The sequence below is a fragment of the Psychrobacter sp. CX14 genome, from assembly GCF_057396205.2.
In genome coordinates this window covers 1,441,786-1,499,456 of record NZ_CM183187.1, presented here as the reverse complement: position 1 = coordinate 1,499,456, position 57,671 = coordinate 1,441,786, and the positions used below count along the sequence as shown (strand labels likewise).

Below are 57,671 nucleotides of genomic sequence, written 5' to 3'. Positions count from 1 at the left end.
GTCTGCGTCATATCACCCTCTTTATTGTATTTGGTTATATTTATAGGTAGTGTTTTAAATATTAATCGTATTTATTAAACTATCATTTATATATAGTAAGCGTAGCAAATCCATCAATCACAAACCGCACGCCCCTGTTATAGACGTGTTAAATCACTGACAAGAGACTTGTCAATGATTGGTATAATCTTAATTTAAGCAGCTTAACCAACCTAATTTGAGGTAAGCAATCCTTAAGCAATAGGCTCAACCGGTGGTTTAACATCTGCATTTTGACCACGATGACGCAAATAGTGATCAAGCAGCACGATGGCAAGCATGGCCTCTGCAATCGGTGTCGCGCGCACACCAACGCAAGGATCATGACGGCCTTTAGTCAACATGTCGATCTGATTACCATTGGTATCAATACTCTTACCCGGCGTGGTGATACTAGAAGTTGGCTTTAGAGCAATACTGACTTTGATATCTTGACCCGATGAGATACCGCCCAAAATGCCACCCGAATGATTGGCAGTAAAGCCTTCTGGAGTCAGCTCATCACGGGCACTATGACCAAATTGACCGGCCACTGCCATGCCATCGCCAATCTCCACCCCTTTAACCGCATTGATACTCATCATCGCATGGGCAATATCGGCATCTAGACGATCAAACACCGGCTCGCCCAAGCCTACCGGTACTTTGAAGGCAATAATATCTAGCTTTGCACCGCAGCTGGTACCTTCTTTGCGTAACCGATTAATCAAGGTTTCAAAGCGTGGAATGGCGTCAGGGTCTGCACAGAAAAAAGGATTACTGTTCACAAAATCCCAATCAATGCTGTTTGGATATTGCGGCGTGATGGTTTCATCACCGATTTGCACCACATGCCCGTGAATCTCAACCCCCAAACGCTCTTTTAGATATTTCTTTGCAATAGCGCCTGCAGCAACCCGCATCGCCGTCTCACGTGCTGAAGAACGTCCGCCACCGCGATAATCACGGAAGCCGTATTTCATGCTATAGGTATAATCGGCATGACCAGGGCGGAAGGTATCTTTAATCTCGCTATAGTCTTTAGACTTTTGATTAGTATTACGAATCAATAGCCCGATAGAGGTACCCGTGGTTTTACCCTCAAACACCCCAGAGATAATCTCCACCTCGTCTGGCTCGCGGCGCTGCGTAGCAAATTTAGAGGTGCCCGGTTTACGGCGGTCTAAATCTAGCTGTAAATCTTCGCTGCTTAAGTCCATGCCCGGCGGTACGCCGTCCACAATTGCAAGCAGTCCTGCGCCATGCGACTCGCCTGCAGTCATTACTTTAAATACTTGCCCGATGCTATTTCCTGCCATAATATTTGCTCAATCTTATTTTCTTTATGTTGATGTTAATCGATGACTTATATGAATAGAGGCTCAGTTCATTAAGGTCAGTCCTGTAACAGACTAGGCTTCTAGCTGCGCTACTTGTTGGGCAAATAGATGACGATATTCCATTAATTTCTCACGATCGATAGCAAAGATGCCATGACCACCGCGAGCAAATGTTAGCCAGTCAAACTGAATCTCAGGATACGCCTGACGCAACGCCCAATCGCTATCACCCACTTCACATACCAACAAGCCCTCTGGCGTTAAATAGTCAGGCGCTTCATGTAATATCTTATGCACTAGGTCTAAACCATCTTGACCGGCCGCTAGCGCATGCTCAGGCTCATGGATAAACTCTGGCGGCAATTCTGCCATCGCTGCGGCATCGACATAAGGCGGGTTAGTCACGATTAAATCGTATTGGTTCTCTGGTGGAATTTTATCGAATAAATCAGACTCAATCAGATTTAACTGATGCTCCATACCATGATGCTCAACATTTACCGCAGCCACTTCTAACGCAGAAGTATCAATATCTGCGGCATCCACAAGTGCATCTTTAAACCAATTGGCGGTCGCAATAGCAATACAACCAGAACCGGTACACAAATCCAAAATACGCTCTGGTTGCTGTAGCTGCTTAGACTCTAGACCATGTAAATAAAAGGTGGGTAGCTCTGCACCGGCATCTGATAACAGGGGCTGTGCGTATTCGTTGGTTTCGAAATATGGATAGAACTGCTGACGAATCAGCTCTGCAATTGGCGAGCGAGGAATAAGTACGCGCTCGTCCACATAAAATGGCATACCACAGAAATAAGCCAAATTAATCAAATAGCTAAGCGGCTGACGGTAGATAATTCGAGCCTGCAATAATGACAATACCTCACCCTTCTCTGAAGGCGTTAAACGGCAATCTAAAATCTGCTCATCGGCTGACCATTCAAGAGATAAAGTGTGTAATACAATTGCAGCAGCTTCGGCGAATACATCAGTGGTACCTTGAGCCACGACCACCTCATATGTACGCAGCTGTGTCACACAAAAGCGAATAAAGTCGCGAATGGTATAGAGCGTAGTCGCCGCTTCATCACAATCTGTGATTAATGAATCAAATTGACCATCGAACTGCAAATCGCCATGTCCTGCGCTTTGAATTTGCTCAAGTAAAGCCGCAGCATCTAATGGTTGAGCCTGAGTGTTTGTATTGACGTTATCAATTGCCATAGGTATTTTCTTATCCAAATAAGTGAGTGAACAATAAAAAAGGGATTGGCTTATAGTAAGGCCATTTTATCTAAAATGCTTCAAAAATTTAGAGCAGCTTGTAATGAGAGCATCTGATAGATAACTATGATGGCACAATCATCAAATATCAAACCGCTACCCTAGCCTGCCTCAACAAAGAAGATTCTAAGGCGAGGTTATGAAGCATTGGAATTATTAAGCATTATAAAGCCTAAAGAAAATGATAGCTATGCCAACACTCGTACTGACAACAGCCATTAGAGCATGATAAAACCAGTGTGTTAGAAGGCGTCTATCAATAGATATCTAGACACAACCTCTCTGTTAACTCGCTCAATTGTTACTAATACATTAGGTTTTGTGGTAAACATTTGCCAGTAGATGATTTTCGTCGCATAATAGCAGCACTATTTTGCTTATGAATATTTGTATGACTATGACCACAAAAAACTCTCCGTTTTTACCAAAACTTCTTGCGAGCACTATTGCCGCTACTCTATTTGCGTTTAGTAGCTCTGCACTAGCCGCCAAGCCTGTTGATAGATTACAACAGCTTATCGATGAATCAACCGTGACTGAACAAACACGCACGATTGCCACTATAGATGCAGACAATAATCAAAATGATATTGACGAAGATGTGAGCCTAGACGACGCATCTATAGAAGATAACGCACAGCGTTCTGAGACAGCTACCGTTAACGCTAAGGTCAGTGAAGAGATTAAAGAGCAGGACGACAGCGATTTGGCCGCTGGTCAGGCGGTTGCCTCTATAACACCAAACAGTAATGATGAAGACTCTATTAAGAGTATTGAGAGTAAAGACGGAAAAATCTATAAGACCACTAACCTGTCTAACTATGCACGTGCGGTAAACAGTGCTACTTGGTCGCCTAATATGCGCAAAAACACAGCAATGACCGTAAAAATGCAAGCGCTGTTAGACTGGAACCATGCGTCACCTGGCCCAATTGATGGTGGTTGGGGCATGAACAGTCAAAAAGCATTAGCCAACTTCCAAACCATGAAAGGGTTGCCAAGCACCGGTAAAATGGACTCGGCAACGTGGCGTGCATTAACTAAGAATATTGATTTAAGCCAGCCAGTATTGGTTGAGTACACGCTGACTCAAGCAGATTTAGATACAAATTTTGCACCGACCCCATCAGGTTCAGAAGCCAAATCTAAGATGAAAGGTCTTTATTATCAAGATATCAAAGAAATGTTAGGTGAGCGTTTTCATATGGATGTACGCTATCTTGAGAAGCTTAATAAAGGTAAAAAGTATACTGTTGGCGAAACCATTACCGTTGTTAATACGGGCGACCCATTAAAGGCGACTATTAATCGTGTTGTTGCTAACAAAGCTGATAAGACACTGTATGCTTATAACAATGATAAATTAGTCGCCACTTATCCAACGACTGTGGGTAGCAGCAGCACCCCATCGCCTAGTGGTACTTTTAAAATTGTAAATAAGGTTAAAATGCCTTGGTATCGTGCCACAGTAAACAAAAATACTGATAATAAACAAGTATTTATGTTACCACCAGGTCCAAATAACCCAGTTGGTGTGGTGTGGATGGGTCTATCAAAACCTTCTTATGGTATTCATGGCTCACCAGTTCCTGAAGGTATTAGCCGTCAAGCATCGGCCGGTTGTGTTCGCCTGACTAACTGGGACGTGCTAGAAGTTTATGCAAATATTGAGAAAGGCGCGACGGTAGAGCTTAAATAGTCAGATCATCTATTATAGATTTATCTACTAACGACTAAAACCCCTTACCAAAAGCTTGCCCACTTGATTAGCAAAAACGCTAGGAGACTCCTGGCGTTTTTGTTAGTGCTAACACAGTAGCAACACGCTACACATAAATAAAAATAGACATCCTATAGGCGTACTGCTTATACTTTAGTTAGTTTTGTTTGACATCACTTTTTGGGGATTGTATGGCTAAGAATCTAAGTATAATCGACCGTGCCATTATCGGCTTTGATAGTAGCCTGCGCGCTATTATTCCACATTCTAATCAAACCGCACGCCCATTACCCGTGAGCTCTGACACCATCCCTGAACTGTCTATCAATGAGTCACGTCATGTGGCTGGCTTGATGCGTATCAATCACACTGGAGAGGTTTGCGCACAGGGCTTATACCATGGTCAAGCTTTTGCTGCAAAAGACAGCGCGGTGAAACAAGCCATGCAGCACTCCGCTGATGAAGAGATTGATCACTTAGTTTGGTGCGAGAGCCGTCTTGACGAATTAGGCAGTCACCCTAGCGTCTTTACACCGGTTTGGTATGGCTTGTCATTTGGTCTAGGCGCCATTGCCGGCATTATCTCTGATGAATTTAGTTTAGGCTTTGTTGCCGAAACAGAAGCGCAAGTCAGTGAGCATTTAGAAGACCATATCAAACAGTTGCCTGAACAAGATACCCGCAGTAAAGAGATTTTGGCTCAAATGAATATTGAAGAGTTAGAGCATCGACAAGCGGCGCTTAACCACGGCGGTAAAGCATTATCAGCCCCTGTTCGCGTCTCTATGCGCTGGATGGCAAATCGCATGAAAAACTTGGCTTATCATATCTAAATGAATCATAACAGCCACTGATAAGCCACTGGTTTTGACCCGTTAACAACAGCTGATACTCGCAGCTGACCCTTTTAATTTAACCCATAATAAGGATTTTATAATGACCAAACAGATAACCAAAAATGCGTTAACAAGCGCCCTACTACTTGCCGGCATTGCTTCTGGTGGCCATGCTATCGCAGCAAACACCATGAATAATACTGGTACGGCTAATACTGGTTATAGCAATACCAATTATGCTAACGCCAATATTGAGTCTGCACCGCGTATTAATCCAAAATCAACCAATCAACAGCCAGAAACCACGGGTAATGTCTACAAGGTCAAATATGACTCACAAGAGTTATTAAATGACCCATTACGTACTGCAACAGACTTGACCTCTACTCGCTTAGCAGGTATTCCAACGCCTAACGTTAGCGTATCAGACGTCAGCTACGTGACAACGGTTATTATCCCCAAAACAACCAATAATGGTACTGATTTATTAGATGTAAGCTTATTGGATGATTTTATTGATGAAATCAGCCCAAATGCACGTCACTACCCCCCTAACTTTAGCTCAAAGAGTGAGCGTTATTACGCTAAAGAGAAGCTTAAAGAGTTAGAGCAATGGTTACGTCCTTTCGCTGAAGCACCAAATGCATCATATGAAGTACTACTACGTGCGGCAAAATTAAACGGCATGGCACGTAACCTAGATTTAGGCTCAGACTATGCTGTACGTGGCAGTACCTTTATCGCTAAAGCTATCGATAGACAGCCAGACAGTGCAGAAGCCAACTTTATCTATGGCATGATGTTATCAGAGGGCGGCGGCTTTAAAGAAGGTAAAAAATACCTAATGAAGGCGGCGTCTCAAAGCTATAAAGAAGCAGAGCAAAGCTTGGCTCAAACAGATTTATTAAATGACAACCGTTCAGGTGCGTTAAGCCGTTTAAAAAGCTTACAACAGAAGCATCCAAATGATACTCAGTTAACCAAACAAATCGAAATGGTTGAGTCTGGTCAATACTATATCTGGGATCTGCCTTCTCGATAAGCGTCTAGATAGAGCGTTTAGTCCTTGTCATGCCTACTTAAGAAAGTATGATACTTACGCTTATTTTACGCTAAAATAATATTACAATTTATTTATGATATCCTAAATAAAGCCACTGATTAGTGGCTTTGTTTTTATAAGCTAGCTGACTTTCGTTAACTAATAAGTTTATTAACTATCTCTATAAAAATTATAAAAATATTCTACTAACATTTTAATAAGTTATTGCTTAGGTTGACTCTCATGCACAAACATATATCTCCTACTCGACTAATGGCTAGCATAAGCTTAGCTTTTGGCATCTTGTTGTCTACTTCTTGTAGTGTGGTCTCTGTCGAAAAAAAGAGTGCCAGTCAAACTATTGAGAGGCAACGTGGCAATATTGTCACTACCAATCGATTAAGTAATAAAACCTCCTCGGTTTTGGTATCCATGGGCGTGCCTACCGGTGAATGTCTTGATAACTTTGATGTCTGTATCAATAAAATTGAGAAAGGAATATTAAATAAAAACAGCCGCCAATCTTTAGCACTGTATGCAGAAGTGTATTTGGCAAAAGCTAAGTCCATCGCCGAATCTAACAGCTGCGTTGAAAAAATATTACGCCCGCCTATTGATCCTTATTATGCCAATGCGCCTAGAACGCCAGAGCAAAAAGATGAATTAATAGACTATTTAACTCGCTGTAATACCGAATACCGCGACAGTCTATTAAATGCGATTAAGTATAGTTATGGCTATCTGTTTTATGCGCAGTTGCATCCTAATTCTGATGATGCTAGAGAAATGCGACGCCTGCCCAATAACTTACCGACTGACTTAGATATTCAAACCAAGGATGTTTATGAGGCAGCGACTGATGCCTTGATTAAACAACTTTACTCTAATAAAGACCATACTCAGCAATCAGCAAAAGTTAATTCATATATTAGCTCAGAGCTAGTCAAAGATGCCAAACGCTCGATGCAAGATGGCCTTAATGAAGCCAATGGTATGCCTTATGGCGAGCAAATTAAGGTTTTAAACTTCATCTTTCCGCCGTTATCAGAAGACAACTATTTTAATAACATTCAAGGCACCGAAAAGACAGAAAGCCAAGAGGATACCGCAGGCGGTTCTAGCATACGCACCGAAACGATTTCCATTGATTTATATTTACCCAATGAGCCTGAATACTTGCAGAACACTCAGCGCCATAACAAAAGCATCGATAAACTGTACGCCAGTCACGACCTAAGCTTCTCTGGCCTTAACACCATCAGTGAAAGAGAAGGCTTCGGGGTTAGCTATGTCTCTTTGCTTGATGAGCGACTCGAGACCTCCGTCACCGGTATGCTTAAGGCGGATAATGCAACCTTAAACTCTGAAAATCCGATGGATCGTATTTACCTCACTGGCAACTTACTGATGACTGGTGTCGTGCTGCCTAAGGGAGACACGCTTGAGGATATTTTAGACAGCCACGATTTTGATATCCATCTATATAACCCCTATCACACCGAAAGTATTGATATTTTGGGTCAATCGTATTATCTAGGCGCTAACTTCTCTGCAAGTTATGGTATGTGGCTTGCTGAAAATAGACTGGATAATGTCGGTTACTTTAACTTATTGGCCAAGCAGCAGACACTGACATTGCCGCAACTGTTCATGTTAGAGCCTTATGATCCGAACAAGCGCATTATTATTATGCTGCACGGTTTGGCCTCTAGCCCAGCTACTTGGGTCAGTGTGACTAACGATATCTCAAATGACCCGAAACTGCGTGATAACTATCAAGTGTGGCAGATATTTTATCCCACCAATATTCCGATTTTAGAAAACCGTTATCGCATCCAAGAGCTGATTGAAACTGCTTATCAGATGAATGATCCAGCTGGGAAACATCCGGCCAGTCAGCACAGTGTGCTTATCGGCCATAGCATGGGTGCGGTCATTGGGCGTATGATGGTGTCTAATCAAAACCTAGAATCTCGCTTTAACACATTGACTGCAGAGGAATCTGATCGCCGTTTAAGCAAATTGCTATCTTCAGAGATTGATAAGCTTAATGTCAGTAACAGATTGCACTTACATAAGCTTGATAGCGTCGATACTGCGGTGTTTATTTCTGCACCGTTTAGAGGAACAGACTTTGCAGATCGTTGGTTTACTCAGTTATTACGCCGCATTGTGCAGCTACCCATTGGCTTTGCACAAACCATCAAGGGCAACCTAACCAGTATCGCCTCTGAGGGTGAGCTCGTTGCTAACCCATTAGGCGCGTTGTATTTTGAGAATGGTGCCAGTCAGCTTAGTGATAAATCATCGTTTATGAAGCTAACTGCCGATCTTAAGATTGCAGATGATGTGACCTATCACTCTATTATCGCCAATAGAGATTCCGATATTTTCCAAGGTTTATTAAGGCTGAATATAGCGACTACACCAAAGACCTCTCTATCAGATGCGTCTCCTGAAACGGCAAATGTTGGTAAGCAAAGTATGCCAGATATTGGCGTTGAAGGTAAAGAGATTGAACAGCCAACGACCATTGGCGATTTAAAAGATGATTTAACTCAGACTGTTGCTCCAAGTATGTCAGATGGTATCGTTCCTTATAGCAGCGCGCATTTGGAGGGTGCAAAAAGTGAAACCATTATCTCTGGAGGTCACGGTATTCATGAGACACCTGAAGCGGTATTAACCTTACGTAAAATACTGCATCAGCATCTTAATGAGTACCCTATTCAAAACAAAAAATAACGTTAACGCTCTAAACAAAAAGAGACCTCATAAGGTCTCTTGTTTACGCTACCTATTAAGAGTCTATACTAAAGCCGGTTATCAAGTTTTCTAAACGACTCATTTATGACTGGAGTGATAAGGCATCCTGCACTGGTCTAAAACTACGGCGATGCTGCGGCAGTACGCCTAGTTTTTGAATCGCTTCTATATGCGCTTTGGTGGGATAACCTTTGTGTTTCTCAAGCCCATAACCTGGATTGGCAAGCCCATCTTCTATCACTTGCTTATCTCGCGTTACCTTAGCCAGCACACTCGCAGCTGCAATAGCCGTATGACGCCCATCACCCTTTATCCAAGCTTCGGATTCTACGTTAAAGCTATCTTTACCACCTATTTGCTGACTCTCTAACTGCTGCCAGTCTAAATCAGGTATCTTATTACCATCAATAAGTAATTTAAATTCAATCGATGAGAGCGGCTCGGAAACAGCCATCTGCTGCTGATTAGACAAAATACTTTGACTAACCTGAATCATCAATTGCTCACAGGCAAGGCGCATACCTAGCATGGTTGCCTGCAGAATATTAATATCATCAATGGCAGCAGCCGGTACCTCAACAATAAGGTAGGCCAACGCCTGCTCTTTAATTGGTAAGTATAGACGCTCCCGCTTTAGTTCAGTGAGTTTCTTAGAGTCGGTCAATATTGCCAGCGCCGTGTCTGTTAATAATGCACTTTCTATTTCGCCAGACCATGTGCTCGGCAAGATAGCAGCCGCAATCATCACACTACCATATAGTGGACCACGACCAACCTCATCAACCCCTATCTCAATGCAATACGACTGATCGTTGTTATCATTTTCTAAAAAGTACTTCGTAATGTCTTGAATGAACGCTGTCTCATGTACTTCGCCTTGCAACTTGATTGGTTGGCTTAATTCAAAAGACAGGCTCGGCTGTGCAGACGGTAAACGGGGTAGTTCATAGATATCTTGATCAATCACGGTCATAAAAGAGTATTGCCTGTCTCATAGAAGCGATGAGTTATTTAAAATCAATCAATGACAGTAAATAGAGAACTACTGATTAAAATAGGCTACTGCCGGGCCTGATAATCATGCCAAGTATTGATAACAGCGGCCACTGCGCTTTGATTGCTCTGCTCTCTTAACCACTCGGACGTTTGTTGCAGGTTATGCAGCTGCTCATCATAGTCTCGGGTCTGTCTTAATCGTGTCACCGCTCGGCAGATATTATCACCTGTGGCCTCCTCTTGAATCAGCTCAGGTACAATTTGCTCGCCTGCCAGAATATTTGGTAAGGCAACATAAGGTACTTTTACCAAGCGACTGGCAATAGCATATGTCAGCTTATTCATCTGATACACCACCACCATGGGGCGATGTAATAACATGGCCTCTAAGGTCGCTGTTCCGGATGCCAAAACAATCAAATCACACATTGCCATAATCGATTGACTAAAGTCTGTCTTGCTTTGACTTTCGTCATACGCAACCGCGACCGCTGAACGCAGCGATTCATTTTGTCTATCAATTAAGTCTTGCACAATATATTGATGGTTTTTATCGATGGTTGGAATCACAAAGCACAGATGCTCATCGACCAATAATAAGCGAGCGACCGCATCGAGCATCAAAGGCAAAATGGCATTAATCTCAGAGCGTCTTGAACCTGGCATTAAACAAATTATCTGACTGATATCTTCTTTACGATTAGCAAAGAATTCATGTAATTCAGGATTATTCCACACCAGTTCACGGCGCTGCTCAAGCGTGGATATCTCCACAAACTCACGTGGCAAATTATGCAGCAGCGGATGCCCAACACAGATAGCAGGATGATTATGACGCTCATACACCTCTAACTCAAATGGAAACAGACACAGCACCAAATGCGTCGCCTTTTTAATCGACTCAATACGCGACTCTCGCCATGCCCAAATGGAGGGGCTAACGTACTGCACACAAAAGATACCTTTTGGCTTCAGTTTTTTGGCAACGCGTAAATTAAAATCAGGGGCATCAATACCAATAAACCAGTCTATATTGGCAGCAGTAAAGGCCTCAACCAACTCTCTACGTGCTTTGAGCAAATCGGGCAATTGCGATAATACTTCGACCAGTCCCATAACCGCTAGACGCTCTAATGGGAATAAGGACTGTAAACCCTGCGCTTTCATTTTGGGGCCGCCAACACCGACCCAAACCACCTGCTCATACAAATTATTCATTTGCGCCATAAAATCAGCACCAAGGCTATCACCTGATGCCTCCCCTGCCACAATACCAATAATGAGCGGCTTAGTTTGAGACTGTAATGATTGTGCAGCGCTTGCCAGCATAGCGAACTCTACTTTAATATTAGAAGATTATAAACATCTCCAGTATAACAAAAATTTGGCCCACCTATTTCTTATATAAAGAAATAACCCCGCCTTTACTCTTGTCAATCCACACATTACACCCCATAATAAAGTTAATAGTACGAATAAGATGCGTTCTATCAATTGTCCTAAAAAGACATGATATAGGTTGATACTAAGGACATTGCTGAACCATCAGTGATGAATAGATAGCATAATTAGCGCCTTTTATTCGGCACATAAAATTCACAGACTAAAATTAGGGCGTGTGGAACATTCGCAAATTAGCATTGCTGATAGCTAAAATTGTTTCAGACTAGGCGTAAACCGTAGTTAATGTCTAGACCTTGACTAGGTTTGCAACAACGTCTGGGGCGATTTTAGCATCAGCCCTGCGGGGCGGGACTCTTTTTTACCAATATATTGCGAAATTGTCTAACTTAGAATGACTAAGCGTCAAAAATTTCACTGCATATTGACTAAAAAATAGTCGCCGCCAGTGCCATGGTCGAATGTTCCACACGCCCTAACTTCCAAACTTTTTTTATAATTATTTAAACCAGGCAGATCGCTTATGACAACAACATCGACTACCCATACCACGGACATTGACGACGTGAATATCGAAGAATTCATCCCGCTTATCACACCGGCTAGCCTTAAATCCGAATACCCTTTATCAGAAAAGGCGTATCAAACGGTACTTAAAGGTCGTACGACCATTCAAGACATTCTTGATGGTAAAGACAAGCGCTTATTGGTTGTGGTTGGCCCTTGCTCTATCCATGACGTTAAAGCGGCACATGAATATGCAGATAAGCTGGTTAAATTGGCCGAAGAATTAAAAGACAGCATCTATATTGTAATGCGTGTCTACTTCGAAAAACCACGTACTACCGTTGGCTGGAAAGGTCTGATTAATGACCCAGATATGAACGATAGCTTCGATATTGAAAAAGGTCTACGTATGGCACGTAAACTATTACTAGACCTAAATGAGAAAGGTCTACCTTGCGCCACAGAAGCACTTGATCCAAATACACCGCAATATATACAAGACTTAATCAGTTGGTCAGCCATTGGTGCACGTACTACAGAGAGTCAGACGCACCGTGAAATGAGCTCTGGCCTATCATGCCCTGTTGGTTTCAAAAATGGTACAGATGGCGGTATGACCGTTGCTGTTAATGCGATGAATGCTGTGAAATCTGGTCATAACTTCCTAGGACTATCAAGCGATGGTCAGGTTTGTATTATCAAGTCAAAAGGCAACCCTTACGCACACGTGGTATTACGTGGTGGTAATGGCAAGCCAAACTATGACCAGTCATCGGTTGAACAGGCTGAGAATGAGCTTGAAAAAGGCAATGCTATGGTCAAAATAATGATTGACTCAAGCCATGCGAACTCTGGTAAAGACCCTTACTTACAGCCTATGGTCATCCAAAACGTTGCTGAACAAATCAGCAATGGTAACCAGTCTATTATGGGCTTGATGATTGAAAGTCATCTAAAAGGTGGCAATCAGAAGTTAACTGACGACCCAAGTCAGCTTGAATACGGCAAATCAATCACCGATGGCTGCCTAGATTGGGACAGCACGGTTGCCTCACTACGCAACTTACGTAATACGATTAAAGACGTGTTGCCTAACCGCGCATAGCACCAGTTATAATGTAGGTTTTAGAACTTAAAATAAAAAAACGCCTAACTTATGTTAGGCGTTTTTTAGATAGAGCATGATTTATAGACCATGATTTATAGACTATAGTCATAGGCAACTAAATGAGATACAAGGCAACCGAGTGCAAGTACTACTCTAGTAGGCTTAGTGAGGTTAACGCTGTAGCTCTTTAGTTTGGCTAAGACTATAAGTTAACTAGCCGGCCTGCAACATAGTCTGCAAGCTTTCGGTGACGTTTTTCGACTTCACTTTATTGCTTAGCTGCTGCAATTGCTGCTTCGCTTCAGCACGCATTGGCTCTGCAAGGGTGTACCAACGTGACAACGCTTGTAGTAGACGTGACGCTAACACAGGGTTGGTCTCATCGAGTTTTTGTACCACACTAATATAAACCTCTAATCCTTCTTTGGTCCATAGCTTGGTAGGCTGCGAGGCAAAGCTGCTCACCACAGCACGGATACGGTTCGGCGTACCCCAATCGAAGTCATCACGCTCAATTAGCGCTTTGATGTCAGCAGCAGTCGCGTTATCATCCCCTGCTTGCACACTGAACCACAAGTCAATAACCAGCGCCTCTTTTTGGAAACGCTGATAGAAGTCGGCTAATACTTTAGACTTATCAGGGTGCTGATGATTTACCATGGCACTTAATGCACCCAAGCGTTCGGTCATGCAGCTGGCATTTTCATATTGCGACTTGGCCCAATCATGTGCCTCGTTGATACCGGCCGTTAATGCCATATCAAGCACCACATTACGTAGCGCTCGCTGACCACGAGCTTCTGGCGTATCTTGATAATCCATAATCGGCAACTGTTTATAAATCTCAACCCAATCATCCGCCATTATCTCAGCAAGCTTCTGCTTTAATGCTTGCCACTTTTGTTTCATCTCATCAGGTTTATAATCCGAATTGACGGCAGTGGCCAGTTCTCGTTCAGCAGGAATATCAAGCAGACGAGCAGCTAACATCGTATCGCTCTTGGTCAAATTCAAAAATGCTTTTTTGACCGCTTCTAAATAAGTATTTGCATCCTTGTTCTGCACCAATACTTGATTTACAAGGGCTTGAGCACTTTGCCACTGGTTAAAGCCGCTGGTCTCATGGGCTAATAAGAAGGCCAAATCAGCATCACTGTGATTATATTTTAATTGTACTGGCGCACTAAAGTTACGTAGTAAAGACACCACAGGTTCAACGCCATCGGCCGTCTTAATCTCATCAAATACAAAGTCTCGACTTGATTCATCTAACATTAATAAACGCTCGGTTAACAACTCACCCGTCGTTCTATCAAACACAGCTGTGGCAATGGGAATTGGCAGCGGTTTCGGCGCATCAAACCCGTCAACATGGCGCGTTTTTTGTGATAAATGAACCGTCAGCTTGCCTGTTTCGCTATCAAAATCTTGCGAGCCTGAGACCTCTGGCGTGCCTGGCTGCGTATACCAGTCAATAAAGTGCTCCACAGATTTACCTTGTGCACTTAACGCTGATAGCCAGTCCTCTACCGTAACCGCTTGTCCATCATAACGCTCAAAATAAGTATCTGTACCCTGACGATATTCATCGCCCAAGGTGTTGGCAAGCATACGCACTACTTCTGCCCCTTTTTCATAAACGGTCGCGGTATAGAAGTTGTTAATCTCAACAAAGCTGTTAGGGCGCGGCGGATGCGCTAATGGACCGGCATCTTCACTAAATTGATAAGCTCGTAGCATAGACACATCATCAATACGCTGCACAGCTGGCGACTGATGATCGGCTGAGAATGACTGATCACGAAATACAGTCAGACCTTCTTTCAGACATAGCTGAAACCAGTCACGGCAGGTGACGCGGTTACCTGTCCAGTTATGGAAATATTCATGCGCAATGATTGATTTAACACTAAAGCTGCGTGCATCGGTTGTGGTCTCTGGGCTTGATAACACGCATGAGGTATTAAAAATATTAAGCCCTTTATTCTCCATCGCACCCATATTGAACTGACTCACCGCCACAATCATATAACGGTCTAAATCATAAGCACGGCCATAGTTCACTTCATCCCAGTGCATCGCATCTTTAAGCGCCTGCATCGCCACATGACATTTATCGATATCATAGGCCTTGGCATAAATCTCAAGCTTAACGTCTCGACCTTCAATCGTGGTATAGCTGTCTTCTAATACTGATAAATTAGCGAACACACAAGCGAACAGGTAGCTTGGCTTTTTACTTGAATCATGCCAAATGGCGTAGTGACGGCTCTTATCCTCAGCCACATCACCCGATTCAATTAAGTCACCATTGGCCAGTAATGTTGGGAGGTTTTTATTCGCCTCCAAACGCGTAGTAAATACTGACAATACATCTGGGCGATCAGGATAATACGTAATTTTGCGGAAACCTTCAGGCTCACACTGAGTGACGAACATCACCTCATCACCCTCACCTGCAATATATAAGCCTTCAAGCTCAGTGTTCTTTTGCGGCTGATGACTAACACTGATATCTAATACCACCTCATCAGGGGCATCCTTGATAATGAGCTGCTCTTTATTAAGCTGATATTCCGACTCATCAAGCACCTTGTCATTCATACGAATACTAGTCAATGTCATATTTTGACCGAGTAATACCAAATCACCCGGATGCTGACGCGTCATATTTAATACGCTATCGACAGTAGCATGGTCATCAAACAGTTTAATATCTAGATCCACACTCTCGACACTAAAGTTTGGCGGCGTATAGTCTTTTAAATAAATCTTCTCAACTGTAGTGCCTTTCTCCTCTGATAATGAACCAAGCTCATTAGGATTGTGCAGAGGGGCATCAGGGGTGACACCATCAATAATCATGGCATTATCATTGGCATCGGTTTGATTTAAATCTGTCATAATAGCTCTCTTTTTATTTAGAATTTTATTTACGATAGAATCACTTATAATTTGATCATTTACGATATGATAAAGGCTTAATACCTATATTGTGGCATTGCCGCTGTTTTAAACCCATGTTTTCAAAGTTGGCTAGCAAGCGCCTCTATTTTCCATTTGCCTTAATCGGCCTGACGACACAAGCACTGATTATGCCTATAAAAAGAACCACAAACTCCCCCGCGCTCTCTGCTATTTTGCAACACTTAGCTGAGGTGATTGACTTTCTGCAGCAAACTGATTCAAAGACAAATGAAACTGAATTCCAGCCCTTTAGCTTACTACTGATTGGCGAGTCGACAACGACAGATACCTTATCAGAGCACCTTCAACACGCTTATACTGATATGCAGATTACAACTCTGAAATCTGATGAGTTTATCAACGCTGCTTTTGATACACGCTATACGCTAGGCTGCTACATTGAGCCACAGCTACTTGATAATCAGACCTTTGGTAATCAGAAAGGCACGCTAGAACAGGAAGACACGTTAGACGCAAATGTCTCTCAATCGCTAAAAAGCATTGCCATACGTTTAAGAGATTTGTTCGCTGAGCAAAGCGTGATGTTCTTATCTCCACTGAATTCCAGACAGACGTTAAGTGGTTTAGGTTATATATTGGCTTCTGCGCCTGTTAAAGAGTCTGCCGATGCCAGCTCTGATAATGAGACACAAATCTTATGCTGGCAGTTTAACCTTTATGATTATAAGCAGCGTCCTGATTGGCTAAATGCAAAATACTGGGCAAATCCTGAAAATTTTGATAAATACCGCTGGTAGGTGTCATGCCCTGCTTTGGGCTTGAATATCAAGTCAAAAAAATAGCTAGACTGACGATATAAAGTACTTGTCTTATTGTGGAAACCTTGCCATTATTCTAAAATAAATTTACAGTAAGACTACTTACATAAAGTAACATCTGCATATAAATATGCTATATTTACCACACACCGTATTTATCAAACACACTGTTGATTAAGAGGGTTAAATAATAAAAACCTCTCAATATCTCTATAAACTCTGAGGAAATAACATGCACTCTATTCTTAAGGCTTCGGCTCTTACTCTTGTTTCAGCTGCGCTAATAGCTACTACAGGCTGTGCTAGCAAACGTGCCAACACATCTGAAGTCGTGGTCGCACCAATGGGTGTACCAGGTAATGCCGCTTACGGTAATGGTGGCTCTTTAGTTAATAACAGCGCACAAGTACAAGCTGCTGCTCAAAACATTCAGGGTATCGTGTACTTTGATTTCGACAGCAGTGAAATCACTGACCAAGCCGCAGCCGTATTGGAAGATCAGATTGAATTCTTAGCGCAGAACCCAGATGCACGCGTATTGATTGCCGGTCATACTGATGAACGTGGTAGCCGTGAATATAACCATGCTCTAGGCGAGCGCCGTGCTCAAGCTGTTCGTAGCTATCTTGCTGCAAAGGGTGTTAATGACGCACAAATCGAAACCATCAGCTATGGCGAAGAGCGTCCTGCTGTTGCCGGTAGCGATGAAGCTGCTTATTCACAAAACCGCCGTGCAGAATTATCTTACTAAGCCATTCAGTATTGAATACATTTAGTAAATAATTACCTAGTTCTATCGCATCAAATAAACAAGCCCAGCTAATTTAGCTGGGCTTGTTTTTGGAACAAACATACACAATCCTTGTTATCAATATTGTAATACTTTTGGGATACTCATGTGCACGGAACCTAACTCAGCCTCACTTAATCAACCTGATTTTATGTTTATTCATTGTCACCTTGCCAGATTTGACAGTGAACTAAATAGCGAGTTACATGTACAAAGTCATAAAAATAAAGATGGTTTTGAACCTTCAGTCTGGGTCGCTTACACTCAATTTAGTCAGAACGGGGTATTAGCTAATCAGACAGCACTGCTTGTGCAACAGCAAAAACAAGCCGTGCGTAACCTGCTAGATCTTTTAATTGAGCGCTATGCTAATGACTTTAATAATAATCTTCAGTTAAACCACAGCATTCAGGAAAATAACAACAGTCATGTAAACCCATTAATTGATATCAGCAACTCAGAACCAATCGCACTAAATACAACAAAACTTTGGCTTGATGAATCGAGCTTCCCTTACCGCTTAAAGCCGTCAAATTACTACGTTAGCTTTTCTCATTCTAATAATGCAGTTACTTGCGCTATTAGCAAATCCCCTGTGGGTATTGATATAGAACTGTCGCATGTATCCATGAAAGTTGCCAAACGCTTTTACCATGCTGATGAAATAGACTGGTTGCAAACACTACCTGAGTCAGATCAACAACAAGCTTTAGACTTGCTATGGATGCTAAAGGAATCGACTATAAAACGATTAAACGTATCGAATGAGAAGGCAAATTTAATGAGTGGCTTGAAGCAGAATCTTATTGCACCCGTTAAATTACTATTACAGCAAGCTAGTCATCACAAATCACTGTCTATTTTTGATAATAATGTCGCTCATCGAGCATCAATTAAAGCGTCAACTGCTTCAAATATAAACGGCGATGTGCAGACTGATTATCCAATAAATTACCTATTTCTGCCCTCTTTGAAATTAATAGTCGCGGTTTAGTTATTTTATATTTAAAGTGATTAGTTAGTATTTTTAGGCATAAAAAAATGACCCCCGAAGGAGTCATTTTTTAGTTTACTAGATGATATCAATCATTAGAAGCGATAAGTTGCACCAGCTTTAACAATTGGATACCAGAAATCGTCTTCTTCAATCTCATTTTCAGCTGCTTTATTAAAACCCTGTGCCGTGGCAGTAGCATCAGAAGTTACTTTAGCTTCTAATTTACCCATGTAAGCAGCGCCAACTTCGAAGAAACCACCCCAGTTTTGAGTAATATTAGGGCGATAACCGATAGTTACATATGGAGCAAGTTTGTTTTTGGTTTCCGCTTTAACAGTAGCATTAGTGACATCATATTCTACATCATCGATAGTTACTACTGAAGAACCGTTACGACCAGCAATCTTAGCTTTAAGCTTGTTGTCAGGAACCAATACACCACCAGCAACCGTGAAGTTGTTAGCCCATGGACGCATCTGAACACCAATGTACGGGTTGCTAAAATCAAAATCGTAGTCTAGCTCGCCTTGGTAGCTACCGTAGCCATCACCTAGAACTTTGTCATAGTTGATCCAAGAATCATTAGCATCAAGATCTTCATCACCATCAAAGTTCATACCCGACCAACCCGCTTGAAGCTCAGTTGTTTCGTTTAGGCCCCAAGCGATGTTAGCACCGTAACCTAAAGTACCGATCTCAGCACTGATAGCACCAGGATGAGTAGCAGTGTTGAATAAAGTTTTAGCAGTACCAGTAACCGCACCTGCAGTGTTAGCGATAACACCTGCATTTTGGTTGTATTGATAAGCTTGCTGCTGAGCAGGGGTAGCAGCCATTGCTACAGATGAGCAAAGTACTGCAGCAGTGATTGCTGATAATTTAAAAAGTTTCATAACATCTCCAAGAGTATATAGCTTCATTTAGCTGAGACCGGATTGTCGTCTGTCGTCAAAAAAGCAATCCAAGTAGTTGACTACCTGAACTGTCAATTGATCAGACATCCAATACCAATTACAGTTACCCGTATTAATATGTGCCTATTAAACACTTTTTTACAAAATATGTCACGCTTTAAAAGTTGCCTTTTGATGGCAATTCTGTAACTTTTACTTACAAATTTGTAAGTTGCGTTGCTTATATACCCAAACCTAAGTTTTTTTTAATGCAAATAAATAGACAAACAATCCCCTTACTCTATTTTAAACTTAAAGCAAGCGGATGACATTACCCCTGACATCTATTACAATAGTGCGCAGCCGAGAGGTGTTGCGTCAGCATATAAAATAGGGAGCGGATTATAGCACGGCTATTGTTCATTCAACTTATTATTATGTTGTCAGGCTCGGCTCGCCAGTCCTACTTTAACGCTTAGTACCTTATTGCTTAGTACCTTATTATAGATGGTTAATCTTACTGGGTTTTATTATTTTGTAAGTGGCTATACTAGACTAGAGAGCATGAAATTGAGAGTTAGATTTGATATCTAATGTCTGGCAAACAACGACACCTGCGTTTCTTTCCCCCTTATCTTTTATCAATACCAAGGAGCTCGAGATGGACGCAGTGTCTAATATCGATTCAAAAACCAATTTAGAGAACTTTAGCGATTATAAAGTAGCTGACATCAGCCTAGCAGATTATGGCCGTCGTGAGATATCATTAGCTGAAGCGGAAATGCCAGCATTAATGGGTCTACGTAAGCGTTATAGCGAAGCACAGCCTTTAGCCGGTGCAAAAATCCTTGGTTGTATTCATATGACCATTCAAACCGCCGTACTTATTGAGACCCTAGTCGCACTAGGCGCTGAAGTACGCTGGACCTCATGTAACATCTTCTCTACTCAAGATCATGCTGCTGCGGCAATGGCTGCGAGCGGTATTCCCGTTTTTGCTTGGAAAGGTGAAACTGAAGAAGAGTATGAGTGGTGCTTACGTCAGCAGCTATTTGTTGGCGGTGAAGAAAATGGCGAGCTTTGGGACGCTAACCTAATTTTGGATGATGGCGGCGACTTAACTGCTCTTATCCATAATGACTATCCTCAAATGCTTGAGACTATCAACGGTATCTCAGAGGAAACCACTACTGGTGTGCACCGTCTAATTGAGATGCTTAATAAAGGCACATTAAAAGTACCTGCTATTAATGTAAACGACGCAGTAACTAAATCTAAAAACGACAACAAATATGGCTGCCGTCATAGCTTAAACGATGCTATCAAACGTGGTACTGATATGCTACTTGCTGGCCGCCGAGCATTGGTTATCGGTTATGGTGACGTGGGCAAAGGCTCAGCGCAAAGCTTACGTCAAGAAGGCATGATTGTCCGTGTATCAGAAGTTGACCCAATTTGTGCCATGCAGGCATGTATGGACGGCTATGAGCTGGTTTCTCCATACATTGATGGTAACAATACCAATTCAGCAGATAGTGTTAACACCCGCCTATTACAAGATACCGATTTGATTGTAACCACGACAGGTAACTATCACGTGTGTGATAAGCATATGCTTGCCGCTTTAAAATCTGGTGCTGTGGTTTGTAATATTGGTCACTTTGATACCGAGATTGACACTCAGTTTATGCGTGACAACTGGAACTGGGTTGAGATTAAACCACAAGTTCACCAAGTGTATCGCTCAGAAGAAGATGGTGATTATCTAATCTTGTTAGCTGAAGGCCGCTTAGTAAACCTAGGTAACGCAACAGGTCACCCATCACGTGTTATGGATGGTTCATTTGCTAACCAAGTATTGGCACAAATGTACTTACATGAGCAAAAATTCTCTGAATTACCTGCTGATGCACGTGCAAACGGCCTATACGTTAAAGTATTACCGAAGAAACTTGATGAAGAAGTAGCGGCTGCTATGGTTGCCGGTTTTAATGGTGTAATGACCAAGCTAACACCAGAGCAAGCGGACTATATTGGCGTACCTGTGGAAGGTCCATTCAAGCCTAATGATTATAAGTACTAAAATAACGATAAGTACTAACCTTAAACCGTTTTAGTATTTAGCGTTAGACCATAAACTCATTATAGTAAGTATCAAGCATTCAGGGCTGAGAAATTGATTCAATTTCTCAGCCTCTTATTAGGTACCTATTTTCATGAAGGGTTTTATCAAGGAATTCATCAAGGACAGACTATGAGTAAGCCACAATTTTCTTTCGAGTTTTTCCCAACCAAAACAGACGATGGCATCACGAAGCTGTATCAGACCTTCGATACGTTAAATGAGCTTGCTCCCAGTTACTTCTCCGTGACTTATGGTGCTGGTGGTACAACTCGTGAACGCACTTTAGGTATTGTCGCTGCTCTTAAAGAGCGTGCTGATACCCCTATCGCCCCTCACATCTCCTGTATCGGTGATGATAAAAGCGAAATTGCAGAGCTTTTAGATTTCTATAAATCAATCGGTATCGACCGTATGGTTGCACTGCGTGGCGACCTGCCCTCTGGTCAAGTTGGTATGGGCGAATTGCCATTTGCCTTAGATTTAGTACGCTTTATTCGTGAACATTCAGGCGATCATTTTCAAATAGAAGTGGCTGCCTATCCTGAAATGCACCCTCAAGCCAAAAGCTTTGATTCAGATATTCAGAACCTGATTAATAAATTTGACGCTGGTGCAAACTCGGCCATTACCCAGTTCTTTTATAACCCAGAAAGCTATTTGTATCTACGTGACTCATTAGAGAAACGCGGTGTTGATACAGACAAGCACAGACTGGTCGCCGGTATTATGCCGATAACCAATTCTAGCAGCTTAATTCGCTTTGCTGACAGCTGTGGTGCTGATATACCTCGCTTTATTCGTCGCCAATTAGCCGATTACGGCGATGACCGTAAAGCCATCCGCGACTTTGGATTTGAAGTGGTACACCGCTTATGCGAAGTGCTTATTGCTGAAGGTGTGCCTGCACTGCACTTCTATTCTATGAACCGTGTTGAACCTAACAAACGCTTGGTTGAATCCCTAGGCCTAACGACTGCAAGCACTGGAGCCTAAGTCTATGCGCCGTTTTTTTTATAATCCAAGCTTAAATGGTTTAAGCGCAGAGACAGCATCAAATACTGAAACTATCTTAGCGTTAAGCCAATTGCCGACAGATAGCACTTTAACACTACCCGATGATGTCTATCATCATTGGTGCCGAGTGCTTCGGGCCAAAGTTGGGGATCAGAGCCTGGTTTTTGATGGCTTAGGCGGACAGACCCTTATAGAGCTTGAGAGTATTGATAAAAAAACGGCCACTGCCCGACTTTTATCACATGACACGGCCGATAACACGCCGGCCTATCACAGTACCATAGCTATCGTGATGAGCCGCGGCGATAGAATGGATTACGCCATTCAAAAATCAACCGAACTTGGTGCAACGGCCATTCAGCTATTAACCAGTCAACATGGTGAGGTTCGGTTAAAAGCCAATCAAGTCGACAAAAAGCTCAATCATTGGCAGCAAGTTACTTTGTCTGCCTGTGAGCAGTGCGGCCTTAATCGTCCACCGCTTGTTTTGTCGCCCGTGTCGATTGAAGAGTGGCTCAAAGGTAATATGGGCAACGTTCATGACAGCGTACGCTATTTATTAGAAGATACGTTTTACCAGTCTTATTTTAAACAAAGCCCGTTATCGTTCGTGTTAGCCGTACCGAGCCAACAAGAAAAAGAGACGATTGATGTCAATCAGTCTATCAATGAGCAATTTGCTACCGTAGCAGAAAACAATGCCTCTGCCCTTCCCCGCTTTGATATTTTGATCGGTGCTGAAGGGGGTTTGTCTGATACAGAATATCAGCTGGCACGTGGGACTAATTATCTGCCGTGGCAATTAGGCAATCGTGTATTACGTACTGAAACGGCACCAGTAGTTGCTCTATCGACGTTAATATATATCAGTACTTTAGACTAATCTGATTTGCTAAAAGTACTTATTGTCTATCATTTACTGAGCGAATAACCCTGCTAATCTTCTTAGAACCTGTATTCATAAGCTACAGTTAGGGTATTTTTAGAATAAAATGAGACAATACGAGGCAAAATTGGGTTGAATAGTCATTCTATTCGAGCCGAATTTTAACAAAGTAGTGGCTTGTTTTAGGCAAAAAGAGCCAATTATAGCTTGTGAACACAGGTTCCTACTCTATGAGTAAATAAAAGCTCAGTTCCTATCAAGGGGCTGAGCTTTTTATTTTTAGTGAATCCATACTTTTATAGATAATATATTTTCTTTAATCCTTCTATACTTTTCATACATCACCGCCTCTTATCCTCCTACCATTTCAGTCTTTAAAAATAGACTTTTTCTTCTTCCATGACTAAATCAATCATTTTTTTGTGACCCATAAGTCTATGCAACTGCTTGTAAAACAACGGCCTAACATCTATCTTTTCACCTGAAAAACATTTTATCAGTGACAGCCAAATTTGTGATAACCAGCTACTCTTTTAGTATTCTGCCGCTTCTATGGCGACTCACTGTTTACCAAAACAAATCACTGCTTTGCACCTCACCACTCTTTTACTTAAGTCGTCTGCCAGTATGCAGCTGTTTCTATTAAAGTATAGAGATGTGACGTACTTTTTTGAGATTAAGCGGATTTGTTTTACCTAAATAGACCCAGTCCATCAAAAAACATTCATTTAAGGATAGTCTCATGCAATATAAAGCCCCCCTTCGTGACATGCAGTTTGTTTTACATGAGCTTTTAGACAGCACTGGTCACTACAAAAGTTTAGACGCCTACCAAGAAGTTGAACGTGATATTGTTGATAGCTATATTGAAGCAGCTGCCAGCTTTGCTGAAAATGAAATTGCTCCTTTAAACCGCAGCGGCGACGAAGAAGGCTGTACTTTTAATAACGGTGAAGTGACTACACCAAAAGGTTTTAAAGACGCATATAAACAATATTGTGAGCTTGGTTTTGCCGCCCTTGCTGCTGAAGAAGAGTTCGGTGGTCAAGGCATGCCTTTCTCCTTAGGTACTGTGGTTAACGAAATCATGGGCTCTGCTAACTGGTCATTTTCAATGTACCCAGGCTTATCCCACGGTGCTATCGCAACACTTGAGCACCATGGTACTGATGAGCAAAAAGCAACCTACTTAGAAAAAATGGTAACGGGCGAATGGTCAGGTACCATGTGTCTAACCGAAGCGCATGCAGGCTCCGACTTAGGCCTAATCCGTACCAAAGCAGAACCAAAAGAAGACGGTACTTACGCCATTACTGGTCAAAAAATCTTTATCTCAGCCGGTGAGCACGATATGACGGATAACATTATCCATATCGTTCTAGCTCGTCTACCAGGCGCACCAGCAGGTACCAAAGGCATCTCGCTATTTATCGTACCAAAAGTAAATGTAAACGCTGACGGTAGCTTAGGTGAGCGAAACAGTGTGACTTGTGGCTCAATCGAACACAAAATGGGTATCAAAGCCTCAGCTACTTGTGTCATGAACTTTGACGGCGCAACGGGTTACCTAATTGGCCCAGAAAACCGTGGTCTAAACTGCATGTTCACCTTTATGAACGTGGCACGTATAGGTACTGCAGTTCAGGGCTTAACAGCTTCTGAAGTGGCTTTCCAAGGCTCGCTAGAATACGCTAAAGAACGTCTTGCTATGCGTTCACTATCTGGTGCTAAAGCGCCGGACCAAGCAGCTGACCCAATCATTGTTCACCCTGCCGTTCGCAACATGCTATTAACTGAAAAAGCATTTGCTGAAGGTGGCCGCGCACTGGTTTATTATCTAGCCATGTTTGCTGATACTGTGGCTAAAGGCGCAGGTGATGAACAAAAATACGCAGATCAAATGTTGTCATTATTAACCCCAATCGCTAAGGCCTTCTTAACAGAAACTGGCTATGAAGCGGCGAACCACGGCGTACAGGTATATGGTGGTCACGGCTTTATCTCTGAGTGGGGTATGGAGCAAAACGTACGTGACACCCGTATCTCTTGCCTATATGAAGGTACAACTGAAATTCAATCATTAGACCTATTAGGCCGTAAAGTACTGGGCTCACAAGGCAAGATGCTTGCTAACTTTACTAAAGTCATCCACAAATTCTGCAAAGAGCATGAAGATGATGACTCTATGGGCGAATTTGTGCGTCCATTAGCGAAGCTAAATACTGAGTGGGCTGATTTGACGGCTCGCATCGGCATGCAAGCGACTCAAAACCCAGACTCAGTTGGCGCAGCAGCCGTAGACTATATGTACTTCAGCGGTTATGTGACTCTAGCTTATCTATGGGCACGTATGGTTGCGGTATCTAAGCAAGCACTTGCTAGTGGTACGACTGAAACGGCATTCTATGATGCGAAAATTAAAACTGCTCAGTTCTACTTCAGCAAATTATTGCCACGTACACGCACTTACATCGCTCGTATCGACTCAGGTGCTGAGCCATACATGAGCATGGATGTGGATCAGTTCGCATTCTAAGACTGACCTACTCTACTGTCTTAGGCTATTGAAATGACACGATAGGTGCTACTATTAGTAGTACTTATCTGCATACTGATTATTTACATGTTTATACGCAGCTTATAACTCATTACTGACTTATTCTAAAAATCTAAAAGGACGAAACACACATGGCTATTTATAATCCACCGCTAGATGAAATGCGCTTTATGCTAACCGACGTTTTTGACGTTGAAAAATTCTGGCAAGCCAACGAAAACCTAGCACATGTTGACATGGACACCGTTAACATGATTTTAGAAGAGATGGCGAAGCTGTCTAAAAACGTATTACTGCCTCTAAACCGTACTGGTGATGAAGAAGGCGCGACTTACCACGGTGACGGCGTTGTAACCACACCTGCCGGCTTTAAAGATGCGTTCAAACAGTACGCAGAAGCGGGTTGGATTGGCCTTGGCGGTGACCCTGAATACGGCGGTCAAGGTTTCCCTAAAATGGTTACCATGCTGACTGAAGAAATGGTGTTCACGACTAACCAAGCTTTCGCGCTCTATCCTAACCTAACGGTTGGTGCGACGCTTTGTTTATTAGCCTCAGCCTCTGAAGAACAAAAGCAAACCTACCTTGAGAAAATGTACTCAGGCGAATGGGCAGGTACCATGTGTTTAACTGAGCCACATGCGGGTACTGACTTGGGTATCATCAAAACCAAAGCCGTTCCAAATGATGACGGTAGCTACAACATCTCTGGTACTAAAATCTTTATTACTGGCGGTGAGCATGACCTAGCGGACAACATCGTTCACTTAGTATTGGCTAAAACACCAAATGCACCAGAAGGCTCAAAAGGTATTTCATTATTCTTAGTGCCTAAATTCATGGTTAATGAAGACGGTAGCCTAGGCGAGCGTAACACGCTAGCGGCTGGTTCTATCGAACACAAAATGGGTATCAAAGGTTCAGCGACTTGTGTTATGAACTTTGATGGCGCTAAAGGCTGGATGGTTGGTGAAGAGAATACCGGTCTTGCCTCTATGTTCGTTATGATGAACTATGAGCGTGTAACCATGGGTCTTCAAGGCCTAGGTGGTACTGAGCTTGCCTATCAAAACGCAGCTGCATATGCCCTTGACCGTGGTCAAGGCCGTAGCGATACTCAAATCCAAAGCCCTGAAAAACCTGCCGATGCGATTATCCACCATGCAGACGTACGCCGTATGCTATTAAATGCACGTGCTAACGCTGAAGCGTCTCGCTGTTTTGCAATGTATGTTGCTAAGCAATTAGATGAGTCTAAATTCAGTGTAGATGCAGAAAACGCTAAAGCGGCGGCTGCCCGCGTTGCTTTATTAACGCCTATTGCTAAAGCATTCTTAACTGATAAAGCGTTTGAAGCAGCCGTAGACAGCCAGCAAGTATTCGGCGGTCATGGCTATATCCGTGAATGGGGTATGGAGCAAATCGTTCGTGATACCCGTATCTCGCAAATCTATGAAGGCGCAAACGGTATTCAGGCACTAGACTTATTAGGCCGTAAAATTGCCCGTAACAACGGCAAATACCTTGAAAACTTCCTAGCTGAAATCCGTGACTTCGTGGCAAACATGAAAGCGGATCACGAAATTAAGCAAGCAACTTTAGATGCCGCAAATACCATTGAAGAGCTAACCAAGACCGTTCTGACCAACATCAGCACGCGTAAGAGCGAAATCAACGGCTGTGCGGTAGACTATCTACACGCAATGGGCTACTTATGTTACGCGTTCATGTTCTCAATGATGGTAGAGGCCGCTCACGACAAAGAAGGCGAGTTCTACGCTAATAAGCTAAAACTAGCAACCTACTTCGTTGGCCGTATCCTACCTCGCATCCATGCACATGCTGAGATGGTTAAAACCGGTAGTGACCCAATCATGGACTTTGATTTGGCTTACTTTCAACAAAACGTTAGCTAATTTTTGCTCATTGATTAGGCCTAAAAACCGGCTTAGTAAAGAGACAGTCCTTAGGGGCTGTCTTTTTTTTCTGTTTTTATAAGGCAGCTAAAACAAACTAATTAAGGTAACAAAAAGAATGCATTGTCATGACTTCTTGCAATTTCGCCGCTGCTAACACACTAAAAGGATTGTATTTATCTATGGATTAAGATAACTTTCCCATATCTGAATGAATAAGGGCTATTAAGTGACAGACCTAAACAACATATTAAGTAAGATCAATGCTTTGCGTGATACGCCAGAGCCATACGTACTTAAAAAGCTGATTGATCACTTACGTGTCTCTGAAGCTGAGAACAAAAAAGATCCTGATCTCGCCAATCAGCAGATTTGCGAATTAAATAAGATACTCAAGAAGAATCCTGAGTACGCTAGCGGTTTGGCGGTATTTATCTTAACCCTGCTCAATCAGTATCACCGTATGTCCTTATTCACTGATACGGGTATTTTGTCTGATCACAGCTTCTCAAGTAGCTTAATGCGTCTGATTGGGCATAGGTTTATTCCCCTTTTGCCAGAAGATGACTCTATTGTTGAGTTGGTTAATTACCTATTTGACGGCAAACATGACGAGCGCTGGCTCGGTAGCGTGGATGAATCATTGTGGGATGAGCTTGTTGACCTGATTATGGTTGATGATGCGCATATTAGGCTTGTCGCCACTGCCAAAAATAATATTCTCAATGCGATGGTGATTCTCTCTTATCGTATTAACGGCATCGGCCTACATCCTGATTTGATGAAAGCTTATCCGCAAATGCTCGACTATTCCGCTTCATTTGTGGCGCAAAACCAAGAAGCGGTTTTATTTGTGAATGAATACCGTGCCGCACATCAGCTTGATGATCACAAAGATGTGATGCCACCAAAAGACGTTAATCCTGCACCGCTACTGGTAATGATTGAGCAGTGTGATGACATTGTCACTACCATCCGTAAGCGTATTTATAAAACCGGCATCTCCATCCGTCTGACCAATATGTTGCTGCGTTTGGAGCAAAGTCTAAAGCGAATGCGTATCTTAAGTGAGCTGCTTGCGGATAATCATAAAAATCGTGATAAGGCCCTTATCGAGCTGACTCAAGCCATTATTATTAGCGTAAAGCGCCGTTATAGTATTGGCTATTTAATTGATAACAATACCAAGCTGTTATCACGTAAGGTCACTGAAAACTCAGGGCGCGTGGGTGAGCATTATATTAGTACTGACAAATCAGGCTATTATAAAATGTTCAAAAAGGCCGCCATTGGTGGTCTCATTATTGCCTTTATGGCAACTATCAAGATTTTGTCATACGATTTAGACCTTGCGCCTATGAGCCGTGCCTTCGTCAATAGTATGATTTATGGCTTAGGCTTTGTGTTTATTCATATTATTCACGGTACGGTTGCTACCAAGCAGCCTGCCATGACGGCTGCAGCCATTGCCTCAACTATATCCGATGGCTCTGGTAAAAAATCTCGTCAATTGGCCAAACTCTCTGAATTGATGGTGGATATTATGCGCACCCAGTTTGTGGCAATTATGGGTAACGTGCTCATTGCCATGCCATTAGCACTAATTATCTCTTTAGTTTGGATGCTAGTCACTGGTAATCCTATGATTAATATGGATAAGGCCGAGCATTTATTACACGACCTCGATCCGTTCCATTCGCTTGCCCTATTCCATGCTGCCATCGCCGGTGTGTATTTATTTATGGCTGGTTTGATTGCCGGCTATTATGATAACTTGGCTATTTTTAACAATATTGGTGAGCGTATTGCTCGTCATAAGTTGTTATTAAAAACCATGCCCAAACGTTGGCCTGAACGCCTTGGCAAATTTGTCGAGGGTAATTTAGGCGCGATTATGGGCAACTTCCTCTTCGGTGTCTTCCTAGGCAGTACCGCCACCGTGGGTTATATTTTTGGTCTACCGCTCGATATTCGCCATATCGCCTTTGCCTCTGCAAACTTCGCTCATGGCTTGTTTAACATCCCCGAGGAGAGCTTTAGCTTTGCACTGGTGGCGATATCGTTACTGGGCGTGCTACTCATTGGCTTGATTAACTTATTGGTCAGCTTTGCACTTGCCATGCTTGTGGCGCTACGTGCTAAAGGTGTACAAGCCTTTGAATGGCGACATATTCTCAAGCTGTTGTATACCCACTTAATCACTCAGCCGCGCGACTTTTTCTTACCACGCCCTGAGCCGATGAAGTATTCGCGAATTGACAGTCACGGTTATATGATTCATGAAGATATCAGCAAGCCTAAGAAGAGTGGCCCTTCTCCAACGAGCTTTGCCGTACGTCGTCTGTCTGATATCAATGTGATGCCAGAGGGTACCGCCATTGATAGCAAGCGTATTGATGAGCTCGCCCAAAAGAATGACTTTAATAATAAGCTGACCGACCCAAATGGTTCTGAACAGGTCACTGAGAAGAAGGTCGTGGTCTTAAGTGATGATTTAAGCGATGTGTCCTTTGAGCCCAATATTCAAGAATCTGAGATTCATAGTGAAACAATCTCTGATTCAGAAGTCTCTAAAAAAGACGATAAAACCAAGAATGCTAAGACGCCTTTACCTAAGCCGAAAAAACCACCTAAGCTACCTGAATAAATAGCGAATAGCATTAGTGGTTAAATGGACTGGTAAGTAAATAGAATGAGCAGGCTTATAAGTAAGTCTGCTGTTATTTTTTAAAATAGTCCGCTTAACTAAAGTTCAAATCAGGTAGCAGCTCACCTTTGTTTATCCAAACCCAACAAACAATAACACAAGAATTAGGGATTTGAGCTAACATCAATACACTATGTTTTTATATATTATCTGGGTCTTTTATGGCGCTTTAGCGCACCGACGTTCTAATAAAAACTATGCTAAAACATATGTGATTAATAATATAAAAATGAATAATAAAAGGAGAGCAATATGGCTCGTTTACAAGACAAAGTAGTCATCATTACTGGTGCGGCTCAAGGTATGGGCGAGACCCATGCCCGCCTTTGCGTAACTGAGGGTGCAAAAGTTGTATTAACTGATATTAATGCTGATAAAGGTGACAAACTGGCCAAAGAGTTAGGTGATAATGCGTTATTTATCAAACATGATGTGACCAATGAAGATGACTGGGATTCGGTCGTTAAGCAAACAAAAGAGACCTTTGGTGGTATTGATGTACTGGTCAATAATGCGGGTATCACTATGGCAAAATCTTTACTTGATACCTCATTAGAGGACTATCGACGTATTCTTGAGATTAACCAAGTATCGGTATTTTTAGGAATAAAAGCGGTTGCCCCTACTATGAAAGAGGCAAAAAAAGGTTCAATTATTAATATCTCTTCTATTAATGGCTTAGTCGGCGGTGCTATTGGGTATACTGATTCAAAATTTGCTGTACGTGGTATGAGTAAAGCCGCTGCTTTAGAGCTAGCGCCACATGGCATTCGTGTAAACTCAGTGCATCCAGGTGTGATTGCGACGCCAATGATCATGCAGGGCGATACCAAAGACTCCGTTGAAAAGTTCGCTAAAAGTATTCCTCTACAACGCGTGGCAGATCCAAAAGAAGTCAGCGGTATGGTACTGTTTTTAGCCTCTGATGACTCAAGTTACTCAACGGGTTCTGAGTTTGTTATTGACGGTGGTTTGACGGCCCAATAAACACGTTCAATGACTGTCTAGTCTATAAGTGACTAGCGACTGATAGATAATTTATATCAAAAAGGCACAGAGTTTTACTTTGTGCCTTTATATATTAGCCCTATCGATAAGCTAAGATAATTCTAGGTTTAATCCCCAGTGCATCCCTCAGAGGTGCTGATAATCTTGCCATCGCTTAAGCGATACGCCACCATACAATTTCCCCAAACACAGCCACCATCTAATGCTCTGGCATGTGGCAAGTCGATTTCAGCTTTTAAAGCCGCCCAATGCCCGAACAATATTTTACGCTCGCGCGGCACTTGCCATTCAAACCAAGGTCTAAAGCTATCTGGCATCTCATCGGTTAGGCTTGATTTAAAACTAAATTCTAACGACCCATCTTGCTTACACAAGCGCATACGGGTGAAATAGTTGGTAATCGCTCGAATACGCGTAAAGCCATGTAGACTATCTGACCAAGCATCGGCCTCACCGCTATAAAGGTTCGGCAAGAGTCTATCTAGCTGATGCAAACTACTTGATAACTGCACCTCAACTTCACGCGCATAATGATGCGCCTGTTTGATGGTCCAATGCGGCGGTATGCCGGCGTGAACCAGCACCGTATCCTTATCAGGAAACGCCATAATAGGCTGATGACGTAACCAGTTTAACAGCTCCACACAATCTGGTGCCTCTAAGATAGCTTCCGTTTTGTCTTTCTTTTTTAGCGGAGCAAAGCCGCGCCAAACTGCGATAAGGTTAATATCATGATTGCCAAGTACTGTGCTTGCCGCACCTTGTTCGCACAACATTTTCACATGCCTTAGTGTGGACAAAGAGTCTTCTCCGCGTGCGACAATATCACCAACAAACCACAACTTATCTTGCTTCGGATCAAACGCGAGCTTATCTAACAAATCGAGATAAGAGGCATAACATCCTTGTAAATCTCCGATCACATACTCGGCTCTATAAGTCATATAACCCCTCAAATTAAGTTTAAAATTAGTTTTTATCTTAACTGCCCATTCCCTTAACTATTTACCCTGTTTTGTCACTGCGCCATCTTTGACACTGCCCTTGCCCTGACCTAGTTTTCAGATGACTTGGCCAACTCAAACGACTTACTGCGTTTTTTCGATAACCAAATTGGTCAACTCAACAAACTGCTTCACGTCTAAGGTCTCTGGACGTGCATTGCCATCAATGCCTATGGTCGCTAAATCTTCATCAGTGAGCGTCGGCATGAGTGATGACTGTTTAAAAATAGCCCGTAAGGTTTTACGGCGGTGATTAAAGGTCTCTCGAACCACTAAGGCAAATAGCTTTTCATCAGCTGCTTGTACTGGTTTTTGTTGATGCGGACGCAATCTAAATACCGCACTGGTGACTTTTGGTGGCGGATTAAATGCCCCTCTTGGCACCGTTAGCAAATACTGAGTTTCACAAAAGTATTGCATAATTACCGATAGACGGCCATAAATTTTACTGCCAACATCAGCGGTAATACGTTCTACCACTTCTTTTTGCAGCATAAAATGCATGTCTTCAATAATATCTGCATAATCAAGCAGTTTAAACAGTAGCGGCGTCGAAATATTATAAGGAAGATTGCCCACCACACGCAGTTTTTTAGGATTCTCGCTGTCCGCATCATATAAGCTGGCGTAATCGAAATTCATGGCATTGGCAGTAATAATATCGAAATGCTCATGGCTGTTAGCACCAATACGGATACGCAAACTACTGGCTAAGTCGCGGTCTAGCTCAATGACGGTCATAGCATCGACTTGCTCAAGCAGTGGCTCAGTGAGAGCGCCCATACCAGGACCAATCTCAACCAAATTATCATCTCTATTTAAATTAATCGAGTCAACAATTTGACTAATGATGCTTGAGTCATGCAAGAAGTTTTGACCAAAACGCTTTCTGGGTTGATGCTTTGCACTGCGTTTTAGGGTGGCATCTAGTGGATGCTTTGAAGAATCAGATTGGGTCATAAATTAATAACTATCAGTAGGGAAAAACCTTAGTTTAGCACAATTTAGCGGGCTACTTCTCAACAAGGCTACTACAAAATCCTTGCTTGGGCACTGGCCATCTCATCCGCCATTTTAAGCGCTTGCCACAAGCTACTACTACTTGCCTGCCCCTCACCTGCCGTCTTGCCTGCCAAGTCTAATGCTGTACCATGATCGACTGAGGTGCGAATATACGGCAGCCCCAATGTCAGATTGACGGTATCGCCAAATCCGTGTGACTTAAGCACTGGCAGCCCTTGGTCATGATACATGGCAATCACTGCATCGCAGTCTTTTAAATGACGGCTGGTGAACAAGGTATCGGCCGGCATGGTGGAGGAGATATCATGGCCCTCCTCTTGGAACTCACGTAGCACAGGATTGATGATTTCAATCTCCTCCCTACCTAAGTATCCGTCTTCACCAGCATGAGGATTGAGTCCGCAGACCAAGACACGCGGATGTATCAGCCCAAACTTGCTGTTTAAATCATCGAGTACAATCTGTACTGTTTGCCTGACGTTTTCTGGCGTTACTGCATCCGCAACTTCTCTTAGCGGCAAATGAATGGTCACTAGCGCTACCTTCATTACGGTATTTGCTAGCATCATCACCACTTTATCACAGCCACTTTTTTGCATAAAAAACTCAGTATGACCGGTAAACATACTGCCGTCATCTAGTGTTAGCCCCGCCTCTATCAAGATAGATTTTTGAAGCGGCCCGGTTACGATAGCTGCTGCGCCGCCACGATAAGCCAAAGCATGCGCTAAACTAAGCTGCTCAATCACCATATCGGCATTATTAACATCAAGCTTGCCTGCCACAACCGGACTACTGCAAGGTACATCAATCAAATAAAAGCTTGGCTTTTGTAGGTCTGCAGTTTTTGAATCATCATCTAATTTGTCTGATTCATTTAAATGGGCATGAGCTGCTAACGCTTGATGTAAATAATCGGCAGGATTGTCCGCAGCTGATATCTCATTAATAGTTGCAATACGTTGCCAACCATTCGTAAGCTTTGAGATATTTTCTGCGCCATATATTTGAATAGCACGTTCTTTTAACGCTGTTTCATCCGCCAGTACAATGATGTCACGCTGCAATCTATCGAGAGCTTTTTGCTCTGTAAGCTGTAATAAGATATCCATACCAATGCCCGCAGGCTCACCGGTCGTTAGGACAATCGGTAAAGCAGATTTTGATGTGGCTGTATGTGGCTGCGGTGCACTATGTGGCATAGAATTTGTGTCATTAATGCTATGACTGGCCTGCGTTTTAATTGCTGTCATTGTGACCCCAGTGTCTTCAATTATTATGTGTTATTTGTCATTCGTCTCGATGCAATGTGATAAACTTTATATAAAGAAGCACTCAAGAATTTGATAGCGCCTAGTAATAATAGCATTAGAGATTTGCATCCTATAAATCTCACTTCTCATCTAAATACTTGGCATTCATGGGTACGCTATAAATAGACGTTTATCCCAATAAACCTTAACCTGTAATGCGTTTTCATTCAAACCTTAATTGTAGGTTGTTGCCTTGAATAAGTTACTTTCTATTTTGATGACCTATTTAACTCCTTATATTTTATATTTATGACTCACTTTCTCACATTAATATTTCAAACCGCCTTTTTAAAGAAATTTAGATAACGCTTTAGCTTAAGACAGATAGTTTTAATACACACGCTTTAAAATGAATGTACGGCAGATTAGCTGCCAAAGCCCCTAACACAAACCTTTATTATTAAACCAACTCGAACAGATTACTAAGGACGCAGTTATCCTTGCACACATATCTAACCATTGATTAAGACTTGATAACTATGGCAGAGAGTAAGAAAAAAACAGATAGCAAGCAAGAGAACAATGATGTGGGGTTAACCGACCTGCTTAGCCAGCAGCCGCCACACAATATCGATATTGAAAAAGCATTGATTGCCTCTTTGATGAGTATTGAAGAGTCTTTTGATAGAGTCTCTGATATCGTTTCAAAAGATGACTTCTATGCCGGTCGCCATCAGCATATTTATACTGCGATTTCGCATTTAGCATTAGCCGGTGAGCCCTATGATACAGTGATGGTCCATGACTGGTTAAGCTCACAAAAGCTGCTAAAAGCGGCTGGCGGTGAAAGCTACCTTGCTGATATCTTGACCCAAAGCCCAGGCACGCTGTTTAACCTAACCGCTTATGCACAGCGTGTGCGTGAGTTATCTACCCTGCGCCAACTCATTACTGCAGGTAACGAGATGCTGGCCCTTGCCTACGATCCAAGAGAGCGCGGCGTGAGTGACATATTAGACACAGTTGAGTCTAAGATTTTCGCCATTAATGAGCAACATAATAAGCGTGCCGAGCAGCGCGGCCCAATGGAGGTTAGCTCCGTACTGGTCAACGTTGTCGAGCAAATGGATGAATTAAAGCGCAATCCTGATGGCATGATTGGTCTAAAAACGCCCTTTACTGAGCTTAATAACAAAACTCAGGGTTTGCAGGCAGGCGATTTAATTATTGTTGCTGCCCGTCCATCTATGGGTAAAACCACCTTTGCGATGAACTTAGCAGAGGGCGTATTATTCCATGAGAATTTACCAGTTGTGGTGTTCTCAATGGAGATGCCCGCAGAGTCTATCGTGATGCGTCTGCTATCTTCGTGGGGTCAGATTAACCAGACCAACCTGCGCTCTGCACAAATGAATGAAGATGAGTGGGCACGTATGATGAATGCCATCACTCATTTACAAGATAAGCATTTGTATATTGATGACAGTACCGCTCTACCGCCCTCAGAGCTGCGTTCACGCTGTCGCCGCATCGCCAAAAATCACGATGGCAAAATGGGCATGGTCGTGGTCGATTACTTGCAGCTAATGAAAGTACCGAGCTTAAGTGGTAACCGAGTGGAAGAGATTTCGGAGATTTCACGAAGCTTAAAGGCATTGGCGCGTGAATTAAACTGTCCGGTAATCGCACTGTCTCAGCTTAACCGAAGTCTAGAGAACCGTCCTAACAAGCGCCCTATCATGTCGGATTTGCGTGAATCAGGGGCTATTGAGCAGGATGCCGATTTGATTACCTTTATTTACCGTGATGAGGTATATAACGAGAACTCCGACCTTAAGGGCGTGGCTGAAATTATTATTGGTAAACAGCGTAACGGTCCTATCGGTACAGTACGTCTTGCTTTTGAGGGTCAGTACACCCGATTCATTAACCTAACGCCAGAACATTATATGGCCGATGCTGCTTTTGAGAATGATGAGTAATGTCATCACTGTTTAGGAGTAAACTCACCGTTAAACGTCAGGTTTTCTATGATTCATACGTCAAAACGTATTTATTATGTAAGTCCTAAAGCCAATGGCCAGTTAGAATCGTCATCTGTTAAAAAGTTGCTTTATAATAATTACTTATTTATGGATAACCATTTTGACTATTTTGCGTAAAGGAGCTGCTTAACCCTGTGTTAGCAGCTCCTTTTAACTTTATCATTACTAGGGCTTGTTCACACACCCTATCAATAAGAGAGTTTAAAACTAAGTTATGTTTCACTTTTTAAACGACTATAGCGAAAGCGCCCATCCTAATATTATAAATGCACTACAAGATACTCATTTGCAGCAGCATAAAGGGTACGGATTTGATGACTATTCTGCGGATGTACGAAACACCATTCGTCAGCAGCTAAATAATGATGATATTGCCATTCATTTTGGTATCACAGGGACACAAGCTAACTTAGTCTGTATCGCTGCCATGCTAACGCCTATTGACGGTATTATTTCATGTAACACAGGTCATATTGCGGTTAATGAAGCTGGTGCAATTGAAGCGACCGGCCACAAGGTTATTTTGGCAGAGTCAAAAGACGGTAAGCTAACCGTAGAAGCGGTCGACACTATCCGTAAGCGTCATAGCTTCGCGCCTCATGTGGTGCGTGCCAAAGCGGTTTATATCTCTAACACCACTGAGCTTGGTACTGTTTATAGTTATGAAGAATTAAAAGCCTTATCAGACTATTGCCGTGCTAATAATATGTATCTATTCATGGATGGCGCACGGTTAGGTGCAGCGATTGCACACAGCCATACCAATCCAGATGCCCGCACTCTAGGTTTCGCAGAGTTTGCAGAATTGATTGATGTGTTCTGGTTTGGTGGTACGAAAATGGGCGCTATGTTTGGTGAGATTTTAATTATTCCTAACAAAAAAATCGCCACTGATTTTAATATTTATCTAAAACAACATGGCGGTTTACTGGCAAAAGGTTACTTATTAGCGCTGCAGTTCCAAGTGCTATTAAAAGACAACTTGTATTTGAAACTATGCAAACATGCCAATGCGATGGCCGCCAAACTTGCTGAAGGTCTACAGCGAAAAGGACACAAGCTTTACGTGCCCGCTCAAAGCAATCAAGTCTTTGCCATTTTGCCGCATGCGCTTATTAGTACCTTAAAGCAAGAGTTTGATTTTTACGAGTGGGAAGAGCTTGATGATGGTCATAGTATCGTACGCTTAGTGACGTCGTGGGCAACTCCTGAAGAGCAGGTCGATCGCTTTATTCAGATGCTAAGTTAGTTAACATTTAGTTAATCCTTTGCTTTGATAACCAAAAATTTCTTTAGTAAACTGTTTTATCGTGAACTCATAACTTAGGGGCTATGTTAATCAGGGGCTATGTTAAATGGCCCCTAAGTTATGCTTCTTTATACTGGCATAATCATCACGTAGTAGCGATTTATCTTAGTACTATGCCAGTGCTCCCTGCCCTCTTCTCTCTCATTAGTTAGGATGCCACTTATGACCGAATCTCAAGATTTAGTGCTCTATAGCGTAGACAATCATATTGCCACGATTACTTTAAATGACCCTAAAAGTTTGAACGCCTTTAGCACGCCTTTGAAGAATAATATCCTAAAAGCCTTAGATGATGCCGGCGCTGATGATGATGTTCGAGTCATCATACTACAAGGTGCCGGCGGTAACTTCTCAAGCGGCAGCGATATCAAAGAGATGTTAGCAGGCGGCTTAGATAAAGAGGTTCTGTCAGAGAAAATCAAAGAGATGGTCGCTGGTGCCGGCGACGTTAGCCTAAAACTACGTAAAATTCATAAGCCTATTATTGCCAAGCTTGAAGGGGCCGTTATAGGCGAAGGCATGAACTTAGCCTTAACCTGTGATTTTCGTATTACCACGGATACCGCTAAATTTGTACAGGCGTTTGTTCATATTGGCCTAGTACCAGATGCAGGCGGAGTATATTTATTAAATCAATTGGTCGGTGTCGCTAAAACCACCGAGCTGATTATGCTGGGTGATAAAATTACAGCACAAGACATGGCAGATTTAAATCTAGTCAATGAAATGGTGAGCGCTGAAGAGATTGATGACGCTGTATTGAAACTGGCCAATCGTTTAAGTGCCATGCCAGCCAAATCGTTATCGACCATGAAGCATATGCTTAATACACACGCTTATTCAGGGCTGAATGAGGCGCTTGATATGGAAGTATTACAGCAAGTACGTATGGCACAAACTGATGACTTTTTGGAAGGTGTGACAGCTTTTATTGAGAAGAGGAAGCCGGTTTATAATAAATAAACCGCTTGTTGTCACTGATGCTTTAATTCATTTAGTGGGCGTATTTTAAAAGTACACCACTGAACAAATAAAGCTGAAACGTAAAAGGAGCAGACTGATAATTTCAGCCTGCTCCTTTTTTTGTATATAATCTCTGTAACTTAACTCAAATGTCTCATTTTAAAAGTCAGCCTTTTGACGATAAGCATCAAGCGCACCTTTCAATCGCTTAACGCCTTCAATAATTTGATTATTATTAAGACTGGTAAAGTTTAAACGTACAAATTCTTGATAGCCGTCAGATAAGGCAAAAGCCTCCCCTGGTACAAAGGCCACATTCTCTTTAATTGCATCATTTAAAAATTCGATAGATGAGATACCCGGTATACGTACCCAAATAAACATACCGCCATAGCTAGGATAAATCTCAATCTCTTCACCAAAATACGTCTGAATTGCTTCAACCATGCACTTTTTTTTCTGAGCGTACGTAGTTTTAATCAAATCTATATGCGCATGCAAATCATAGTTTTCGATATACTCAAACAGAATGGCTTGTACAAATGAGTTAGTGTGTAAATCAGCTGCCTGTTTAGCAATCACCATCTTTTTGATAATCTCAGCCGGTGCAATCACCCACCCAAGCCTAAAGCCTGGTACGAATATTTTTGAGAATGAGCCCATATAGATGACATTCTCTGGCGCTAGCGCATAAATAGGTCTGGTTAATGTGCTGTCGCCCTCGAAGCGTAAAAATCCGTAAGGGTCATCCTCTAGCATTAACTTACCTGAACTCTTGAGCTGCTCAGCCACAGCTGCTTTTTTGGCTGCCGAGTAAGTCACGCCGGTGGGGTTTTGAAAGTTTGGAATACCGTAAAAGAACTTGGTCTCTGGCTTGTTTAATACCTCACCAAGTTTCTCAACATCCACGCCATCTTGAGCCAATGGCACTTCAGCAAAAGCAGGACTGTACATTCTAAAAGCTTGAATCGCGCCAAGATAGCTTGGGCTTTCCATAGCGACCGTGTCTTGTGGATTAATAAATACCTTGCCCACCAAGTCTAAAGCCTGCTGCGATCCTGAAACAATCATCACTTGCTCTAAATCGACCTCTACGCCGTGATTTCTTGCAAATTCATCAGCAATCCATTGACGCAGACCGCTGTGCCCTTCTGTTGTCGAGTATTGAAATAACGACTCTTTATGTTTACCAAACATCAGATTTGTAGCATCTTGGATATCTTGCTGCGGAAATAGCTCAGGGTCAGGCAAGCCACCCGCGAAAGAGATAATGTTTTTGTTGACGGTGAGCTTTAGTATTTCACGCACAAAAGATGGCTTAAGTTCGGTGATGACATCTGAAAATTGGTATGACATGGAGGTGACTCTCATCTATATAGTATGAAGGACAGGTATAATAATATGTTGAGTCACAGTATATAGACCACACACTTATCAAGTCCATAAAAACTGCTGTTTTGAGTGTTTATGTCTTGTGATTATTGCATTTATTAGCCCTTTGTCATTCATCGCTCATAGAAAAACAATAAAAAAGACCCCGAATCCTAAGATACGAGGTCTTTTTTAGCTAAAAATTAACGCTTAGTTGGTCAACTTATGACAGTTGTGCCACGTTAATTTTGTCTGCTTCTTCAGTATACTCTTCCATACGGTCGAAGTTCATGTAACGATATACTTCGTCACCCATGCTGTTTAGCATGCCAGCGTATTGCTGATATTCTTCGTTAGTAGGTAGTTTACCAAGTACCGCAGCAACCGCAGCAAGCTCAGCTGATGCCAGATATACGTTAGCACCTTGACCTAGACGGTTCGGGAAGTTACGAGTAGAAGTAGATACCGCCGTAGAGCCTGGAGCAATACGTGCTTGGTTACCCATACATAGTGAACAACCTGGCATCTCAGTACGTGCGCCCGCTTGAGCGTAAGTATTGTAATACCCTTCTTCCATCAATAGGCGTGCATCCATCTTAGTTGGTGGTGCAATCCATAGACGAGTTTTCAAGCTGCCAGCAGGTACTTCTTGAAGTAGTTTACCAGCGGCACGGAAGTGACCGATGTTAGTCATACAAGAACCGATGAATACTTCGTCAATCTTGTCACCAGCAACGTCAGACAGTGTCTTAGCATCATCTGGATCGTTCGGGCAGCATAGAACTGGCTCATTGATTTGTGACATATCGATGGTCATATCGATTGCGTATTCTGCATCTTCGTCAGCACGCATTAAGCTTGGGTTAGCTAACCACTCTTCCATCGCTTCGATACGGCGGCTTAGCGTACGTGCATCGCCATAACCTTCAGAGATCATCCACTTAAGTAGCGTGATGTTAGACTTCAAGTACTCAGTCACTGACTCTTCAGATAGCGTAATAGTACAACCTGCAGCACTACGCTCAGCTGATGCGTCTGACAATTCGAACGCCTGTTCAACGGTTAAGTCTTCTAGACCTTCAATTTCTAAGATACGGCCGTTAAACTCGTTGATTTTGCCTTTCTTATCAACGGTTAAGTAACCTTCTTTGATCGCTTGTAATGGAATTGCGTGTACTAGGTCACGTAGAGTAATTCCAGGCTGACGTTCACCAACGAAGCGAACACGGACAGATTCAGGCATATCTAGTGGCATAACACCAGTCGCTGCTGCGAATGCAACCAGACCAGAACCTGCTGGGAATGAAATACCCATTGGGAAACGAGTATGTGAGTCACCACCAGTACCAACAGTATCTGGAAGAAGCATACGGTTTAGCCACGAGTGAATGATACCATCACCTGGACGTAAGCTTACGCCGCCACGGTTCATGATGAAATCAGGTAGTGTGTGCTGAGTTTCGACGTCAACTGGTTTTGGATAGGCGGCAGTATGACAAAAAGACTGCATTACTAAATCTGATTGGAAACCTAAACAGGCTAAATCTTTAAGCTCATCACGTGTCATAGGGCCAGTAGTATCTTGAGAACCAACTGTCGTCATCTTAGGCTCACAGTACATGCCTGGACGTACGCCTTCCATACCACATGCTTTACCAACCATCTTCTGAGCTAGGGTGAAACCTTTGTCAGAATCAGCAGGTTGTTCAGGCTTAGCGAATACGTCTGAATGCTCAAGACCCATGTACTCACGAGCACGATTAGTTAATGCACGACCAACGATTAATGGAATACGGCCACCGGCACGTACTTCATCAAGAAGGGTGTTTGAGTTAAGCTTGAACGTTGATAATACTTCATCAGAGTTATGCTTAGTGATTTTACCGTCGTGTGGATAGATATCAAATACATCACCCATATCGATGTTATCAACAGCAACGTTTTCGATAGGTAGTGCGCCTGAATCTTCCATAGTGTTATAGAAGATAGGAGCGATTTTACCACCTAATACTAGGCCACCAGCACGTTTGTTTGGTACGTTAGGGATATCATCACCCATTAACCAAAGTACTGAGTTAGTTGCTGATTTACGGCTTGAACCAGTTCCAACAACGTCACCAACGTATGCTAATGGATGGCCTTTGCCTTTAAGCTCTTCAATAAGCTTCATTGGACCACGTACACCCTCTTCATCAGCTTGGATGCCGTCGCGAGAGTTTTTATGCATTGCCAATGAATGAAGTGGAATATCTGGGCGGCTCCATGCGTCCTGTGCTGGTGACAGGTCATCAGTGTTGGTTTCGCCAGTAACTTTGAACGCTGTGTAAGTCAATTTTTGTGGTACTTCTGCACGGTTCAAGAACCACTCAGCATCTGCCCACGATTGAATGACTTCTTTCGCTTTCTCGTTACCCGCTTCTGCTTTTTCAGTCACGTCATTAAATGCATCAAAGACTAGCAGTGTTCTTTTAAGTGCTGTTGCTGCATTATCGGCAAGCTCAGCGTCGTCTAATGCCTCAACCAAAGGCATCACGTTGTAACCACCTTGCATGGTACCTAGGATATCAACAGCTTTTTTCTTATCGATAAGTGGAGACGTCGCCTCACCTTTTACGATAGCCGCTAAGAAGGCCGCTTTTACATAGGCTGCTTGGTCAACACCCGCTGGTACACGGTTAACCAACAAATCCATTAAGAACTCTTCTTCGCCCGCTGGTGGGTTCTTTAATAATTCAACTAAATCAGCAGTTTGATGCTCAGATAATGGAAGGGGTACTGTCCCTAGTTGGGCACGTTCTTCAACATGTTTACGATATGCGTCTAACACAATAAGCGTCCTCTTTGATAATTTTATGCAGGTTGGGTAGCATCCACAGGGACATCCACTGTGTCAATCAATCGATTGCAGTGAAATAGTGGGGCTGCCGGTACCTTGCAGGTGGGTTGAACTCTTTGTGCTAATATAGCGCAAAACGCTCAAAAAGTTAATCACGAAACTGTAAAGCGGTTGATAAGAAAGGCGATATCCGTTATTTATTTTAAAAATGGTAGTAATAGATTCAGGGCTGACAGCGTTTATATTCCACTGATCTTGTTTTTATATTGATTCACCTTATTTTAGAGAGTTTGGGAAATTAATATTAAACGATAACGATTAACCTATTCATTAGGGCAATTCGTTATTCGACATCTTTAATCAGAAATTTACTGATTTTAATTCATCTAAAAAGTAACGCCACTGCTACACACAGAAGAGTTGAATTGTCGGTGCCGAACTCAATATCTGCTATAATAGCCGCTATAAAACAGACACTTTTACAAACCAATAAACCCTAATACTAGTATGGGTTAGGACAGAATCGATTATGACAAACGCTGTAGAAACATTCGTTCCGGAAGCCAAACCGAAACCCAAAAAGGCAGTCAAGGGAGAGAAACTACGCGGATATGATAAAGTTGCGCGTATCCCAATTAAAGTTATCCCGACAGTAGAAGCGCCTAAGAAGCCAGATTGGATTCGCGTGAAGATGTCATCGCCGGCTGAAGTCGATCGCATTAAAAAGACGCTACGCAAACAAAAGTTATATACCGTTTGTGAAGAAGCAGCCTGCCCTAACCTGCCGCAGTGCTTCGGTGACGGTACCGCGACCTTTATGATTATGGGTGATATCTGTACTCGCCGCTGCCCATTCTGTGATGTGGCACATGGTCGTCCTAATGACTTAGATAAAGATGAGCCACGCCATACTGCCGAAACCATTCAAGGTTTGGGTCTGAAATATGCGGTAATTACTTCTGTTGACCGTGATGACCTAAAAGATGGCGGCGCGCAGCATTTTGTGGATGTGATTAATGAATCAAAAGCATTAAGCCCAAACTGCTTAATCGAAATCTTAGTGCCTGATTTCCGTGGCCGTATGGAGGTGGCTTTAGATTTATTAACTGAGACACCGCCAGATGTGTTTAACCACAACATCGAAACCGTGCCTCGCTTATATAAAGCGTTCCGTCCAGGCTCAGACTATCAGCATTCGTTAGATTTGCTTCAACAGTACAAAGCACGTCGTCCAGATATCGCAACCAAATGCGGCTTTATGGTTGGCCTTGGTGAAACCGAGGAAGAGGTTTACGCTCTGCTTGATGACTTAAAAGCGCACGATGTAGACATGATTACTATTGGTCAGTATTTGCAGCCAAGTAAGAACCATGCCCCAGTTGCGCGTTATGTGCATCCAGATGAGTTCCAACGTTATATGGACTATGGTAAGAAAATTGGCTTCTTTAGCATTTGGGCAGGCCCGATGGTTCGCTCAAGCTACTTCGCTGATCGTCAGTACTATGGTGAGGATTGCCCTGCACCAGTTCGTAGCAAAAAAGCACTGGCTGCAGAAGCGGAAGGTGTTAAATTTGGTTGTTAATAAAAACAGATTTGATTTATTTACTATGCGTTAATTTAGTTATTTATAACACTATAATATAATAATTAAAACTGATACAGCATAGCGTATGATTATAGATGCAGCCTGAGTGAAAATCGCTACCGCGTTGCTTCCACTTAGGTTGCATATTTTTTATTTCAGCCTCTTCACTCACGAGCTATTCTGATAAAAATCATTTTGATAAAAACTATTCTAATAACTATCCACTGAATTACTTAAACCGCTTTACTTAAAAAAGCTACCTAAAAGGACTTCCCATGGCTAAGACCCTACTATCATCTGATCAAATTCATACGCTCAACCATACCTTTTATGAGCCAAAAAATAAGGTCAAAGCGACGCTGCTGATTGCCCACGGTATGGCAGAGCATAGTGGCCGGTACGAGCTATTCGCTCAGTATTTAGCAGACAATGGCATCGCTGTTTTGACCTATGATCATCTTGGTCATGGCCGCAGTATCGCCAATAGTGATGACCTGGGGTTCTTTGAGAAAAAGCATCCGGTACAGACCTTATTAAAAGATGTCATTATCATGGCCAATGCCTTAAAGAAACAATATCCTGACGTACCGCACTTTATTATGGGTCATTCGATGGGCTCATTTATTATACGTAACACGCTACAAGTACACAGCCATGACTTTGCCGGCGCGATATTGATGGGCACCAGTGATAACAATCCACTGGTTAAAGGATTACTGCCTATTACTAAGGCCTTAAATAAACTGCAGCCAAGAATGACCAACTCTGTCTTCGCAAGAACCATGAATAAGGTGTTAAATAGTAAAATCAAAGATAAGTCATCAAATTCAGAGTATGCATGGATTTCTCGTAATCCTGAAGCCACTGCCGAGTATGAAAGCGACCCACTGTGTGGTTTCGATTTTACCAACAATGGATTTTATACCTTATTTAGTCTTATGGATCAGGGGTTGAACAAACAATGGTCAGCCACTATCGACCATGATTTTCCAATGCTGTTTGTGAGCGGTGAAGAAGATCCGATTGGTAATATGGGCAAAGGTATTCGCAAACTTACCAAACGTATGAAAAAGCAAGGATTTACCCATATATCACAGCAACTTTATCCGTTAATGCGTCATGAGCCTTTACATGAGACGGATAACCAGATGGTTTATCAAGACATTTTAGAATGGATAAATAACACTGCTAAAGCATAGGTTATTGACCCAAATTAAGTGATATCAAATATCAGTTTGCATCGCTAGTATACGGGCATAGATAAGACCGGTTAGTACGGCTCTAAATTTGCTAAACCGTTAGAAATTAGCGACAATACGACAGGCACGATTATCGCCCTTAGTTGGATTAATTTTCACACTCATTTATTTGGATAAAAACATGTCACTAGAACAAATTATCGAACAAGCTTTTGAAAAACGCGCTGACTACAGCCCAAGCACCATGCCACAAGACGTAAAAGATGCGGTAAATAACGTTCTTGAACAATTAGACAATGGCAGCTTACGTGTTGCTGAGAAAAAAGATGGCGAATGGGTTGTCAATCAGTGGGCAAAAAAGGCAGTGCTATTATCGTTTAGATTAAATGACAACTACCCAATGCAAACAGGTGAGCATCTACAGTTTTATGACAAAGTGCCGACTAAATTCGCTGATTGGACTGAGCAGCAATTTATCGATGCTGGCGTTCGTGTTGTCCCGCCTGCTGTTGCCCGCCGTGGTTCATTCATCGGTAAAGGCGTGGTATTAATGCCAAGCTACACCAATATTGGTGCATACGTTGATGAAGGTGCGATGGTTGATACTTGGGCGACCGTTGGTTCATGTGCACAAATCGGTAAAAACGTTCACTTATCAGGCGGCGTTGGTATTGGCGGTGTATTAGAGCCATTACAGGCCAACCCAACCATTATTGAAGACAATTGCTTTATCGGTGCGCGCTCTGAGATTGTTGAAGGCGTTATCGTTGAAGAAGGTTCAGTGATTTCAATGGGTGTATACATCGGTCAATCAACTAAGATTTATGACCGCGAAACCGGTGAAATCCATTACGGCCGTGTCCCTGCAGGCTCTGTTGTTGTTTCTGGCAGCCTACCTTCAAAAGATGGCTCTCACAGCTTATACTGTGCCGTTATCGTAAAAAAAGTTGATGCACAAACCCGCTCAAAAACCAGTATCAACGAATTACTACGTTTAGCATAATTGTTAAATGATTCATTGTAGATAAAATAGACACTTAGGTAGTTCTACCATATTCTGCCGTCTATGGTTGTCTTATAAACTAATACAACCTGATAATAAACAAGGTGCTTAGATAATTCTAAGCACCTTTATTCTTTACCAAAGCTTTAATTTTCAGCGACCTATTTATAAGATATTCTCTGCTTGCTTAGCCAATCGCCAAATTTATCAAGGCATCTTCTTATGACCCAAATCACGCCCCTTCGTAGCCAGTCTATTCCCGTTACCGACCCAGAAGCCGGTCTACGCATGACGGAGATTTTTTATTCTCTGCAAGGCGAAGCACTGTCCGCAGGCTTGCCGACTGTCTTCGTACGTCTGACTGGCTGCCCTCTGCGCTGTGTATATTGTGACACCACTTACTCCTTTACTGGAGGTGAGCGCTTATCATTAGATGCAATTATGGCGGAGATTGCACAATATCCTTGTAAGCGTATCTGCCTCACGGGCGGTGAACCACTGGCTCAGCCTAATGCCATTCCACTAATGCAAAGATTGCTTGCTGACGGTTATAATATCTCATTAGAAACAGCAGGTGCTTTATCAGTCGCTGAGGTACCTGAAGCGGTCAGTAAAGTAATGGATATTAAGACGCCTAGTAGCGGCGAACAAGATAAAAACCTATGGTCAAACCTCGATTACCTAACTCAGCATGATCAGCTAAAGTTTGTGATTATGAATCACAGTGATTATGAGTGGGCAAAACAAAAGCTAGCTGAATATCAACTGGACAAAAAAGTAGGCACCGTTTGGTTTTCACCTATGTTTAATGTTCATGAGGATGCCACAGGCGATGTGGCCAATGTCGATGTGCCGAATTTAGCCCGTGAATTGGCTGAATGGATACTAAAGGACGCCTTACCTGTCCGCTTTCAATTGCAGCTACACAAAATTATTTGGGCAGATGCCAAAGGAAAATAATAAGCGCTGCAATGAATTAAATCTATAATAAGTAGAGCATCGAACCAAAGGAGTAATTCGTGATTAGGCTCATTTTAATAACCTTACTTGCCAGTACCTTCTTTAGTTCGACCTATGTATTAAATGAGCTGATGAGTGCTGCAGGCGGTCATTGGTTTTGGTCAGCTAGTTGGGTAGTCTACCATTTTGGGTGTTGCTCGGTTTGGTTGTACGTCCAGAATTGCCAGACACCAGTCAAATTATTAGTATTGCATTGGTTGCGCTACTCTCTGGCGTCATCGCCACCAGTATATTTTTGTATGCGCGTGAGCAGGCTCAGACCTCAAGTGAGATGGCGGGCGTGGATGCGACGCAGGCCAGTGAAGTGGTTTTTGCTTTAATTGGCGGGATTGTATTACTAAACAACCCCTTTCCCTCAATGATGGGTATTATCGGTATTGTAATTATTATGATAGGACTGATGCTATTCGCCAAGGACGGCTAGTAGCGTCTATTAGGCTGCTTGAAGATAGAGAAAATATACTCAATATGCTGATGAACAACCTCTTCTGAAAAAGGATTTTTGCCAGAGATACGTGCAAACTGCGGCGCAAAGGTAAAAATAGAGTTGACCGCACCAATAAAAATATAACGAATATGCAAGCTGTCGCCTTTAGGCATTAATCCATAGCGCTGTGCTTGCTTTAATAAATTAAGCTCAGAGTCTGCATTAGGGCGTATGTATTGATCCGTAAACCAGTTGAGGCGATCAGAATCTCCTTGATTAGCCTGCATCATAAAGCGGTGAAAGTCAGGAAACTGAGCACTAAATTCAACATAATGCTTAAGCAGCTCATAGACAACAACATCTTCGTCTACATCGCCAAGGGTCGAGATTCGCTTTTCGGACTCTTCGGTATAGGTCTCAAAAATCGCTTTTGCAGCCGCTTTCCATAAGTCCTCTTTACTGCCAAAGTGATGCGTAATAAGAGTATGGTTGACGCCCGCTCTACTGGCTATCGCACGGGTAGACACGCCCTCAAAGCCTGATGACGCAAACTCTTTTAAGGCTGCATCTAGGATTTTGCATTTGGTTTCTATCGAGCGCTTTTGCTCTGAGCGTTTATTTGAGCTGTTGTCTACTTTTTCAGTCATACTGTCCCCTATCTCATTGCTTGCTGATAAGTCTAATTCTATACCCTTATTATAAATCAAAAAACCCAAGCACTGGGCTTGGGTTTTTTACTATCCGGCTTATCATACGCTAACAATTGCTGACTTGTTTAAATTAATTGTTTTAAAAGACAGCCAGGTTTGCACCTATAACTAAGCTAGGCTAGGATTACTGATCAATAACGTCAACACCTTTAGGGGGTGTGAATTTAAACTGGCTGCTAGCGATGCTATTGTTTACTTTCACATTGCTGAATTTAATAGAAGTTACTTGGCCTAGCGAATCATTGAGTACCATCATCACAGGCTTACCACCACTAAAACTAACTGCTAAGCTTTTGAAGTTACTGTCGCTAGATTTAGGGTATAGCACGTAATAGTTCTTACTGCCATTTGGCTGAGTAATCTTGAAGTTTTTCGCAATCTTGCTTGGGTCACCTGATAGTAATAAAGCAGGCGTGTTACCTAACTGCTGATCCGCATTCTGACGGGTCACTTGCTCTAAGTCTTTGTCATATACCCATAGGGCTTTACCGTCAGTCACAATAAGCTGCTCTGAAGGTGAGGTAATATTCCAACGGAAATTATTTGGACGCTGTAGACTCATATTACCTGAGAAGGTACCATTTTTTGCGCTAAGACCACTGTTGTTGCTGCCTGAACCTTTCGTCGTTTGAGTAAAATTAGCAGTCATGCTTTTGGTGTTCTTAAGTAGCGCGTTTAGACGCTTAGCTGCGGTTAGATTGTCCGCTGCTGTTGCCGCTTGCGCTGCTTGTGATACAGCCACCATAGGTGCGCCTAATACCAATGCGCCAGCTAGAGTCGTGCTCATCATTTTCTTTAAGATAGTATTCATAATCATTTTTCCTTTAAGTTTAACAAGTATCCAAATAACAAGACTTCAAATAAATAGTCGCTGATTGAGTCGCTAAATCTTATCTATCGCTTATTGATTGGATTAATTATCATTCGAATTAATGGTGTTTAATGGGCTCTCTACAAGTCACCGTAACTTGTTGCACAGTGTGCCAGTTCTTTTATTACGTGACTAGACGATATTTGCAAAGAAAACTTCTCGCTTGTTACCCAGCTATCACACAACCCCCAATTCAATAGTTACTCACCTTTAATTTGTGAATTATCGTTTTTGTTTTTTATGGTTATGTGATTATTAGGCTTAAATAAAGTAGCTTATATTATTTGGGTCATCTATTTATGCAGTTTATACCTATACAAATACAATAAAAAAGCCCTGATATAAATATCAGAGCTTTTTTACTTACTGGTGTTAAAACGACCTAGTAAAATAGTAACCATTCAGCGAGTTTGACTATCAAGTAGCCAAATGCTGATATCGTTGATTATGCTTCTTGAACAGAAACGTAACGACGGTTAAATTTACCTTTAGTATCGAATTTAACAACACCATCAGTTAAAGCGAATAGAGTATGGTCACGACCCATGCCTACGCCTGTGCCTGCGTGGAATTCAGTACCACGTTGACGAACGATGATGTTACCAGCCACAACGTCTTGACCGCCAAATACTTTTACGCCAAGCATTTTAGGGTTAGAGTCACGACCGTTACGAGTTGAACCTGCGGCTTTTTTATGTGCCATGAGAAATCTCCTTACTGAGACTAATTTATAAAACTTGATGATTACATAATCAATCGATAATTCATCTTAAAGCACTACATTTGTACTGTAAAACGTTTAATGTAACTGTTTATATAATCACTATAAAGGTAAAGACCAGCTATTAAGCATTAATTGCTTTAATCTTAAGAAGCGTGTACCACTGACGGTGACCTTGCTCTTTATGATAATGTTTACGACGCTTATGCTTAACGATACGGATTTTTTTACCGCGACCGTGTTCTACTACTTCAGCTTCAACGCTTGCGCCTTCAACAACTGGCTGACCAATTTTATAATCATCGCCATCAACAACCATTAATACATCTTCAATCTTAATGGTTTCGCCTTTTTCAGCTTTAAGAAGCTCTACTTTTAGTAGTTCATCAACGTTTACACGATGCTGCTTACCACCACTTTTAATAACTGCGTACATCTTATGACTCCGTTTAACCCGTGTGCCGTGGTTATCTAAAGCATCTATCTATATGCTAATCAAATAACACTTCAGCTTTTGCCTGATTTACGGTCACGACAGGGAAAGTTACAGAAAAAAAAGCAAACATAGCGTCAGGGTTTAATAATAAGTGGCGAGCCACTTTTGGATACCTGTTTACTGCTATAAGCTTTAAATATGAAGGCAGAATTTTACGCATTTTGAGCGCTAATTGCAAGAGATGATTGCAAATAAAGCCTATGCTATGATGCTTTTCATTATTAATTAACCAAAGAATTAGCCAAAGTTTCTTATTAATTCAATAATAGCCTATAGAATTTGACGATAAAACGATAATCAAACGATATGTTAGGTAAAATTATATTAAAATACTTAGCCTTAACCCTATCATTATAAAATCGCTGTTGGTGGGGCTTTTGTTTTACTTGTGCCACATGGTTAACTAATAACCCTTATTAAGCTTTAATTAGGCTCATCTAGCCTAAATGTGTCACCTATTTATATTATGTCTCGTTTATTCGTGCTTCATTCAGTATGATGAATACCATAGGATGATGACCAATAATAACTCTCAATTATTCAATTTCAGTTGACTATATAATATGACTTTATCAAATAACATTTCAGCCGACCTCGATTCAAAGCCAACCGCTGCCGCTAATGATACCCGTGCTAAAACCTCTATTGATTATGCCGACATCCAGCAAATCATCGCCGATGACTTTGCCATCATGGATAAGCAGGTCTTTGGTAGCCTAAATTCTAAAGTTCAGTTGGTAATGAATGTCTCTCAGCATGTGATTAATGCTGGCGGCAAGCGTATGCGCCCGCTGATTACCTTACTATGCTCTCGCCTATGCCAAGATGAACAATCTGAAGACGCAATGCATCTAGCAGCTATTACTGAAATGCTGCATACAGCGACGTTGGTACACGATGATGTGATTGATGAGTCAGGCCTGCGCCGTGGTCGTCCTACCGCTAATGCAACATGGGATAACCCAACCGCAGTTTTGGTAGGCGACTATCTTATCGCACGTGCCTTTAACTTATTAGTCGGCTTTCAGAGCTTACCTTTACTGCAGCTATTTTCGGATGGCACCTGTGATATCGCTGAGGGCGAAGTGCTGCAATTACAGCATCAGCACAACCCTGAAGCCACTGAAAATGATTATATGCGCATCATTGATGGCAAGACCTCTCGCCTATTTATGATGGCAACTTGCGGTGTGGCTATCTTAAGAGATCGTCCTGACTTTATGCAGCCCTTTAGCGACTTTGGTCAACACTTTGGTAATGCGTTCCAAATTATTGATGATGTGCTCGATTATAGTGGCGACGCTGAGGTCATGGGTAAAAACTTAGGCGACGATTTAGCAGAAGGCAAGCCCACCTTGCCAACGATTGTGGCATTGCGCCTATTAAAAGAAAAAGATAGGGATAAGTTCAATACCCTTCGTATCGCAGTACAGACGGGTAAAGTCGATGACGCCGCTAAACTGATTGATTTGGTTAAAGAATCTGGCGCATTAGAATATTGCCGTGAGCGTGCATTGGAAGAAACTCGCTTAGCTCAAAAAGCGCTTAACAAGTTACCAGATAACCAATATCGTTTGGGTCTATGGCAGTTAACTCAACTTGCCAGCTCTCGTTTAGCCTAACTGTTTGAGCAACATACTGAACGTCCAATTCTTGACCGTGATAAATTAATGTTTGTTATATTTTACATCTGTAAGATATAATAGCATCTAATTGACACGGTCATATTGCATAATTTACATGCTCACTAACGATAACCCACACCTGTGATTTTTTCTTTATCTTATTGTTTATTTTACAAAATAGGGCTGAGTACTCTTTTGAATAAACAAACTATGAATGAAAACCTCTACTCATTTTGAATAAAACTTTCATTGAATTGAAAACTAAAATATTTACAAATTTAAAACAAGGGTGACAGTTATCGTTGCTAAAGTTAATGCTATCGATACACTCTATTTGTCCTGTTATCTAGCAAGCTAGCTCATCTGCTTGTGATGATCCACAATCTTAAGGTCTTTTACATGAAGCAATCACATCTTTTCATCGCTATTAGTTTGGCATTATCTAGCCTTGTATTGGTAGGCTGTGATAAAAAAGAAAGCGAAGCAGATGCTGCTGCCCAGCAACAATCACCGCTTCCTGTTGTTAACGTCACTACAGTACAATTCCAAACCGTGCCCATGATTGAAGAATTCTCTGGACGCACAACCGCTTATGAAGTGGCAGATATTAGACCACAGGTAACCGGTGTTGTTGATGAGATTTTGTATGCACAGGGCGGCATGGTGCAAAAGGATCAACCCTTATATCGTCTAAACTTTGATAACTATGCGGCAGACCAAGCAGCCAACCAAGCGGCGGTTCAACAGGCCAAAGCCAATGTCAATACTGCAATTGCTAGCTATAACAATGCAGTCGCCAATATTGAGTCGCGCAAAGCTGATTATGAGCAAGCCGTTGCTGATATGGAAAGATTGCGTCCGCTAGTCTCTCAGCAGGCCATCTCTGAGCAGCAATATCAACAAGCAGAAACGCAAGCCAAGACGGCAAGAGCAGCTTATGCTAGTGCACAAGCATCGGCTGAACAGGCCAAAGCAAATATTGAAAGCGCTGAAGCGGCAGTAGAAACGGCTCAAGCACAGCTATCAAGCAGTCAGTTAGATATGAGCCGTACCATTGTACGCTCGCCGATTACTGGCATGTCAGAGCGCTCAAATGTCACCGCAGGTGCGCTAGTAAACGCTAACCAAGTGGATCCGATGGTTACCATTTCTAAAATCAACCCTATTTATGTCGATATCAGCCAATCTTCTGCTGATCTACTGAGACTGAAACAGCAGCAAGCCAATGGCAAAATACAGCCCGGTAGCAGTGGTGTTGAGCTGATATTAGAAGATGGTTCTACCTATCCCGTTAGAGGTCAATTATCACTGGCAGAAGCACGGGTTGATCAAGACACAGGAAGCGTTACGCTACGGGCTACTTTCAAAAACGACAACCTCATCTTACTCCCAGGTATGTATGTAAAAGCACGCTTATTACAAGGGCGCATTAATAACGCTGTTTTACTACCGCAAAGCGCATTAATACGTACGCCAAAAGGTGAGACGCAAGTAAACATTGTCGATCAAAACAATAAAATTCAAGTACGCGATGTTGAAGTAAATGGCACTTATAAAGGCAATTGGATTATTACGGATGGTCTGAATCAAGGCGAGAAAGTCGTGGCTATCGGTGGAACAAACTTAAAACCTGATCAAGAGGTTGTGGTTAAACCAATGCCAGGTAATCAAAAGCCAAATAACAATAATGGCAATGCACCGCAAGCTGCACCGCAAGGACCCTACGCGCCTGACACTCAAAGAAAAACTGAAAACACACCTAAAAACGAAGCTACACAATAATTCAAAAATAGGCAGACTAGGAATTTATCATGTCACGATTTTTTATTGATCGCCCTATTTTTGCATGGGTGATTGCAATCTTAATTATGCTCCTGGGTGTGATTTCGGTTATTAATTTACCGATTGAACAGTACCCTCGTATTGCGCCACCAACCGTTAGTGTCAGTGCTGCATATCCTGGTGCTGATGCCCAAACCGTTGAGGACTCTGTTGTTCAGGTTATTGAGCAACAGATGAAGGGGCTTGATGGCCTAATGTATATGTCATCTAGCAGTTCATCAAGCGGTAGCGGGTCTGTAACGCTAACCTTTGAGAACGGTACCGATCCAGATACTGCTCAGGTACAGGTCCAAAACAAGCTGCAGTCAGCAATGAGCTCATTGCCAGAACCTGTTCAACGCCAAGGGGTAAATGTCAACAAATCCTCAAGCGGTTTCTTGATGGTTCAAGGCTTCATCTCTGAAGATGGCTCAATGGATAACGTTGATATTTCAGACTATATTGCCTCTAATGTTGTTGATCAAATCAGCCGTGTTGAAGGGGTCGGTGAGGTTCAATTATTTGGTTCATCATACGCCATGCGCGTGTGGTTAGACCCTGCCAAACTGCGTAGCTTTAATCTGATGCCAAGTGATGTTGTGAGCGCTATTAGAGCTCAGAACGCGCAAATCTCAGCGGGTCAACTTGGTCAAGCACCTGCCAATACTGAAGAGCAGGTTATTAACGCGACAGTGACTATTCAAAGCTACTTACAGACTCCTCAAGAGTTTGAAGACATCTTATTGAAGACGGATAATACAGGTGCTCAGGTTCGCTTAGGTGATGTTGCCAAAGTAGAAATGGGTAATGAGAACTACAGTGTTCAAGCCTTATACAATGGCAACCAATCAGCCGGTATGGGTATCTCGCTAGCACCAGGCTCAAACGCGCTTGAAACCAGACAGTTGGTTGAAGAGCGTATGGCTGAGCTTGAAGCGAACTTCCCAGCAGGTCTAACCTCCGTCGTACCTTATGACACCACCCCATTTGTTAAGTTATCTATCGAACAGGTTGTCCACACCCTAATTGAAGCCATTGTGTTGGTATTTTTGGTGATGTTCCTGTTCTTACAGAACTGGCGTGCGACAATTATTCCGACGCTTGCCGTACCTGTCGTATTGCTAGGTACCTTCGGTGTGTTGTATGCCGCAGGCTTTAGTATCAACATACTTACCATGTTCGCTATGGTTCTATCCATTGGTCTTCTGGTGGACGATGCGATCGTTGTTGTCGAAAACGTTGAACGTATCTTAGAAGAAAACCCTGACATCTCCGTACATGATGCGACCGTACAATCAATGGGTGAAATCAGTAAGGTTGTTATCGGTATTGCTCTGATTCTAGCGGCTGTTTTCGTTCCGATGGCATTCTTTGGTGGTTCAACGGGGGTAATCTATCGTCAATTCTCCATTACCCTAATCACCAGTATGGCCTTATCAGCTCTTGTGGCGTTAATTTTTACACCGGCATTGTGTGTGACTTTACTCAAACGTGAGCGTAAAGAAACCAACGGTAAAAAAGGCTTCTTTGGCTGGTTTAACCGTACCTTCGACAAAATAAGTGAATCATACGAGCGCTTTATTGGTAAAAGCATTAATCTGAAATGGTTATATGCTTTAGGCTATGCTGCCATTATCGGTATTATGGCTGTTATTTTTATGCGTATCCCAGGGTCATTCTTACCAGATGAAGACCAAGGTATTATGATTACGTTGGTTCAGCTTCCTGCGGGCTCCACCATTGAAGAAACCCAAGATGTGCTGGCTAAAGTAAACGATTACTACCATTCGCAAGAAACAGATAACGTTGAAGCCGTCTTTACCATTGCAGGCTTTAGTTTTGCTGGTCAAGGTCAAAACATGGGTCTTGCCTTCATCCGTTTGTCAGACTGGGAAAACCGTAATGGCGATGAGAACTCAGCTCAAGCAGTTGCTGATAGAGCTATGGGTTATTTCTTTACTCAATTAAACGAAGCTCAAGTCTATGCGATTGTGCCACCTGCTATTACTGAGCTTGGTAATGCCAGTGGTTTTGACTTAATGCTACAAGATGTCGGTAACGTAGGCCATGAGGGCTTACTTGCTGCTCGTAACCAGCTACTCGGTATGGCATCACAAAGCGACCAGGTGTCAGGCGTACGCCCTAACGGTCAAGAAGATGCACCGCAATTAAAAGTCAATGTTAACCAAGAGCAAGCTGCCGCTTACGGCTTACCGATACAAGCTATTAACAGTGTTATTTCAACAGCATGGGGCTCATCTTACGTTAACGACTTTATCGATAGAGGCCGTATTAAACGCGTTTATATTCAAGGTGAAGCAGACAGTCGTACCAACCCTGATGACATTCAGAAGTGGTATGTACGTAATGACGCAGGACAGATGATTTCATTTGATGCCTTTTCTAGTAGTGAGTGGAGATATGCTTCTCCGCGACTGACCCGTTATAACAGCTTCCCTTCTATGAACATTCAGGGTGATGCTGCGCCAGGTCTAAGTACTGGTGAAGCGATGACAGCTATGGAGGAAATGATCGGTCAGCTGCCTGAGGGTATCGGCTACGAATGGACAGGCTTATCTCTTGAAGAGAAAAAGTCTGGTGCACAGGCGCCTATGCTGTATGCGCTTTCTATCTTAGTTGTTTTCTTATGTTTAGCGGCTTTATACGAAAGTTGGTCTATCCCCTTTGCGGTCATTTTAGTGATACCATTAGGGGTAATTGGTGCCGTCATG

General features: G+C 42.4%; 40 protein-coding genes and 2 pseudogenes (1 of these 42 running past the window's edge). 27 read left to right on the top strand and 15 right to left on the bottom strand.

Features of this window, described 5'->3' with window-relative positions; translation table 11 throughout:
* Positions 1-233: 233 nt before the first annotated feature.
* Positions 234-1,337 carry a chorismate synthase gene (gene aroC / locus AC2SLO_RS06170; RefSeq protein ID WP_486540721.1) on the bottom strand — a complete coding sequence of 368 codons (1,104 nt, stop codon included), beginning with the start codon at positions 1,335-1,337 and terminating at the stop codon, positions 234-236.
* Between the two features lie 93 nt (positions 1,338-1,430).
* On the bottom strand, positions 1,431-2,582 hold the full coding sequence (gene prmB / locus AC2SLO_RS06165) for a 50S ribosomal protein L3 N(5)-glutamine methyltransferase (RefSeq protein ID WP_486540723.1): 1,152 nt from the start codon (positions 2,580-2,582) through the stop codon (positions 1,431-1,433).
* Positions 2,583-3,033: 451 nt separating this feature from the next.
* On the opposite strand from prmB, the gene AC2SLO_RS06160 reads away from it, so the two are divergent.
* The 4 genes from AC2SLO_RS06160 (at position 3,034) to AC2SLO_RS06145 (ending at position 8,985) form a co-directional block, all read left to right on the top strand.
* Complete coding sequence (locus AC2SLO_RS06160) at positions 3,034-4,341, top strand: L,D-transpeptidase family protein (RefSeq protein ID WP_486540725.1); 1,308 nt, start codon at positions 3,034-3,036, stop codon at positions 4,339-4,341.
* A 212-nt stretch (positions 4,342-4,553) separates the two neighbouring features.
* Complete coding sequence (gene coq7 / locus AC2SLO_RS06155) at positions 4,554-5,195, top strand: 2-polyprenyl-3-methyl-6-methoxy-1,4-benzoquinone monooxygenase (RefSeq protein WP_486540727.1); 642 nt, start codon at positions 4,554-4,556, stop codon at positions 5,193-5,195.
* 103 nt (positions 5,196-5,298) lie between these two features.
* Positions 5,299-6,240, top strand: a complete 942-nt coding sequence (locus tag AC2SLO_RS06150; protein ID WP_486540729.1) for a tetratricopeptide repeat protein — start codon at positions 5,299-5,301, stop codon at positions 6,238-6,240.
* 243 nt (positions 6,241-6,483) lie between these two features.
* The gene (locus AC2SLO_RS06145) at positions 6,484-8,985 is read left to right on the top strand and encodes an esterase/lipase family protein (RefSeq protein WP_486540731.1); all 2,502 of its coding nucleotides are present in this window, start codon (positions 6,484-6,486) and stop codon (positions 8,983-8,985) included.
* A 103-nt stretch (positions 8,986-9,088) separates the two neighbouring features.
* Here the strand turns inward: AC2SLO_RS06145 and rnhB are convergent, their stop codons facing one another.
* Together rnhB and lpxB are read right to left on the bottom strand one after the other, a co-directional pair.
* Positions 9,089-9,979: a ribonuclease HII gene (gene rnhB / locus AC2SLO_RS06140; RefSeq protein ID WP_486540733.1), complete on the bottom strand. Its 891-nt coding sequence runs from the start codon at positions 9,977-9,979 to the stop codon at positions 9,089-9,091.
* Between the two features lie 86 nt (positions 9,980-10,065).
* On the bottom strand, positions 10,066-11,331 hold the full coding sequence (gene lpxB, locus AC2SLO_RS06135; RefSeq protein ID WP_486540735.1) for a lipid-A-disaccharide synthase: 1,266 nt from the start codon (positions 11,329-11,331) through the stop codon (positions 10,066-10,068).
* 595 nt (positions 11,332-11,926) lie between these two features.
* On the opposite strand from lpxB, the gene AC2SLO_RS06130 reads away from it, so the two are divergent.
* Complete coding sequence (locus AC2SLO_RS06130; RefSeq protein WP_486540737.1) at positions 11,927-13,015, top strand: 3-deoxy-7-phosphoheptulonate synthase; 1,089 nt, start codon at positions 11,927-11,929, stop codon at positions 13,013-13,015.
* Positions 13,016-13,231: 216 nt separating this feature from the next.
* Here the strand turns inward: AC2SLO_RS06130 and pepN are convergent, their stop codons facing one another.
* Positions 13,232-15,883, bottom strand: coding sequence for an aminopeptidase N (gene pepN, locus AC2SLO_RS06125; RefSeq protein ID WP_486540943.1), 2,652 nt, complete (start codon positions 15,881-15,883; stop codon positions 13,232-13,234).
* 230 nt (positions 15,884-16,113) lie between these two features.
* On the opposite strand from pepN, the gene AC2SLO_RS06120 reads away from it, so the two are divergent.
* The 3 genes from AC2SLO_RS06120 (at position 16,114) to AC2SLO_RS06110 (ending at position 18,548) form a co-directional block, all read left to right on the top strand.
* Positions 16,114-16,743 carry a DUF6231 family protein gene (locus AC2SLO_RS06120; protein WP_486540739.1) on the top strand — a complete coding sequence of 210 codons (630 nt, stop codon included), beginning with the start codon at positions 16,114-16,116 and terminating at the stop codon, positions 16,741-16,743.
* A 253-nt stretch (positions 16,744-16,996) separates the two neighbouring features.
* The gene (gene pal / locus AC2SLO_RS06115) at positions 16,997-17,515 is read left to right on the top strand and encodes a peptidoglycan-associated lipoprotein Pal (protein WP_486540741.1); all 519 of its coding nucleotides are present in this window, start codon (positions 16,997-16,999) and stop codon (positions 17,513-17,515) included.
* Positions 17,516-17,660: 145 nt separating this feature from the next.
* Positions 17,661-18,548, top strand: coding sequence for a 4'-phosphopantetheinyl transferase family protein (locus AC2SLO_RS06110; RefSeq protein WP_486540743.1), 888 nt, complete (start codon positions 17,661-17,663; stop codon positions 18,546-18,548).
* Between the two features lie 95 nt (positions 18,549-18,643).
* Here AC2SLO_RS06110 and AC2SLO_RS06105 read toward each other — a convergent pair whose 3' ends face one another.
* Positions 18,644-19,444, bottom strand: coding sequence for a hypothetical protein (locus tag AC2SLO_RS06105; RefSeq protein WP_486540745.1), 801 nt, complete (start codon positions 19,442-19,444; stop codon positions 18,644-18,646).
* Positions 19,445-20,105: 661 nt separating this feature from the next.
* Between AC2SLO_RS06105 and ahcY the strand changes: the two genes are divergently transcribed.
* From ahcY to AC2SLO_RS06070, 7 genes are all read left to right on the top strand, one after another.
* Positions 20,106-21,527, top strand: coding sequence for an adenosylhomocysteinase (gene ahcY, locus AC2SLO_RS06100; RefSeq protein WP_486540747.1), 1,422 nt, complete (start codon positions 20,106-20,108; stop codon positions 21,525-21,527).
* A 171-nt stretch (positions 21,528-21,698) separates the two neighbouring features.
* Entirely contained in the window at positions 21,699-22,562 is an 864-nt protein-coding gene (gene metF, locus AC2SLO_RS06095) for a methylenetetrahydrofolate reductase [NAD(P)H] (protein WP_486540749.1), read from the top strand.
* A 4-nt stretch (positions 22,563-22,566) separates the two neighbouring features.
* Complete coding sequence (locus tag AC2SLO_RS06090) at positions 22,567-23,466, top strand: 16S rRNA (uracil(1498)-N(3))-methyltransferase (protein WP_486540751.1); 900 nt, start codon at positions 22,567-22,569, stop codon at positions 23,464-23,466.
* Positions 23,467-24,211: 745 nt separating this feature from the next.
* On the top strand, positions 24,212-26,005 hold the full coding sequence (locus AC2SLO_RS06085; RefSeq protein WP_486540753.1) for an acyl-CoA dehydrogenase C-terminal domain-containing protein: 1,794 nt from the start codon (positions 24,212-24,214) through the stop codon (positions 26,003-26,005).
* Between the two features lie 152 nt (positions 26,006-26,157).
* Positions 26,158-27,942: an acyl-CoA dehydrogenase C-terminal domain-containing protein gene (locus AC2SLO_RS06080; protein ID WP_486540755.1), complete on the top strand. Its 1,785-nt coding sequence runs from the start codon at positions 26,158-26,160 to the stop codon at positions 27,940-27,942.
* A 229-nt stretch (positions 27,943-28,171) separates the two neighbouring features.
* Positions 28,172-30,589: a site-specific recombinase gene (locus tag AC2SLO_RS06075; protein WP_486540757.1), complete on the top strand. Its 2,418-nt coding sequence runs from the start codon at positions 28,172-28,174 to the stop codon at positions 30,587-30,589.
* 312 nt (positions 30,590-30,901) lie between these two features.
* Positions 30,902-31,636, top strand: a complete 735-nt coding sequence (locus AC2SLO_RS06070) for a glucose 1-dehydrogenase (protein ID WP_486540759.1) — start codon at positions 30,902-30,904, stop codon at positions 31,634-31,636.
* A 128-nt stretch (positions 31,637-31,764) separates the two neighbouring features.
* Here AC2SLO_RS06070 and AC2SLO_RS06065 read toward each other — a convergent pair whose 3' ends face one another.
* The 3 genes from AC2SLO_RS06065 to pdxA all read right to left on the bottom strand — a co-directional run bounded on the left by AC2SLO_RS06065 (position 31,765) and on the right by pdxA (position 34,937).
* Entirely contained in the window at positions 31,765-32,601 is an 837-nt protein-coding gene (locus AC2SLO_RS06065) for a symmetrical bis(5'-nucleosyl)-tetraphosphatase (protein ID WP_486540761.1), read from the bottom strand.
* 144 nt (positions 32,602-32,745) lie between these two features.
* Positions 32,746-33,621 carry a 16S rRNA (adenine(1518)-N(6)/adenine(1519)-N(6))-dimethyltransferase RsmA gene (rsmA, locus tag AC2SLO_RS06060; protein WP_486540763.1) on the bottom strand — a complete coding sequence of 292 codons (876 nt, stop codon included), beginning with the start codon at positions 33,619-33,621 and terminating at the stop codon, positions 32,746-32,748.
* Positions 33,622-33,692: 71 nt separating this feature from the next.
* Entirely contained in the window at positions 33,693-34,937 is a 1,245-nt protein-coding gene (pdxA, locus tag AC2SLO_RS06055; RefSeq protein WP_486540765.1) for a 4-hydroxythreonine-4-phosphate dehydrogenase PdxA, read from the bottom strand.
* A gap of 539 nt (positions 34,938-35,476) precedes the next feature.
* On the opposite strand from pdxA, the gene dnaB reads away from it, so the two are divergent.
* The 3 genes from dnaB (at position 35,477) to AC2SLO_RS06040 (ending at position 39,254) form a co-directional block, all read left to right on the top strand.
* Positions 35,477-36,919 carry a replicative DNA helicase gene (gene dnaB, locus AC2SLO_RS06050; RefSeq protein WP_486540767.1) on the top strand — a complete coding sequence of 481 codons (1,443 nt, stop codon included), beginning with the start codon at positions 35,477-35,479 and terminating at the stop codon, positions 36,917-36,919.
* Positions 36,920-37,196: 277 nt separating this feature from the next.
* Positions 37,197-38,231 carry a threonine aldolase family protein gene (locus tag AC2SLO_RS06045; protein ID WP_486540769.1) on the top strand — a complete coding sequence of 345 codons (1,035 nt, stop codon included), beginning with the start codon at positions 37,197-37,199 and terminating at the stop codon, positions 38,229-38,231.
* Between the two features lie 222 nt (positions 38,232-38,453).
* On the top strand, positions 38,454-39,254 hold the full coding sequence (locus AC2SLO_RS06040) for an enoyl-CoA hydratase/isomerase family protein (protein ID WP_486540771.1): 801 nt from the start codon (positions 38,454-38,456) through the stop codon (positions 39,252-39,254).
* Between the two features lie 159 nt (positions 39,255-39,413).
* Here the strand turns inward: AC2SLO_RS06040 and AC2SLO_RS06035 are convergent, their stop codons facing one another.
* Both AC2SLO_RS06035 and acnB read right to left on the bottom strand, forming a co-directional pair.
* Positions 39,414-40,610 (bottom strand): aminotransferase-like domain-containing protein, encoded by a 1,197-nt coding sequence (locus AC2SLO_RS06035; RefSeq protein ID WP_486540773.1) that lies wholly within the window; start codon positions 40,608-40,610, stop codon positions 39,414-39,416.
* A 238-nt stretch (positions 40,611-40,848) separates the two neighbouring features.
* Positions 40,849-43,452, bottom strand: a complete 2,604-nt coding sequence (gene acnB, locus AC2SLO_RS06030) for a bifunctional aconitate hydratase 2/2-methylisocitrate dehydratase (protein WP_486540775.1) — start codon at positions 43,450-43,452, stop codon at positions 40,849-40,851.
* Positions 43,453-43,990: 538 nt separating this feature from the next.
* Here acnB and lipA point away from each other — a divergent pair.
* The 6 genes and pseudogenes from lipA to AC2SLO_RS06000 all read left to right on the top strand — a co-directional run.
* The gene (lipA, locus tag AC2SLO_RS06025; protein WP_486540777.1) at positions 43,991-45,043 is read left to right on the top strand and encodes a lipoyl synthase; all 1,053 of its coding nucleotides are present in this window, start codon (positions 43,991-43,993) and stop codon (positions 45,041-45,043) included.
* Between the two features lie 278 nt (positions 45,044-45,321).
* A complete protein-coding gene (locus AC2SLO_RS06020) occupies positions 45,322-46,245 on the top strand; it encodes an alpha/beta fold hydrolase (protein ID WP_486540779.1) in 924 nt (307 codons plus the stop codon).
* Positions 46,246-46,426: 181 nt separating this feature from the next.
* Complete coding sequence (gene dapD / locus AC2SLO_RS06015) at positions 46,427-47,248, top strand: 2,3,4,5-tetrahydropyridine-2,6-dicarboxylate N-succinyltransferase (RefSeq protein ID WP_486540781.1); 822 nt, start codon at positions 46,427-46,429, stop codon at positions 47,246-47,248.
* Between the two features lie 222 nt (positions 47,249-47,470).
* Positions 47,471-48,208: a 7-carboxy-7-deazaguanine synthase QueE gene (gene queE / locus AC2SLO_RS06010; RefSeq protein ID WP_486540783.1), complete on the top strand. Its 738-nt coding sequence runs from the start codon at positions 47,471-47,473 to the stop codon at positions 48,206-48,208.
* 59 nt (positions 48,209-48,267) lie between these two features.
* A pseudogene (locus AC2SLO_RS06005) lies at positions 48,268-48,345 on the top strand (hypothetical protein); the annotation flags it as partial.
* A 32-nt stretch (positions 48,346-48,377) separates the two neighbouring features.
* Positions 48,378-48,692: pseudogene (locus tag AC2SLO_RS06000) on the top strand (multidrug resistance efflux transporter family protein); the annotation flags it as partial.
* Here AC2SLO_RS06000 and AC2SLO_RS05995 read toward each other — a convergent pair.
* The 4 genes from AC2SLO_RS05995 to rplU form a co-directional block, all read right to left on the bottom strand.
* Positions 48,689-49,342: a TetR/AcrR family transcriptional regulator gene (locus AC2SLO_RS05995; RefSeq protein WP_486540785.1), complete on the bottom strand. Its 654-nt coding sequence runs from the start codon at positions 49,340-49,342 to the stop codon at positions 48,689-48,691. The pseudogene AC2SLO_RS06000 and the gene AC2SLO_RS05995 sit on opposite strands and share 4 nt — an antisense overlap.
* A 187-nt stretch (positions 49,343-49,529) precedes the next feature.
* On the bottom strand, positions 49,530-50,216 hold the full coding sequence (gene lolA / locus AC2SLO_RS05990) for an outer membrane lipoprotein periplasmic chaperone LolA (protein WP_486540787.1): 687 nt from the start codon (positions 50,214-50,216) through the stop codon (positions 49,530-49,532).
* Positions 50,217-50,721: 505 nt separating this feature from the next.
* On the bottom strand, positions 50,722-50,979 hold the full coding sequence (gene rpmA, locus AC2SLO_RS05985; RefSeq protein WP_486540789.1) for a 50S ribosomal protein L27: 258 nt from the start codon (positions 50,977-50,979) through the stop codon (positions 50,722-50,724).
* A gap of 142 nt (positions 50,980-51,121) precedes the next feature.
* Positions 51,122-51,433, bottom strand: coding sequence for a 50S ribosomal protein L21 (rplU, locus tag AC2SLO_RS05980; protein ID WP_486540791.1), 312 nt, complete (start codon positions 51,431-51,433; stop codon positions 51,122-51,124).
* 752 nt (positions 51,434-52,185) lie between these two features.
* On the opposite strand from rplU, the gene AC2SLO_RS05975 reads away from it, so the two are divergent.
* From AC2SLO_RS05975 to AC2SLO_RS05965, 3 genes are all read left to right on the top strand, one after another.
* Complete coding sequence (locus tag AC2SLO_RS05975) at positions 52,186-53,115, top strand: polyprenyl synthetase family protein (protein ID WP_486540945.1); 930 nt, start codon at positions 52,186-52,188, stop codon at positions 53,113-53,115.
* A 402-nt stretch (positions 53,116-53,517) separates the two neighbouring features.
* Positions 53,518-54,900 carry an efflux RND transporter periplasmic adaptor subunit gene (locus AC2SLO_RS05970; protein ID WP_486540793.1) on the top strand — a complete coding sequence of 461 codons (1,383 nt, stop codon included), beginning with the start codon at positions 53,518-53,520 and terminating at the stop codon, positions 54,898-54,900.
* Positions 54,901-54,929: 29 nt separating this feature from the next.
* A protein-coding gene (locus AC2SLO_RS05965) for an efflux RND transporter permease subunit (RefSeq protein ID WP_486540795.1) crosses the window boundary here: on the top strand, positions 54,930-57,671 show its 5' portion. Its footprint extends 483 nt past the window's final position; the window shows 2,742 of its 3,225 coding nt (coding positions 1-2,742); the start codon lies at positions 54,930-54,932; the stop codon falls past the right edge of the window.

Coding starts and splice junctions, on each gene's coding strand:
- ahcY (WP_486540747.1), top strand. CDS start 20,106: ATGGACGCAGTGTCTAATATCGATTCAAAAACCAATTTAGAGAACTTT.
- pepN (WP_486540943.1), bottom strand. CDS start 15,883: ATGATTATTGATGGTGTCACCCCTGATGCCCCTCTGCACAATCCTAAT.
- AC2SLO_RS06020 (WP_486540779.1), top strand. CDS start 45,322: ATGGCTAAGACCCTACTATCATCTGATCAAATTCATACGCTCAACCAT.
- AC2SLO_RS06110 (WP_486540743.1), top strand. CDS start 17,661: ATGTGCACGGAACCTAACTCAGCCTCACTTAATCAACCTGATTTTATG.
- AC2SLO_RS06035 (WP_486540773.1), bottom strand. CDS start 40,610: ATGTCATACCAATTTTCAGATGTCATCACCGAACTTAAGCCATCTTTT.
- AC2SLO_RS05975 (WP_486540945.1), top strand. CDS start 52,186: ATGGATAAGCAGGTCTTTGGTAGCCTAAATTCTAAAGTTCAGTTGGTA.
- AC2SLO_RS06160 (WP_486540725.1), top strand. CDS start 3,034: ATGACTATGACCACAAAAAACTCTCCGTTTTTACCAAAACTTCTTGCG.
- AC2SLO_RS06040 (WP_486540771.1), top strand. CDS start 38,454: ATGACCGAATCTCAAGATTTAGTGCTCTATAGCGTAGACAATCATATT.
- AC2SLO_RS05970 (WP_486540793.1), top strand. CDS start 53,518: ATGAAGCAATCACATCTTTTCATCGCTATTAGTTTGGCATTATCTAGC.
- rnhB (WP_486540733.1), bottom strand. CDS start 9,979: ATGACCGTGATTGATCAAGATATCTATGAACTACCCCGTTTACCGTCT.
- metF (WP_486540749.1), top strand. CDS start 21,699: ATGAGTAAGCCACAATTTTCTTTCGAGTTTTTCCCAACCAAAACAGAC.
- AC2SLO_RS05995 (WP_486540785.1), bottom strand. CDS start 49,342: ATGACTGAAAAAGTAGACAACAGCTCAAATAAACGCTCAGAGCAAAAG.
- rpmA (WP_486540789.1), bottom strand. CDS start 50,979: ATGGCACATAAAAAAGCCGCAGGTTCAACTCGTAACGGTCGTGACTCT.
- AC2SLO_RS06085 (WP_486540753.1), top strand. CDS start 24,212: ATGCAATATAAAGCCCCCCTTCGTGACATGCAGTTTGTTTTACATGAG.
- AC2SLO_RS06045 (WP_486540769.1), top strand. CDS start 37,197: ATGTTTCACTTTTTAAACGACTATAGCGAAAGCGCCCATCCTAATATT.
- prmB (WP_486540723.1), bottom strand. CDS start 2,582: ATGGCAATTGATAACGTCAATACAAACACTCAGGCTCAACCATTAGAT.
- AC2SLO_RS06065 (WP_486540761.1), bottom strand. CDS start 32,601: ATGACTTATAGAGCCGAGTATGTGATCGGAGATTTACAAGGATGTTAT.
- rplU (WP_486540791.1), bottom strand. CDS start 51,433: ATGTACGCAGTTATTAAAAGTGGTGGTAAGCAGCATCGTGTAAACGTT.
- AC2SLO_RS06130 (WP_486540737.1), top strand. CDS start 11,927: ATGACAACAACATCGACTACCCATACCACGGACATTGACGACGTGAAT.
- AC2SLO_RS06070 (WP_486540759.1), top strand. CDS start 30,902: ATGGCTCGTTTACAAGACAAAGTAGTCATCATTACTGGTGCGGCTCAA.
- lpxB (WP_486540735.1), bottom strand. CDS start 11,331: ATGCTGGCAAGCGCTGCACAATCATTACAGTCTCAAACTAAGCCGCTC.
- AC2SLO_RS06150 (WP_486540729.1), top strand. CDS start 5,299: ATGACCAAACAGATAACCAAAAATGCGTTAACAAGCGCCCTACTACTT.
- AC2SLO_RS06105 (WP_486540745.1), bottom strand. CDS start 19,444: ATGAAACTTTTTAAATTATCAGCAATCACTGCTGCAGTACTTTGCTCA.
- dnaB (WP_486540767.1), top strand. CDS start 35,477: ATGGCAGAGAGTAAGAAAAAAACAGATAGCAAGCAAGAGAACAATGAT.
- AC2SLO_RS06090 (WP_486540751.1), top strand. CDS start 22,567: ATGCGCCGTTTTTTTTATAATCCAAGCTTAAATGGTTTAAGCGCAGAG.
- AC2SLO_RS06145 (WP_486540731.1), top strand. CDS start 6,484: ATGCACAAACATATATCTCCTACTCGACTAATGGCTAGCATAAGCTTA.
- rsmA (WP_486540763.1), bottom strand. CDS start 33,621: ATGACCCAATCTGATTCTTCAAAGCATCCACTAGATGCCACCCTAAAA.
- lolA (WP_486540787.1), bottom strand. CDS start 50,216: ATGAATACTATCTTAAAGAAAATGATGAGCACGACTCTAGCTGGCGCA.
- pal (WP_486540741.1), top strand. CDS start 16,997: ATGCACTCTATTCTTAAGGCTTCGGCTCTTACTCTTGTTTCAGCTGCG.
- dapD (WP_486540781.1), top strand. CDS start 46,427: ATGTCACTAGAACAAATTATCGAACAAGCTTTTGAAAAACGCGCTGAC.
- AC2SLO_RS06080 (WP_486540755.1), top strand. CDS start 26,158: ATGGCTATTTATAATCCACCGCTAGATGAAATGCGCTTTATGCTAACC.
- lipA (WP_486540777.1), top strand. CDS start 43,991: ATGACAAACGCTGTAGAAACATTCGTTCCGGAAGCCAAACCGAAACCC.
- queE (WP_486540783.1), top strand. CDS start 47,471: ATGACCCAAATCACGCCCCTTCGTAGCCAGTCTATTCCCGTTACCGAC.
- pdxA (WP_486540765.1), bottom strand. CDS start 34,937: ATGACAGCAATTAAAACGCAGGCCAGTCATAGCATTAATGACACAAAT.
- aroC (WP_486540721.1), bottom strand. CDS start 1,337: ATGGCAGGAAATAGCATCGGGCAAGTATTTAAAGTAATGACTGCAGGC.
- coq7 (WP_486540727.1), top strand. CDS start 4,554: ATGGCTAAGAATCTAAGTATAATCGACCGTGCCATTATCGGCTTTGAT.
- AC2SLO_RS06120 (WP_486540739.1), top strand. CDS start 16,114: ATGCCTATAAAAAGAACCACAAACTCCCCCGCGCTCTCTGCTATTTTG.